The organism is Streptomyces sp. 8N114 (assembly GCF_052245835.1).
GTDB lineage: Bacteria > Actinomycetota > Actinomycetes > Streptomycetales > Streptomycetaceae > Streptomyces.
Window position 1 is genome coordinate 1 of sequence record NZ_JBQQBT010000008.1, and the last position, 55,111, is coordinate 55,111.

Below are 55,111 nucleotides of genomic sequence, written 5' to 3' on the forward strand. Positions count from 1 at the left end.
CTTGAGCGAGTAAGGCTCCCTGGAGATGACGGGGTTGATAGGCCGGGTCTGGAAGCACGGTAACGTGTGGAGGTGACCGGTACTAATAGGCCGAGGGCTTGTCCGTAGATGCTCGCGTCCACTGTGTTGGTTCTGAGACAACAACCGCACTTCAATTGAAGAGTGTGCTTGTTCGCTAAGAGACTCCAGGACCCGGATCTGTTGATCCGGTGATTCCTGAACAGAGTTTCGGTGGTCATAGCGTGAGGGAAACGCCCGGTTACATTCCGAACCCGGAAGCTAAGCCTTACAGCGCCGATGGTACTGCATGCGGGAGCGTGTGGGAGAGTAGGACACCGCCGAACAATTCTTGAGAAAAGGCCCTGTTGGCGTGAGCCAACAGGGCCTTTTCGTGTTTTTCGTGCCCAATCGCGTCTCTTTTCTCCGCCCACCGGCGACCCCGTGCACGCTGGGTGAGCGGCGCCGGGTAGGGTCAGGGGGTAGCGTCGGCACGGTTACTCAGGAGGCCCACGGGTGGAGGTCCAGGAGACGCGGGTCCAGACGGATCGGGTCCTCACCATCCCGAACATCCTCAGCATGGCCCGCCTGGTCGGTGTGCCGGTGTTCCTATGGCTGATTCTCTGGCCCGAGTTCGGTGGTCCGAACTGTGATCTGTGGGCGCTGCTCGTGCTGGCTGCGAGCGGAGTGACCGACTACCTCGACGGCAAACTGGCCCGTCGGTGGAATCAGGTCAGCAGCCTCGGCCGTATTCTCGACCCGGCCGCGGACCGGTTGTACATCCTCTCCACTCTTGTGGGCCTGACCTGGCGGGAGATTCTGCCGCTCTGGCTCACCATCACTCTGCTGGCCCGCGAACTGCTGCTGCTGGTCATGGTGTGGATCCTGGACCGTCACGGCTATGCGCCGCCGCAGGTCAACTTCCTGGGCAAGGCTGCGACCTTCAACCTGATGTATGCCTTCCCGCTGCTGTTGCTCAGTGACGGAAGTGGCTGGGTCTCGTCACTCGCAGCGATTTTCGGATGGGCCTTCGCAGGTTGGGGTACTGCTCTCTATTGGTGGGCAGGGATCCTCTATGTGGTCCAGGTTCGCCGTCTGATCAGGGCGGACACCGAGAAGACCGACTGATACCCGCCTCTCCTCGCTCCGGGGGCCGGTTGCCCTGATTGTGCCTTTGTAGGTCATCCTGGAGGGGTCATGGTCGGGATGACCGTCGTCTGTACGAGGAGGACGCTTCCGATATGAAGGCCGTCGTGATGGCTGGCGGCGAAGGCACGCGCCTTCGGCCGATGACCGCGAGCATGCCCAAGCCACTCCTGCCGGTGGTGAACAAGCCGATCATGGAGCACGTGCTGAGGCTGCTCAAGCGTCACGGGCTCACCGAGACCGTCGTGACCGTGCAATTCCTGGCCTCGCTGGTCAAGAATTACTTCGGTGACGGTGAGGAGCTCGGCATGGAGCTCACCTACGCCAACGAAGAGAAGCCACTGGGTACGGCCGGCAGCGTCAAGAACGCCGAGGAAGCCCTGCGGGACGACGCATTTCTCGTCATCTCCGGCGACGCTCTCACCGACTTCGACCTCACCGACCTCATCCGCTTTCACCGGGAACGCGGGGCGATGGTCACCGTCTGTCTGACCCGGGTGCCGAATCCGCTGGAATTCGGTATCACCATCGTGGACGAGGACGGCAAGGTCGAAAGGTTCCTGGAGAAGCCGACCTGGGGACAGGTCTTCTCGGACACGGTGAACACCGGCATTTATGTGATGGAGCCCGAGGTCTTCGATTATGTCGAACCCGATGTGCCCGTCGACTGGTCCGGTGATGTCTTCCCGCAACTTATGAAGGAAGGCAAGCCGATCTACGGCTATATTGCTGAGGGGTACTGGGAGGACGTCGGCACCCACGAGAGTTATGTGAAGGCACAGGCGGATGTACTCGAGGGCAAGGTCGACGCGGAGCGGGACGGCTTCGAGATCTCGCCCGGTGTCTGGGTCGCCGAGGGCGCCGAGGTGCATCCCGACGCCGTACTGCGTGGCCCTCTCTACATCGGTGACTACGCGAAGGTCGAGGCGGGCTCGGAGATCCGTGAGCACTCAGTCATCGGCTCGAACGTCGTCGTCAAGAGCGGTGCCTTCCTGCACCGTGCCGTCGTGCACGACAACGTCTACATCGGTCCGCAGAGCAATCTGCGGGGCTGCGTCATCGGTAAGAACACCGACATCATGCGGGCGTCGCGGATCGAGGACGGTGCTGTCGTCGGCGACGAGTGCTTGATCGGCGAAGAATCGATCGTCCAGGGGAACGTCCGTATCTACCCCTTCAAGACGATCGAGGCCGGCGCATTCGTCAACACGTCCGTCATCTGGGAGTCCCGCGGGCAGGCGCATCTGTTCGGTGCTCGTGGCGTCTCCGGGATCCTGAACGTGGAGATCACGCCGGAGCTGGCGGTACGGCTGGCGGGCGCGTATGCGACGACGCTCAAGAAGGGCTCCACCGTCTGTACCGCCCGCGACCACTCGCGAGGCGCGCGTGCCCTCAAGCGGGCGATCATCTCCGCGCTGCAGGCCAGCGCGATCGACGTACGGGATCTGGAGAACGTGCCGCTTCCGGTTGCCCGGCAGCAGACGGCGCGGGGCAGTGCTGGCGGCATCATGATCCGGACGACGCCCGGGGTTCCGGACTCCGTGGACATCATGTTCTTCGACGAGCGGGGAGCCGACCTCTCCCAGGCTGGGCAGCGCAAGCTCGACCGGGTCTATGCGCGGCAGGAGTACCGCCGCGCCTTCCCCGGTGAGATCGGTGACCTCAGCTTCCCCTCCAGCGTCTACGACTCGTACACGGGCTCGCTGCTGCGCGCCGTGGACACCACCGGGGTCGCGGAGTCGGGCCTGAAGGTCGTGGTCGACGCCTCCAACGGCAGCGCGGGGCTGGTGTTGCCGAGCCTGTTGGGCCGGCTGGGCGTGGACGCGCTGACGATCAACCCGGGCCTGGACGAGTCGCGACCGACGGAGTCGGCGGAGAGCCGGCGCGCCGGGCTGGTGCGGCTCGGGGAGATCGTCGCGTCGGCCCGCGCGGCGTTCGGGGTGCGTTTCGACCCGGTGGGAGAGCGCATCTCGCTGGTGGACGAGCACGGCAGGATCGTGGAGGACGACCGGGCGCTGCTGGTGATGCTCGACCTGGTCGCGGCCGAGCGGCGCAGCGGCCGGGTGGCGCTGCCGGTTACCACGACCCGGATCGCCGAGCAGGTCGCCGCCTACCACGGCACGCAGGTCGAGTGGACCACGACGTCTCCCGACGACCTCACCCGCGTCAGCAGGGACGACGACGCCACCGTCTTCGGTGGTGACGGCAGAGGCGGATTCATCGTCCCGGAGTTCAGTTCGGTCTTCGACGGTGCGGCTGCGTTCGTGCGGCTCATCGGTCTCGTTGCGCGTACGCAGTTGACGCTCAGTCAGATCGACGCGCGTATCCCGCGGGCCCATGTGAGCCGGCGGGACCTGGCAACGCCGTGGGCGGTCAAGGGCCTTGTGATGCGTACGGTCGTGGAGGCGGCGGGGGAGCGGTCCGTCGACACCACCGACGGGGTGCGTGTGGTCGAGTCCGACGGCCGCTGGGTGATGGTGCTGCCCGACCCGGCGGAGGCCGTCACGCACCTGTGGGCGGAGGGGCCCGACGAGGCATCCGCGCAGGCACTGCTGGACGAGTGGGCGGCAGTGGTCGACAGCGCGGGCCACTGAGTGCCGCGGCGGGGCTCGCCCTTCTCGAAGGGCAAGTCCCGCCGTACGGAACAGGGGTGGGTGCGTTCGGCGGCACGGGCCTCGACGTGCGACGATGTGCGGCATGTCGCAGCAGCACCCCACTCGGAGCACCCCGGCGCGGACCCCGCGGCCCGACGCTTCCATGTCGCTGCTGACCAATGCGATGGAGCACAGCCTCGACGACGGCTACGCGGAAGCCGCCGCCCGGCGGGGCGAGGTGGGCCGCTCGAGGATGCCCCGCACGCTGCGGGCCAAGGTGGGGCTGGCGGTAGGGCTGGTGCTGGCGGCCCTGGTGGTGACTGTGGGTGCCGCCCAGGCGCAGATCTCCGCGCCGAGCGTCGCCAAGGAGAAGCAGGAGCTCATCGAGCGGATCGAGTCCGGCGGTCAACGGGCCGACGAGCTTCAGGGGGACGTGGACAAGCTGCGGACCTCGGTGGAGCGTCAGCAGCGGAAGGCTCTGCAGAAGCACGGTGACGAGCGGGGCAGGACCACGGCCCTGCTCTCCGGCGCCACCGCCGTCGAGGGCCCCGGCCTCAAGCTCGTGGTGGACGACGCCGAGGACGCCGAGTCCGGCGACGGCGACGGGCCCCGTAAGACCGACGGGTTCTCCGACACGGGCCGGATCCGCGACCGCGATCTTCAGCGGGTCGTCAACGGACTGTGGGCGGCCGGCGCCGAAGCCGTCTCGATCAACGGCCAGCGCCTGACGTCACGGTCCGCCATCCGCGCGGCGGGTGACGCGATCCTGGTCGACAACAAGCCGCTGGTTCCGCCGTACAGGCTGCTGGCGATCGGTCCCGGGCAGCAGTTCTCGCGGACCTTCCAGGACAGTGTCGACGGCCAGTACCTGTACGTTCTGCACAAGGACTACGGTGCCAGAACCAGCATTTCCGTCCAGGACAAGGTGCGGCTGCCTGCTGCGCCGAGTCTGATTCTGAGAACAGCGAAACCTGTGCGGACAGGGAAGGGCAGCACATCGTGATCGCCGTACTGGGCCTCGTCGTGGGAGTCGTGGCCGGACTTGTCGTCCGGCCCGTGGTGCCGCTGGCGGTCGAACCGTATCTGCCCATCGCCGTCGTCGCCGCGCTGGACGCGGTCTTCGGCGGCCTTCGCGCCATGCTGGACGGCATCTTCGACGACAAGGTCTTCGTGGTCTCGTTCCTCTCCAACGTGGTGGTGGCCGCGCTGATCGTCTTCCTGGGCGACAAGCTCGGGGTGGGTGCCCAGCTGTCCACCGGTGTGGTCGTCGTTCTGGGTATCCGGATCTTCTCCAACGCAGCCGCCATCCGTCGGCACGTGTTCAGGGCGTGAGGTCGATGAGTGACGACAGCAACGACAACAGGCCGAAGAACGGCAGCTGGCCGGAGAATGCCAGCGAGCCGCAGCGCGAGCTTCCGCCGGAGCGCGAACTCCCCCAGGAGCAGCCGGAGACGACGGGCACGCAGGGTGAGAACAGCGGCCCGCAGCTGACGGGGCGGCAACGGCTCGCCAAGGCCGTATGGCCCCCACGGGTGACGCGCGCCCAACTCATCGTCGCGCTTCTGCTTTTCGTCCTCGGCCTCGGGCTGGCGATCCAGGTGCGCTCCACCAGTGAGAACAGCGCGCTGCGCGGTGCCCGGCGTGAGGACCTGGTCCGCATCCTCGACGAGCTCGACGACCGCACCAAACGGCTGGAGGACGAGAAGCGGAAGCTGGACGGGCAGCGCACTCAGCTGGAGACTTCCTCGGACCAGGCCGAGGAGGCGCGTAAGCAGACCAAGGAGAAGGAGGCCCAGCTCGGTGTGCTCGCCGGTACGGTGGCGGCCGAGGGGCCCGGTATCCATATGACGATCAAGGACCGGGCCGGAGCGGCGGATTCCGACACGCTGCTGGACGCGGTTCAGGAACTGCGGGCCGCCGGCGCCGAGGCCATGCAGGTCAACGGTGTGCGGGTGGTGGCCGGCACGCATTTCACCGACAGCGGCGGCGGGGTCGACGTCGACGGGCATAGGATCGACCAGCCTTACCGTTTCGAGGTCATCGGCAAGCCCGCCGATCTGGAACCGGCGCTCAACATTCCCGGCGGCGTTGTGCAGACGCTGAAGAACAAGCAGGCCACAGTGGATGTGACCCGCTCGGGGAAGATCACCGTGGACGCCTTGCGACAGGCGAAGCGGCCTGACTACGCTCGGTCGTCATCGCGCTGAGATGGTGATAGGAGTTTCAGGGGGTCGGCGGGCAAGTTGGGCACCGCGTGGTGGAAACTGTCTACGGGCCACGGACGTTATTACAGCGTCAAGAGTGGCCAGTGAGAGCATCGAGGGTCTGTCCTGCCCCACGGGCGGGTCTGTTTCGTGCGAGGGGAATCGCCCGTGAGTTTTTTTGCGAAGTTGTTCGGCAAGGGCCGTCGGGGCGGCGACACGGGTACCGCACGGCACCGTGCTCCCCAAGGCGCGGAGATGACCGGAGGCGCGCCGGAGGGCAGCACCGAGCGCCCGCTGTTCCGTGACGAGGTGGCCGGACCCGGAGGGGACAATTCGGGTGGTCGCGGCGCGGTTTCTGTTGACCCTGGTACTCAGGGGCGCATAGGTTCCCAGGCACCGCCAACCTCAAATACGGGTGGAGGTTCTGCCTTGCCGGTGTGTAACAGGTGTGGAGCCCGCGTCGCGGAAGCGAGCCGGTTCTGCTCCAACTGCGGTGCTCCTCTGCGGGGCGGCGCGCCTGCGGAAGGGGCGTCCGAGACGACGTCCACGATCTCCATCTCCGGTCTGGAGGCGTACGACTCCGAGACCACCGGCCAGCATGCCTCTCCGGTGCTGCCGCCCGAAGCGCAGGCCGCCGTCGACGCCCTGCCCATGGGCTCGGCGCTGCTGATCGTGCGGCGTGGTCCCAACTCGGGCAGCCGGTTCCTGCTCGACGGTGATCTGACCACCGCCGGGCGCCACCCGGAGAGCGACATCTTCCTGGACGACGTGACCGTCTCCCGCCGCCACGTCGAGTTCCGGCGCGGCCCCGACGGCACCTTCACGGTTTCCGACGTCGGCAGCCTGAACGGCACCTACGTCAACCGCGAGCGGATCGAGGCCGGAGTGCCGCTCGGGAACGGCGATGAGGTGCAGATCGGGAAGTACCGGCTGGTCTTCTTCGCGAGCCAGCGCACCTACTGACAGCCCCGGCAGGGAGGCTCATGCTGCACACGCCGTCCGGCGGTGCCCGTGCGGGCACCGCCGCCGGGCAGAAGAGCGGTCCGATGAGTATCGGCGCCGTCCTTGAGGCACTCCGTGCGGAGTTTCCCGAGATCACCGTCTCCAAGATCCGCTTTCTGGAGGCGGAGGGGCTGGTCGAGCCGGCGCGCTCCCCGTCGGGGTACCGGAAGTTCCGGGCCGAGGACGTCGAGCGGTTGAGCTATGTGCTGCGGATGCAGCGGGATCACTATCTGCCGCTGAAGGTCATCAGGGAGCATCTGGAAGCGTTCGGCGAGGGTGCTCCCTACCCGGCCCTGCCGATGGTTCCGCCTCGTGACCCCGAGGAGCCGAACGTGGCGGCGTCGGTCCCTGCCGTCCGTACCGGACGCAAGGAACTGCTCGGGCTCGTCGGTGCCCAGGAGCAGGAACTGGCCGAGTGGGAGGAGTACGGGCTGCTCGGCCCCGCCGAGGACGGTACCTACCGGCTGACCGATGTGACCGTGGCCCAGCTGGTGGCGGAGCTCGGCCGTTACGGAGTGGCGGCACGCCATCTACGCGCCGTGAAAGCCGCCGCCGACCGCCAGCTGGATCTCGTCGAGCAGCTTGTCGCGCCCCTTCGGCACCATCCGGACCAGCGGACCAGAACGCACGCCGAGACCACGGCGGACGAACTCACGAACCTCTCCGTGCGGCTCTACGGGGCCTTTGTGGAGTCCGCGGTACGAGCGGCCCGCACGCGGGGTGACTGAATCAGCACACGGATGCCGGTGCCGGACGGCTGCCCGACTACCCAAACAGGCGCAGCACGGCCTAGGGTTGCTGTGTGAATGAGCTCGACGTCGTGGGTGTCCGGGTGGAAATGCCCACCAACCAACCGATCGTGCTCCTGCGAGAAGTGGGAGGCGACCGCTACCTCCCCATCTGGATCGGCCCCGGGGAGGCGACCGCGATCGCCTTCGCTCAGCAGGGCATGACCCCCGCACGCCCACTCACCCATGACCTGTTCAAGGACGTCCTGGAAGCAGTGGGTCAGGAGCTGACCGCGGTCCGCATCGTGGACCTGCGGGAAGGCGTGTTCTATGCGGAGCTTGTCTTCGCCAGTGGCGTGGAAGTCAGTGCCCGTCCGTCAGACGCCATAGCGCTCGCACTGCGCACCGGTACGCCGATCTACGGCAGTGACGGTGTGCTGGACGACGCGGGGATCGCGATCCCGGACGAGCAGGAGGACGAGGTGGAGAAGTTCCGCGAGTTCCTCGACCAGATCTCTCCGGAGGACTTCGGCACCAGCAGCCAGTGACGCTCTGCCGTCAGCCGCCCCCGGACCGGGCACTTCCGGCCGGAGGCAGGGAAGTGGTGTGTGGTGCTGCCTGCCGGGGTGGCCATCCGGCCAGCCATTCCCCGGTTGTGGGCACGCGAAACCACCCTCTGGGGCATTATCACTCGCCGTGCCGAGTGTGGCGATCGTTGACGCACTCGGAGTGACTGCCTACCTTCATGTGGGCAGGTTCCGGGGGTAACCCGGGATGTGAAGGACGGAGGTCGGCGTGACAAGCACCGGCAGCGAAGGTACGGCGGCTGGCGACTCGTCCCTACCTGACGGCCCGCCCCCGGCTTCCGGCCGGGAGGTGCCCGCAGATCGGCCGTCCCCCGCACCGCCCCCCGGACTGCTGCCGGGCGGCGTCTCAGGGCCGGCGGCCGACACCCCGGCCGAGCAGGTCGGCTATCGCGGTCCGACCGCCTGCTCCGCGGCCGGGATCACCTACCGGCAGCTCGACTACTGGGCCCGCACCGGCCTGGTCGAGCCCAGCATCCGCCCCGCCTACGGTTCGGGCACCCAGCGCCTCTACAGCTTTCAGGACATCGTCGTCCTCAAGATCGTCAAGCGGCTGCTGGACACCGGCGTATCGCTCCAGAACATTCGCGCAGCCGTACGGCATCTGCGGTCCAGGGGCCGGACCGATCTGGCGCGGATGACGTTGATGAGCGACGGGGCCACGGTCTACGAATGCTCTTCGCCCGACGAGGTGGTGGACCTCCTGCAGGGGGGCCAGGGCGTCTTCGGTATCGCCGTCGGTGTCGTCTGGAAGGACGTCGAGGGTGCTCTCTCCCAGCTGCACGGAGAGCGCGTCGACACCGGCGAGACGCTGGTCAGGGACCATCCGGAGGACGAGCTGGCCCGCCGCCGCAATCGGGCGGGATAGTCGGGCGTCGAGGCTCAGGCCGCCAATGTTGCCGCCGAAACCTGTTGCCGGTGATTGTGCTCCCCCAGCCTCCGGCCGGTGGTGCCCCCGTTGCGGTGCGCGCTGACCGGATTGTCAGTGGGATGCGGCAGCATCGGAAGGTGTGAGGACCCAGCCGACCATCCTGCATCTGGACATGGATGCCTTCTTCGCTGCTGTGGAGCAGGCGTCGAAGCCCAGTCTGCGCGGGAAGCCGGTCGTGGTCGGCGGCCTCGGGCCGCGCGGGGTGGTCTCGACGGCCTCGTACGAGGCCAGGCGCTTCGGGGTGCACTCGGCGATGCCCACGGCGCAGGCCAGGCGGCTGGCGCCGAACGCGGCGTATCTGGGCGCGCGCTTCGGGCTCTACCGTGCGGTCAGCGAGGTCGTGATGGAGCTGCTGCACCAACTGTCGCCACTGGTGGAGCCCCTGAGCCTCGACGAGGCGTTCGTGGACCTGGAGGCCGGGGAGGCGCTGGGAGGGACGCAGGGCGGCGCCGAGGGGGCGCAACAGGTCGGTGAGCGGCTGCGGCGGGACATCAGAGCGGCGACGGGACTGACCGGCTCGGTGGGGCTGGCGGGATCGAAGATGCTGGCCAAGATCGCCTCGGAGCAGGCGAAGCCGGACGGCCTGGTGCTCATCCCGGTGGGCACCGAGCGCGAGATGCTGGCACCGCTGTCGGTGCGGACGCTGCCCGGGGTGGGGCCCGCCACGGCGGAGGTGCTGCGTAAGGCCGGGATCACCACTGTCGGAGAGATCGCGGAGGCGGGTGAGGACGAGCTGCTGCGGCTGCTCGGGAAGGCACACGGGGCCTCGGTCCATGCGATGGCTCACGGCATCGACGACCGTCCGGTGGTGGCCGAGCGGGACGCCAAGTCGGTCTCCGTCGAGGACACCTACGACGTGGACCTCACCGACCGCACCCGGGTGCGGCTGGAGCTGGAGCGGCTCGCCGAGCGCTGTGTGACCCGGCTGCGCGCGGCCGGGCGGTCCGGACGCACCGTGGTCATCAAGGTACGCAGCTACGACTTCTCGACCCTCACCAGATCCGACACGCTGCGCGGGCCCACCGACGACCTGGGTGTCGTCAAGGAGGCTGCGCTGCGGCTGCTGGACGGGGTGGACACCACGGCCGGGGTGCGGCTGCTGGGAGTGGGGGTCAGCGGGCTCGCCGACTTCACGCAGGAGGACCTGTTCGCGCAGGCCCAGGCCGCGCTGAGCCAGGAGCACGAACCGGCCGACAGAGACCAACCCGAAGGCGGGGCGGGAGCGGCGGAAGCCGAAGGCAGTCCGGTGGAGGCCGAGAGGAGACCGGCGGGTGCCGAGGGGCCGGTGCGGACGGCCCGCGCGGCGATGGAAGCGGGCGCCGCCGCCGAGGAGCCAGGCGCGGCCGTGCCCGCCGACCGGCGATGGATCCCCGGCCGGGACGTGTGCCATGCCGAGTACGGCAGAGGCTGGGTGCAGGGCAGCGGCGTCGGGAAGGTCACCGTCCGCTTCGAGGAACCGGACACTCCGCCCGGCCGGGTGCGGACCTTCTCCGTCGACGACCCGGATCTGGAGCCCGCCGAGCCGAGAATGCTGGACGCGGACATCGCCCGGGCGCTCGCGGCTCAGTCCCCGGCGCCGGCGATCCGCCCGAAATCGCGGTCCGGGGGCGTGGGCGCCTCGTCGCCTGCCGGGACGTCGAGCCCGTAGTGGCGGTAGAGCTGGAGCTCCTGCTGCGGGGAGAGGTGACGGCCGACGCCGAAGTCGGGGGCTTCCTTGATCAGGGCGCGCTCGAACGGGACACGCAGCCCGGTCTCGTCCAGGCTGGAGGGCTCCAGCGGCACGAAGGCGTCGCGGCTGAAGATGCCGGTGCGCAGCGCCGCCCACTCCGGTTCGCCCGTGGCGTCGTCGAGATACACCTCGTCGACCGTACCGATCTTTACGCCCTCGCTGTCGAACGCCTTGCGGCCGATCAGGCTCCGGGGATCTATGTAGGTCTGCACGGGTCTCCTCCCACGGGGTCGCAACGTGCTGTTCACGCTCGTAGTCACCACGAAACGGCACTTTTCGACTGTTGGCTACTTGAGCGCACTCCGGGTTACCACTCAAGGGGGCGCTGATACGCTCAAGGTGGCTGTCGACCCCGTGCGGGAGAGTCCTCCGGTGAACTTTCCGGAGGCGCCGAAGGAGCAACTCCTCCCCGGAATCTCTCAGGCCCACGTACCGCGCGGACGAGGTCACTCTGGAAAGCAGGGCGGGCCCGGACCAGCGCCGAAGCCCCTCCTCACCGACGGTGTAAGCCGAGGCCCCGCACCTGGGCGGCTCGGTGAAACTCTCAGGTCGAGATGACAGAGGGGGAGGCCGTCCGGGCACCCGTAAAGGTGCCCCTCGCAGGTCGCACAGACCAGGAGGCCCCCGCAGATGACTTCCCACCGGACCCCGCTCTCCGCACTGGAGAACGGCACTCCCTTCGAGAGCCGCCATATCGGACCCGACGCCGGCGCGCAGGCCAAGATGCTTGCGCAGGTCGGCTACGGGTCGCTCGACGAGCTGACCGCAGCGGCGGTGCCCGACGTGATCAGAAGCACCGAGCGGCTGGAGCTGCCCGACGCGCGGAGCGAGGCGGAGGTGCTGGCCGAGCTGCGCTCCCTCGCGCAGCGCAACCAGGTGCTGCACTCCATGATCGGTCTGGGCTACTACGGCACTGTCACACCGCCGGTGATCCTGCGCAACGTCATGGAGAACCCCGCCTGGTACACCGCGTACACGCCCTACCAGCCGGAGATCTCCCAGGGCCGGCTGGAGGCGCTGCTCAACTTCCAGACCGTCGTCTCCGATCTGACCGGGCTGCCCACCGCCGGTGCATCGCTGCTGGACGAGCCCACGGCCGCCGCCGAGGCGATGGCGCTCTCGCGCCGGGTCGGCAAGGCCGGCAAGAGCGGCGGCACCTTCCTGGTCGACGCCGACTGTCTGCCGCAGACCGTCGCGGTGCTGCGGACCCGCGCCGAGCCCACCGGGGTGGAGATCCTGGTTGCCGACCTGAGCGACGGTATCCCCGACGAGCTGGCCGAGCGCGGCGGCATCTTCGGCGTGCTGCTCCAGTACCCCGGAGCCTCCGGTGCGGTGCGCGATCTGCGCCCGGTGATCGAGCGGGCGCACGAACTGGGCGCGGTCGTCACCGTCGCGGCCGACCTGCTGGCGCTCACCCTGCTGACCTCGCCCGGCGAGCTGGGTGCGGACATCGCTGTCGGCTCCAGCCAGCGCTTCGGCGTGCCGATGGGCTTCGGCGGGCCGCACGCGGGCTACATGTCCGTCCGCGACAAGTTCGCCCGCAGCCTGCCCGGACGGCTCGTCGGCGTCTCCAAGGACGCGGACGGCGAGCAGGCGTACCGCCTCGCCCTGCAAACCCGTGAGCAGCACATCCGCCGCGAGAAGGCCACCAGCAACATCTGCACCGCGCAGGTGTTGCTCGCCGTGATGGCCGGGATGTACGCCGCTTACCACGGGCCCGACGGGCTGGCCGCCATCGCCCGCCGTACCCACCGCTACGCGGCGCTGCTCGCCGCCGGGCTGCGGGACGGCGGCGTCGAGGTCCTGCACGAGCGGTTCTTCGACACGGTCACCGCGCGCGTGCCGGGCCGCGCGGCCGAGATCACCGGGCGGGCCCGCGAGGCCGGGATCAACCTGCGGCAGGTGGACGCCGACCACATCGGCATCGCCTGCGACGAGACCACCGGGCGCGAGCAGCTCGCCGCCGTGTGGCAGGCGTTCGGGGTGGCCGCGCCCGGCGACCTGGACGCGCTGGACGCCGCGACCGACCAGGCACTCCCCGGTGACCTGCTGCGCAGCGACGAGTACCTCGCGCACCCGGTCTTCCACGAGCACCGCTCCGAGACGGCGATGCTGCGTTATCTGCGCCGCCTCGCCGACCGGGACTACGCGCTGGACCGCGGAATGATCCCGCTCGGCTCCTGCACGATGAAGCTCAACGCCACCACCGAGATGGAGCCGGTCACCTGGCCGGAATTCGGCGCCCTGCACCCCTTCGCGCCCGCCGAGCAGGCCGAGGGCTATCTGACGCTGATCCGCGAACTGGAGGAGCGGCTGGCGGAGGTCACCGGCTACGACAAGGTCTCGCTCCAGCCGAACGCGGGCTCCCAGGGTGAGCTGGCGGGACTGCTGGCCGTACGCGCCTACCACCGCGCCAACGGCGAGGCACAGCGCACCGTCTGCCTCATCCCGTCCTCGGCGCACGGCACCAACGCGGCCAGCGCCGTCATGGCGGGAATGAAGGTCGTCGTCGTCAAGACCAGCGACAACGGTGACGTGGACGTGGCCGACCTGCACGCCAAGATCGAGCAGCACGGCGACGAGCTGGCCGTGCTGATGGTCACCTACCCCTCGACGCACGGCGTGTTCGAGGAGCACATCACCGAGGTCTGCGCCGCCGTGCACGACGCGGGCGGCCAGGTGTACGTGGACGGCGCCAATCTCAACGCGCTGCTGGGGCTGGCCCGGCCCGGCCGCTTCGGTGCCGACGTCTCGCACCTCAACCTGCACAAGACGTTCTGCATCCCGCACGGCGGGGGCGGCCCCGGCGTCGGCCCGATCGGCGTACGGGAGCATCTGGCGCCGTATCTGCCCAACCACCCGCTTCAGCCCGCCGCCGGGCCGGAGACGGGCATCGGCCCGGTCTCCGGTGCGCCGTGGGGCTCGGCCGGGATCCTGCCGATCTCATGGGCGTACGTGCGGCTGATGGGCGCCGAGGGGCTGCGCAAGGCGACGCAGGTGGCGGTGTTGAGCGCCAACTACATCGCCAAGCGGCTCGAGCCGCACTACCCCGTGCTCTACACGGGCCCGAACGGGCTGGTGGCGCACGAGTGCATCATCGACGTACGGCCGCTGACCAAGCAGACGGGCGTGAGCATCGACGACGTCGCCAAGCGGTTGATCGACTACGGCTTCCACGCGCCGACGATGTCCTTCCCCGTCGCCGGGACGCTGATGATCGAGCCGACGGAGAGCGAGGATCTGACCGAGGTCGACCGGTTCTGCGAGGCGATGATCGCCATCCGTGCGGAGATCGAGAAGGTCGGTACGGGGGAGTGGGACGCGGAGGACAACCCGCTGCGCAACGCCCCGCACACCGCCGCCATGCTCGGCCGCGAGTGGGAGCAGGGCTACGGGCGCGAGGAGGCCGTCTTCCCGGCCGGCGTGCGGCCGTCCGACAAGTACTGGCCGCCGGTACGCCGGATCGACGGCGCCTACGGTGACCGCAACCTCGTCTGCTCCTGCCCGCCGATCGCGGAGTACGACGCGGCGTAGTTCGGGGCCGAACGCTGAGGTGGAGCCTGTCGCGCATGCCGCCGGACTCTGTGGTCGGTGGTTGCTCGCCGTCGCGGCGGACAAAGTTCTGGGGCTGTGCCCCCAGCCCCCTGCCGGATACGGCGCGAGGGCTGGGGGCACAGCCCCCGCGCATTGTCCAGCAGCGCCTGGGGGCACCTCCCGGCCGGAGGCTGGGGGCGCGCAACCACGATGGCGTGGGTCCGGCGGTCCGGCGATCCGGTCAGCGTCGCGTTCGGCTGCCCCGCACCCGCGTGCTAGGCGGCGGTGATGACGTGGCGGATGCCGAGCGGCTTGTGCGGGGCGATGATCTGACCGTCCGGCAGCAGCTCTCCCGTGTCCTCGAAGAGCAGAACTCCGTTGCAGAGCAGGCTCCAGCCCTGCTCCGGGTGGTGGGCCACGGGCTGCGCGGCCTCCCTGTCTGCTGAATCCGCTGTCGGGCACGGTGGCTGGTGCTGGCACATTGTCGGTGTCGTCTTCCGTCGTGTTGTGGCGTTTGTCCTGCGGCTCTTGTTCTGCATGGCCGTTCCCCCCGTAATCACGTACGTGCGTACGTTCCGGTCCATCTCACAGTGTTCCGCTGCTGGCTCGAATCCGCAGGGATTTCGCGTCAGCGCCTACCCAACCGCTCAGACGCATCACCCTGGCGGGCGGTTGCGCCCAACTGCCCGGCTATTTCGGGGGGTTCGGGTAATCGGGAAGACTAGCCCATCCGGAGGGGCGTACAGCAGCGCAGGTGACGCCGTAGGACAGAAGCCGGTTCACGCGGGCGTACGCAGCAGCGAAGCCACCTGCGGATCCGTCGCGGGGTCCGTTCCGGGCGCCACTGTCGTAGCCGCGGAAGCCATCAGCCTGCGGGTCAGGACGGGCAGCAGCGCGTCCACGCGGTGCGGGGTGTGCGGGGCGATGCCGGGCGGCGCGGGGGCCAGCGGGATCAGCAGGTCGGCCGGGTCCGGTACGCCACCGCACGGGTCGGCCGCGACGTCGGCGTGCAGCCACAGGGTGAGCATGTACAGCTCCGGTACCGACAGCAGGCGCGGCTGGTACGGGGTCGGCAGCAGCTCGGCCTGCCGCATCGCCCGCACCGTCGAGAGGACGTAGGGGCCCTGTCGGAACTGTCCGAACGTCCAGCCGTCCGCGGTCAGTACCGCCTCCGCGGTGCCGACGTACGCCCCGCCCTGGGCCGCATCACCGCCGGAGCCGCCGACGCCGGCCTCGGCTCCCTCGTCGGAGAGGAGGAAGCGCCAGCCGGTCAGCCGGGTGCGCGGCGAGGTGTCCGCGGGGTCGCCGGTGCGTGCGGCGGAGCGTCCGGAGGCGCGCTCCACGGCGCGTTCGGCGGTGCGCGGCGCCACGCGCGCCATCTCGTACGCCGGAAGCGGGAGTTCGGGACGCAGGGGGCCCTGAGCGGTGCGCAGTGCCATGGGGGCTCGGGAGCCTCGGACCGCGCTCGGGGAGCCGAGAGCGGTCAGGACACTGCGCAGGGCTGGAGCCGGGGCCGAGGATACGTGCAGCGGCATGGCGGGTCGCCTCTCTTGGGAGACACATGGTGCTGGCGGGGGCGCGACGGCTGTGTCGGCGCGGGGATGGCCGCGGAAGCGGCTGGGAGGGGTCGACGGGGGCGGGCCGGGGTCGCCAAGTCTCTGCCTCGTTCGCGTAGTTTATACGAGATGTGTTCGAGAAGTGTTTCAGCTAACGTGCCCGGTTGTTTCCTGTAAGGCCATAACAGGTCGAATCGGCGGCCTTTTCACCTGCAGTGATGCCGAAGGTACGGCGATGACCTCGGATTCCGGAGGAAACGCGGTCGGCCTGATGGCGTCGGTGTTTTCCGGGGGAAGTGTGCCGCGGGGGCTGGACGCCGCCGTATGCCGTGGGAATGTGCCGTCCGGCATCCGCCAGCCTAGCGGCACTTACCTGCCGCGTCAGCCCTGCCAGGCGTTATCCGTAGCTCGGCAGGGCATCATCGGTGCACGCTCGGCCGGGGCCCCGGCAGCATCCACCAGCAGGGAGGAAGCCTCCGATGGGAGAGAAGGTCGTCGCCGACAGGTTCGACCTGTCCGACCGACGGCGGTACCGGCAGAAGCTGCACAAGTGCCTCGAGGGACTGTGGCAACTGCTGGAGGAGAAGAGGTTCGACCGGCCCAGGAATCTCATGGGGCTGGAGCTCGAGCTGAATCTCGCGGACGCCCAGGGCCAGCCGCTCATGGTGAATGCAGAGGTTCTCCGGCACATCGCGAGCTCGGATTTCCAGACAGAACTGGGGCAGTTCAATCTCGAAGTGAATATCGTGCCGCATGCGCTCTCCGGAAGAGTTCTCGATCAGCTCGCCGAAGAACTCCGCACCGGGCTGGCATACGCCGATCGGCAGGCCCGTGAGGTGGATGCGCGCATTGTCATGATCGGAACTCTCCCGACGCTCACGGCCCGTGATCTGACCCTGGCCAATCTCACCGAGGACGACCGTTATCGGCTGCTGAACGATCAGATCATGGCCGCGCGGGGCGAGGAGATCTCCCTCGACATCGACGGCGTCGAACATCTGGTGAGCACCTCGGAGTCGATAGCGCCGGAGTCCGCCTGCACCTCCGTACAACTCCACCTCCAGGTGACACCCGGACGGTTCGCCGACGTATGGAACGCCGCGCAGGCCATCAGCGGCGCGCAGATTGCCATGGGGGCCAATTCCCCGTTCCTGTTCGGGCAGGAACTGTGGCGTGAGTCGCGGGTCCCGCTCTTTCTCCAGGCCACCGACACGCGCCCGCCGGAGCTGAGTTCCCAGGGCGTGCGCCCGCGCACCTGGTTCGGGGAGCGCTGGATCTCTTCCGCGTACGACCTGTTCGAGGAGAACCTGCGCTACTTCCCCGCGCTGCTGCCGATCTGCGACGAGGAGGACACACAGCGGGTGCTGGCCGCAGGCGGGGTGCCCGGGCTGCCGGAGCTGACGCTGCACAACGGCACCATCTACCGCTGGAACCGGCCGGTGTACGGGGTGATGGAGGGCGCTCCGCATCTGCGGGTGGAGAACAGGGTGCTGCCGGCCGGCCCGACGGTGGCCGATGTGCTGGCCAACACCGCCTTCTACTACGGGCTGGTCCGCGCGCTGGCCGACGATCCGCGGCCGGTGTGGAACCGGATGCCGTTCGAGTACGCCGAGCGGAACTTCGACGCGGCGTGCCGGTACGGGATCGAGGCCGAGCTGTGGTGGCCGCGCTCGGGCCGGGGCACCGGGCTGGTACGGCAGCCCGCCACCCGGCTGGTGCGCAACGAACTGCTGCCGTTGGCTGCCGCCGGGCTCGACGCGTGGGGGGTGGAGCCCGCGGACCGCGACCGGTATCTCTCGGTCATCGAGGAGCGGTGTCGGCGCCGGGTCAACGGCGCCTCCTGGCAGGTGGCGGCCTATCGCCGTGCGGTCGAGTCCGGCCTCGACCGGGAGAAGGCGTTGGCTGCCGTTACTCGCGCCTACTGTGACCGTGCGGCGGATGGTGCCCCGGTGCATGGCTGGGCCGAGGGGCCGTAGGCGGACGTTGCGGCGCCCCTCGGTTCCGGTGAGGGGCGCCTCTGCCTGTCGCTTGCGAGCTGCGGGTTTGTTGCGGCTGGGCGCGCAGTTCCCCGCGCCCCTGACGGGGCGCAGCCCCCATGCCGGGTGCGCGGAGTCGTCGGGCAAGCTGTGGCTCTAGCGTGAGGGGGTGGCGATGGGACAGGAGGGAACGGGATGGTTACGGCGTTCACAGCTGGAGGGTCGAGTGCGCGTACAGGCGCCTGAGGTGGCGGCCTCCGCCGACGGGCTGCCGCGGCAGTCGCTCCGTACCGAGCTGCTGCTTGTGCTCGCCCTCTCGCTGGGGGCCAGCGCCGTCTCGTCGCTGATCAGTTTCATCGGCGCGCTGACGAGGCCGGGCGGGCTGGCGGACCAGGCGGCGCGGCTCAACTCCTCGCAGGCGCCCGGGCGGCCGTGGCTCGATCTGGCCTGGCAGCTGTTCGGGATCGCGACCGCGCTGGTGCCCGTGGCGCTGGTCGCGCACCTCTTGGCCCGCGAGGGCGCGGGCGGGCTGCGGGTGCTGGGCTTCGACCGCCGTCGGCCCGCCTTCGACCTGGGCTGGGGCGCCGCGGTGGCGGCGGGGATCGGCGGCTGCGGGATCGGGTTCTATCTGCTGGCGCAGTCCGGCGGCTTCAACCTCACCGTGGAGCCGGAGTCGCTGCCCGGCGTGTGGTGGAAGTACCCGGTGCTGATCCTGTCCGCCGTGCAGAACTCAGTGCTGGAGGAGGTGATCGTCGTCGGCTATCTGCTGCGCCGGCTCGATCAGCTCGGCTGGACGCCGCTCGCCTCGCTCTCCGCCAGCGCCGTACTGCGCGGCTCGTACCACCTCTACCAGGGCATCGGGGGCTTCTTCGGCAACCTGGCGATGGGCCTCGTCTTCGGCGTCCTCTATCGGCGTTGGGGGCGTGTGGGTCCGCTGGTGGCGGCTCACGCGCTGATCGACATCGTCGCCTTCGTCGGGTACGCGCTGCTCGCGGGACGCGTGGACTGGCTGCCCACGCCCTGACGCGGACGTGGACGCGGGCAGCCGTGGACGCGGGCAGGCGGTGCGCCGGTGGCTACAGCTGCGTACGCAGCGCCGCGTCCAGCACGGTGATGGCCTGGCCGCCCAGCAGGGTGCGGTCGCCGCGCAGTGTGGTGCGGACATAGCCGGTGCGCCGCGACGCCTGAAGGCCCGTCAGGGTGTCGCGGTCGAGCCGGCGTGACCACAGCGGGGCGAGCGCGGTGTGCGCGCTGCCGGTGACGGGGTCCTCCGGGATGCCCTGGGAGGGGGCGAACACCCGGGAGACGAAGTCGTGTCCCGGCTCGCCCGACGCGGAGCCCGACGAGGATGCCGCTGCGGCCGTCACCACCACGACCGGCGCCGGGAGCGCGGCCACGTCGGCGGGTGCGGGGGCCAGCTCACGCAGCGTCTTCTCGTCGGCGAGCTCCAGCACCAGCATTCCCAGCGTGCCGGTGTCCCAGGCGGCCACAGCGTCGGTACCGAACGCCTGCCGGACGCCGTCCGGCACCGGCACCGGTGTCAGCTCGGCGGTGGGGAAGTCCAGGGTGAGCGTGCCGTCCGGCTCGCGGGAGGCGCTGAGCACTCCGCTGCGAGTACGGAAGCGCACCCGCTCGCCCTCGCCGAGCAGGCCGTCGTCGGCGAGTACGTGCGCGGTGGCAAGCGTGGCGTGGCCGCACATGTCCACCTCCGTCGTCGGCGTGAACCAGCGCAGCGCCCAGTCGGCTTCCGGGTCGTCGGGGAGGGGGTGTGCGTAGGCGGTCTCGGAAAGGTTCAGCTCCCCGGCGAGGGCCTGGAGGCGGGAGTCCTCCGGGAAGGCGTTCGCGTCCAGGAGCACGACAGCGGCGGGGTTGCCGGTGTAGGGGGCGGCGGCGAAGGCGTCAACGGTGCGGAGTCTCATGGCCTGGACAGTACGGCCTCGGAGTGGATCTGTGCATGGCCAATTCGCGGCAGGTGGCTCGGGAATCGCGCGGGTGGCTCGGTGCGGCGGCGAGAGAAGCGGGGGGCGAGGTGGTGAACGGGCGGGCGCGGGGGCCAATTCGTCGCGTGTTGGCCAATTCGGCCCGTGCGGTCGATCCGGCGCGAGCGGTCGATCCGGCGCCTGCGGACCGGCTCAGCACCGCTCGTGGACGTACCCGTCCTCCCCCTCGGGCCGGACGTCCAGGTCCCGTCGGACGACGGAGAGCCGTTTGCCCCACGTACGGCAGGCCGCCGCCAGCCCCTTGGCCGTGTACTCGACATCCAGCACGCGGTCGTCGTACGCCTTCGCGTACTGTCCACACTCCTTGTACTGCCCGCACTCCTCGGTCACCGCGAAGTCGAACCCCATCGTGGTACGCCGCGCCAGCAGTTCCTGGGCGTTCTTCTGTCCGGCTGCCAGCCCGCTCCGGTGGGCGCGTCGGGTCAGCAGGGCGGCGAACGCCACGTTGTCGGCCTCGGTGAGGCGCCCGCCGGAGCGCTCGTAGGAGTCGAGGTTGTCCAGTTCGACGGCCTGGAACCCCTTCTTGGCGCAGCCGTCGATCCAGCGTCCGACGAGACGGGCGAGCGCCTTGCGGTGTGCGGCCGTGGAGGTGTCGAGCAGCGCCTCGTTCCAGTCGGTGTCCATCACCGGTTTGCCGCTCTTGTTGCGCAGCACCAGCTCGGGGTGGTGCCGCTGCCACCGCTCCAGCGCTTCGGGCTGGGCCTGGAAGCCGTTGACGTAGCAGATGCTGTAGTGCCCGGAAGCGGGGGAGTGTCCGCGGTCCCGGGAGACCACCCGCACCCCGTCGGGCGGCGGGTAGGCGCCGCCGATCTGGTAGTCGAAGCCCGCGTGCACCGGCGGCGGAGTGGGCCGGGCCGCCGTCGAGGTGCGGTCGCGGCCCGAGGTACCGCCGCCCGGACCTGCGCCGCACCCGGCGAGGGAGGCCACCGCGAGGAGTGCGGCGACCAGCACCGGGACCCGGCGGCTGCAGGCCGACGAGGCGGCGGCGCTCTTCATGGGGGCGGCTCCTGACGCTGTGTGGGACGGCGCGGGCCGCCGTGCCGTGCTCAGCGTACGGAGATCGCCGCGCGGCTCAGCCGGTGGGCTGCGTGGGACCCCTCCAGATCACCGGCCCCGGCCCCGGTAACGGTCCCTGCAACGGAAACGAGAGAGGCCGGCTCGGCGCTTTCGGTGCCGAGCCGGCCTCTCCGGTGGTGCGTCCCTCGGCTGCCGGCCCTTCCGTGTCGACGGGGCCGGCGGGCCGACGTGGCCGGTCAGTCCGTGCCGGACTCCATCGCGGCGCGGTCCAGCAGTTCGTCGTCACCGGAGATCTCACCGCGGGAGGCGATGGCCTCGGCGCCGCCCTCCGGCATGGCGCCGATCAGCCCGGTCGCGGCAGCCTGGGCGGCACCGATGGCTGTGTCGGCGGTGCCGATCAGGCCGAGCCCGGCGTACTGCTCCAGCTTGGCCCGCGAGTCGGCGATGTCGAGGTTGCGCATCGTGAGCTGGCCGATCCGGTCCACCGGGCCGAACGCCGAGTCCTCGGTGCGCTCCATCGACAGCTTGTCCGGGTGGTAGCTGAACGCCGGGCCTGTGGTGTCCAGGATCGAGTAGTCCTCACCACGCCGCAGCCGCAGCGTCACCTCGCCGGTGACCGCCGCACCGACCCAGCGCTGGAGCGACTCGCGCACCATCAGCGCCTGCGGGTCCAGCCAGCGGCCCTCGTACATCAGCCGGCCGAGGCGCCGCCCCTCGTTGTGGTACTGCGCGAGGGTGTCCTCGTTGTGGATCGCGTTGACCAGGCGCTCGTACGCCGCGTGCAGCAGGGCCATGCCGGGTGCCTCGTAGATGCCGCGGCTCTTGGCCTCGATGATCCGGTTCTCGATCTGGTCCGACATGCCCATGCCGTGCCGGCCGCCGATGGCGTTCGCCTCCATCACCAGGTCGACGGAGGAGGCGAACTCCTTGCCGTTGATCGTCACCGGACGGCCCTGGTCGAAGCCGATCGTCACGTCCTCGGTGGCGATCTCGACCGAGGGGTCCCAGAACCGCACGCCCATGATCGGCTGCACGGTCTCCACGCCGGTGTCCAGGTGCTCCAGCGTCTTGGCCTCGTGGGTGGCGCCCCAGATGTTGGCGTCGGTGGAGTACGCCTTCTCCGTGCTGTCGCGGTAGGGCAGGTCGTGGGCGAGCAGCCACTCCGACATTTCCTTACGGCCGCCGAGCTCGGTCACGAAGTCCGAGTCCAGCCACGGCTTGTAGATCCGCAGCTGCGGGTTGGCGAGCAGGCCGTACCGGTAGAACCGCTCGATGTCGTTGCCCTTGAAGGTCGAGCCGTCGCCCCAGATCTGGACGTTGTCCTCGAGCATCGCCCGGACCAGGAGGGTGCCGGTGACCGCGCGGCCGAGCGGCGTGGTGTTGAAGTAGGCGCGCCCGCCCGAGCGGATGTGGAACGCCCCGCAGGTGAGCGCGGCCAGGCCCTCCTCGACCAGCGCCGCGCGACAGTCGACCAGGCGTGAGATCTCGGCGCCGTAGGTCTTCGCACGGCCGGGCACCGAGGCGATGTCGGGCTCGTCGTACTGGCCGATGTCGGCGGTGTAGGTGCACGGGATGGCGCCCTTGTCGCGCATCCACGCGACCGCGACGGAGGTGTCGAGGCCGCCCGAGAAGGCGATGCCGACGCGCTCGCCGGCGGGAAGGGAGGTGAGGACCTTAGACATAGGAATAGTATGCATACGCACGCATGGCTATGCAAAGCCGGTTCGGAATCTTCTTTTTCGTCGCAGCCCGATCGGCAGAGTGGTGGCTTGTCATGCGATGGATCCCGATATATCGTTGAAGCATCGCGACTGATCAAAGATGTGATGCGAAAGGAGTCAGCGATGTATCCCCATGGAATGGAACACGGGATGGAACAGGGCGCTCGGCAGTACGGTCCCGGCCGGGAGTACGGGGCTGAGGGGGCCGACGGCAGTCCCTGCGGCCCGCACCGGCACGGTCGCGGCCGTGGTCGCGGTCCCGGCCGTGGGCGTGCGGCCTTCGGTCCGTTCGGGCCGCCCTTCGGCGACGGTCCCTTCGGTGGCCGTGGGCGCGGCAGGGGCGGCCCTCGGGGCCGGGCCCGGCGCGGCGACGTCAGGGCCTCGATCCTGGCGCTGCTCAAGGAGCGCCCGATGCACGGCTACGAGATGATCCAGGAGATCGCTGAACGCAGCGGCGGTGCCTGGAAACCCAGCCCCGGCTCTGTCTATCCGACGCTGCAGCTGCTGGAGGACGAGGGGCTGATCGCCAGCGAGAGCGAGGGCGGCAAGAAGCACTTCTCGCTCACGGACGAGGGCAGGACCGAGGCCGAGGCCGGCGCCGAGGCGCCCTGGGAGGAAGCCGGGCGCGGCGCCGACTGGGAGGCCATGCAGGAGGTCCGTACCGCGGCCGGTGGGCTGGCGGCGGCCTTCCAGCAGGTGTGGGCGACCGGCACGGAGGAGCAGCGGGAGAAGGCGCTCCGGGTGGTCAACGACGCCAGGAAGAGCCTCTATCTGATCCTCGCCGACGAGGACTGAGCCAGCGGGAGCGCCTCGCGCGCTCCCGCGCACGTCGGTCGTGGACGGGCGCGCTTCCATGGAAGCCCGGCGGGGAATGACGCGTTCCGCCTCCTTCCCAAGGAGGAGACGTCCGACATCCGTCCCCAACCATGGGGGGACCGGCATATGCCACGGCACGCTGATGATTTCTCACAGGTGCGTGTGATGTGGTGGTTCGGTGCACAGCTCTACACCGCCCAGCCTCTCCGCCGAACCGGGAGTCGACGCCGCCGTCGATCCGCAGGTCAGCGCTGCGCTGGCCGACGTGATCGCGACCGCGCGCCGCCGCGCGGCGCGGGACGGGGACCGGCAGATCGACACGGCGCACCTGTTGCACAGCCTGCTGGAGTCCGACGGGGGCACCTGGGAGTTGCTGGACGGCGGTGGCCCGCAGCTCGGCAAGCTGCTCGGCTATCTCGTCCAGCGCAGCATCGGCTACGGCCTGCGCTGGCAGAGCACCGTGGAGGACTCCGGCGCCGTACCGGCCGTCTCCGAGCAGCCCGGTGGTGTGCCCGGCTGGTCGCCCAGCGCGCAGGCCGCCCTGGAGCTGGCGGCTCGCCGCGCCCGGCGGCTGGTGAAGGAGCGCACCGAGGGAGTGGACCTGTTCGCCGGTGTGGTGGCCGACCCGGAGTGCCGGGGAGTGGAGGTGCTGCGCCGGGCGGGAGTGGATGTGGCGCAGCTGGCCGACCGGCTGGAAGTGGCCGACGACGCCTGACCCGTCAGCGGCCGGGCGCTGACCGCGAAGCCGGGGGTGCCGACCGCGGGGGCGGGAGGTGACAGGGGTATCGGGGGTGACACTCCTGTCGGCACTTGAGATGATGCGGCGATGCCTACCCAGTCCTCCCGCTCCGCCGCGTCCGCCGCCACGGACCTCTCCCGGGCCCGGACCTCGGGTCTCGTCCTCGCCCTGGTCTCAGCGTGCGCGTTCGGCAGCTCGGGTGTCGCGGCGAAACCGCTGATCGAGGCCGGACTCGAACCGCTCCACGTCACCTGGCTGCGCGCCGCGGGCGGAGCGTTCGTGCTGCTGCCGCTCGCTTGGCGGCACCGCGCGCTGGTGCGGCAACGGCCGTGGCTGCTGGTGGGCTTCGGGCTGCTCGCGGTCGCGGGTGTGCAGGCTTTCTACTTCACCGCGCTCTCCCGTATCCCCGTCGGCGTCGCGCTGCTGATCGAGTATCTGGCGCCGGCGCTGGTGCTGCTGTGGGTGCGGTTCGTCCAGCGCCGCGCGGTGACCCGGGCCGCCGCGGTCGGGATGGTGCTGGCGGTGGGCGGGCTCAGCTGTGTCGTGGAGGTGTGGTCAGGGCTACGGCTGGACGGGCTCGGGCTGGCGCTCGCCCTGGGGGCCGCCTGCTGTCAGGTGGGCTACTTCGTGCTCTCGGACCACGGCAGCACGGCCGAGGAGGCCGACGGTAGGGCCGGGGCGGGCGGCAACAGCGCCGAGCGTGGCGACTGCGCCGAGCGCGGTGACGGCCCGGGCGGGCAGAGGGCCGTGGCCAGGCCGTCGGCCGACCCGATGGGCGTCATCGCCTACGGGCTGCTGATCGGTGCGCTGGCGCTGACCGTCGTCGCCAGGCCCTGGCATACCGACTGGTCGGTGCTCGGCCGGAGCGCCCAGCTGCACGGCACCGCGGTGCACGGACTGGTGTTGCTGGTCTGGATCGTGCTGGTGGCCACCGCGACCGCGTATCTGACCGGGGTGGTCTCGGTACGGCGGCTCTCACCGCCGGTCGCGGGCGTGGTGGCCTGCTTGGAGGCGGTCATCGCGACGGTGCTCGCCTGGGTGCTGCTCGGGGAGCACCTGAGCGCGGTCCAGCTCGCGGGCGGTGCCGTCGTGCTGCTGGGTGCCTTCATCGCCCAGCGCTCCACCCCCAAGGCGCAGGCCGACGATGCCGCGCCGGTTGCCGGGTCCACCGGGACGGCCGGGGCCGACGCGGCCGTGGACGTCAGCGCGCGGTGAGGTAGCCGGGGACGGGGGTGCCCGGCGCGAGGTCGTCCGCCGGTATCGGGGCGCCGTAGGCGGGGGAGACGGGCAGCACACCGCTCCAGTACGGCAGGTCGAGGTCTTCCGGTTCCTCGCTGGGCCCGCCCGAGCGGACCTTCGCCGACACCTCCTCCAGGTCCACCCGGACGACTGCGGTCGCGGCCAGTTCCTTCGGGTTGGCCCTGCGTGAGTCCTCGGCCCGGCCCGGGACGGCGTTCTCCACGATCGCGTCCAGCGCCATCAGCCGCTCCTCGTGCTCCGTCACCTGGTACGCGAGGCCATGTGCCACCACCGAGCGGTAGTTGACGGAGTGGTGGAAGGTGGACTTGGCAAGCACCAGCCCGTCCACGTGGGTCACCGTCACACACACCGGCAGCCCGCCGTCCTCCCGGCCCGCCTCGCGCAGCGGACGGGAGCCCGTGGAGCCGTGCACATACAGCCGTTCCCCCACGCGCGCGTACAGCGTGGGCAGTACGACGGGGGCACCGTCGCGGACGAAGCCCAGGTGACACAGGTAGCCGTCGTCGAGGACGGCGTGCACCAGCTCCCGGTCGTAGGCCATGCGCTCGCGCGCCCGGCTGCCGGTGGTGCGTGGGGTCGGGGCGTAGGTCGTCGGGGTGGACGGTGAGCCGGTCATTGCGCCTCCTATTGCACTAGTGCATAATCTCGTTTGTGCTAGGAGACTACCGGATCGAAGGCCGGGGAGCAGCTGAGATCGCGGACAGCGTGGAGCGCGGCGTCGGCAGCGGCGCCCTCGCGCCCGGTGACTCGCTGCCGCCGCTGCGGGAGTTGGCGGCCGAGTTGGGGGTGAACCCGAACACCGTGGCGGCGGCGTACCGCACGCTGCGCGATCGCGGCGTCATCGAGACAGCCGGCCGGCGGGGCAGCCGGGTACGGCAGCGGCCGGCCACCGCGCCCCGCGAGTCCCTGCGGGTCGAGCCACCCGCAGGCGGAGTGGACATCTCGACAGGGAACCCCGACCCCGCGCTGCTCCCGCCGCTCGCGGCCGCCTTCGCCGTCTCGGCCGACCGCGCCGCACGCGATCCCGTGCTGTACGGTGCGGCGGACATCGACCCCGGATTCGCGGCGTCGGCCCGCGCGGCGCTGGATGCCGACGGGGTGCCCGCCGGGCCGCTCGCCGTCACGTCCGGCTCGCTCGACGCCATCGAGCGCGTGCTGGCAGCGCATCTGCGTCCCGGCGACGCCGTGGCCGTGGAGGACCCCGGCTGGGGCAGCCTGCTCGACCTCGTACCCGCGCTCGGGCTGCGCCCGCTGCCCGTCGCCGTGGACGACGACGGGCCGCAGCCCGCAGAGCTGGAGCGTGCCCTCGGGCAGGGCGCGCGCGCTGCGATCGTCACCGACCGCGCGCAGAACCCGACGGGCGCCGCCGTCTCGGCTGCACGCGCCCGCGAGTTGCGCGCCGTGCTGACGGACCACCCGGCAACGCTGCTGATCGAGGATGACCACGGGCACGGCATCGTCGACCTCCCCCTGCGCCCACTGGCGGGCACCACCCGGCACTGGGCGTTGGTGCGCTCAACCGCCAAGGCGTACGGCCCCGATCTGCGCCTCGCCGTGCTGACCGGTGACCCGCTCACCGTCGACCGGGTCCGCGGCCGTCAGCGGTTGGGGCCCGGCTGGGTCAGTCACCTGCTCCAGCGTGCCGTCGCGCACCTGTGGGAGACCGGCGCGGCGGACCCGGCCCGGGTGGCTGCCTCGTACGGTGCGCGGCGTACTGCCCTGCTGGAGGCGCTCGCCGCCAGGGGCGTCGCCGCGCGGGGGCGCAGCGGGGTGAACGTATGGGTGCCGGTGCGGGAGGAGACCGGCCCGGTGGCGCGGCTGCTCCAGGCGGGCTGGGCGGCGGCTCCCGGCGCTCGCTTCCGGCTCGCCTCACCGCCCGGACTGCGGCTGACCGTCTCGCCGCTGTCGGCGGCCGACATCGACCGCCTCGCCGACGACCTCGCGGCGGCGCTGCGCCCGGCCGGGGGCGGACGGTACGACTGATGCGGGCGCTGCGGCTGCGGCCGCATCAGAGCTTGCGGAAGTCCCAGGAGACCACCGACTCGGGGGCCAGCTTCAGCCAGGCGTGCCGTCCGTCGTACGGCATCCGCTCCAGGCCGAAGTACTTGGCGGGGAACAGTCGTTCCGCCTCGGCCAGCTCCGGGCAGGGCTCACCCACGCGTGGGGCCTCGCCGACGAACTCGGCCCGGCCGGAGAGCTCGACGCCGCGCAGTTCCCCGTACTCCTCGCCGTCGTCCACCAGCACCGCGAGCCGTGGGTCGTGCCGCAGCTGCGCCCATCTCCTGCTGCGGGTGAGCGAGTACAGCCACAGCGCGGCGCCGTCCCAGTAGAACCACAGCGCGCTCAGGTGGGGTGCGCCCTGTCGGCCCACCGTTGCGACCCGGCAGGTGCGCTGGGTGCGCAGAAAGGTGTCCTGCTCCTCGGGCGTCATCATGATCCGGCGTCCCCGCCGTTGCTGTGTGTCGGCCATGCGTCCCCGCTTTCCGAGCCGAGCCGGGCGTTGCTGACTCTGATTAGGAGTTCCTGACTACCCGTCAGGAAATCATGAAGGCTCTTCCTGCCTTGCGCAATGCTCCCTATCCTGCGGGCGCTTCGACGACTGAAGGGAGCGCGCATGCCCCCGCTCGACCGGCTCGCCGCCCAGCTCGATCCCGCAACCACCGCACTGCTGACGGTCGAGTGCCAGCGAGGCGTGGTCGGCGCGGACGGCGCCCTGCCCGAACTCGCCCACCAGGTACGGAGCACAGGAGTGCTGGACCGTATCGCGCAGCTGACCGCCACCGCGCACCAGGCAGGCGTCCAGGTCGTGCACGCCGTCGCCGAGCGCCGTCCCGACGGCCGGGGCGCCAGCCGCAACGCCCGGCTCTTCCACGCCGCCGAACGGCTGCCCGTACGGCAGTTGACGGGCTCGTCCGCCGTGCGGGTCGCCGAGCCCATCCCGGTCGCGGACGAGGACCTGGTCGTACGACGGCTGCACGGTCTCTCGCCGCTCGCCGGTACGGACGTGGATGCGCTGCTGCGGAACCTCGGCGTCCGGACGCTCGTCGTCACCGGTGTCTCGTCGAATGTGGCGGTGCCCAACGCGGTCTTCGACGCCGTCAACCTGGGCTACACGGCCGTGGTGCCCGCCGACGCCATCGCCGGGGTGCCGGCCGACTACACGCCCGCGCTGGTCCGCCACACCCTGGCGCTCGTCGCGACGGTCACGACGGCCGACGAGATCCACGAGCGCTGGGCGGGCTGACCGAAGTCACAGCCACGCACTACCCCTCGGCGTACCCCAGCGTGATCCGCGACTGCCGAGCCGGCGCTCGACGGAGGCGGCATTCATCTCGCTGAGTTCACTGCCGGCTTCCGCCGTGCGGCGACCGGTCGGGTGCCGTGCGTAGATGCGCGCGCGTCCCTTGCGGACCGAACAGGATGAGAAGTTCGACCGCGCCGCCGTCGGCGCTGCCCAGCCAGTGCGGCAGGGACGTGTCGAACTCGGCTGCTTCACCGGGAGACAATGTCACGTCGCGCTCGCCGACCAGCAGCCGCAGCTGACCGTTGAGCACATACAGCCACTCGAAGCCTTCGTGGGTCTGCGGGGTCGGTTCAAGTGGTTCCGGCCGAGCGGGGATGATCATCTTGAACGCCTGCGTACCACCCGGCCGCCGGGACAACGGGACGAAGACCATCCCGAACCGGCGGATCGGCTTCAGATGGATCCGGGGATCGCCTGTGCGCGGGGCACCGACGAGGTCGTCCAACGGAACGTTGTAGGTACGAGCCAGCGGCAGCAGCAACTCCAAGGTCGCCCGGCGCCGTCCACTCTCCAGCCGGGACAGCGTGCTCTCCGACACGCCGGTCACCGCCGCGAGGTCAGCGAGGGTGATACCGCGTTCGCGGCGCAGCACGCGCAGCCGAGACCCCACGAAGTCGAGCACATCCTCCGATTCGCGATCCACCGGGCCACCTTGCCAGAACTGCAAGTTCCCGTGCCAGATCACGGCGAGCCGGGCAAGACTCAGGCGCGTTCCCCGACAGAAGGAGCCCCTGATGAGCACCACCAACGCGGTCACGTTCTGGGACGGCGTCTACGCGGCCCGGCCGGCAGCCACCGATCCGCGGCCGAACGTACGACTCACCGAGACGGTCACCGGTCTGCCGCCCGGCGACGTGCTGGATCTCGGTTGCGGCGATGGCGGCGACGCAATGTGGCTCGCCCGCCAGGGGTGGCGCGTCACCGCCGTCGACATCTCGGCCGTGGCAGTCGAGAGGCTCGCCGACCTCGCCCTCTCCCGTGGCCTGGGCGACCGGATCACCGCCGAGCGACATGACCTGGACGGACCCTTCCCGCTCGGCTGGTTCGACCTGATCTGCGCCCACTACCTGCACACCCCCCTCGACCTGGACAGGGCCGCCGTCCTGCGCGCGGCCGCGCATGCGCTGCGCCCGAACGGGCGGCTGCTGGTCGTCGACCACGGATCGACCGCTCCGTGGTCGTGGAACCAGGATCCCGACGTCCGGTACCCGACCCCGCAGGAGGTCGCCGCGGATATGGACCTGGACCCGGCGACATGGACGGTCGAGCGGGCCGACGCGCCCCGCCGGATCGCGACCGGACCAGGTGGGCGCACCGCCGAGGTCACCGACCACATCTTGATCATCCGCCGCACCGCCTGAACCGGCGCCAGGACCGCGCCCCACAAGGAGACCAGCATGCCCACCGCCTCCCGCCCCCATCGCCGCAGCGACACCCCGCCACCCCGGACCGGAAGCAGCGAGATCGAAGTGCTGCGCGGGTTCCTCGACTACCTCCGGGACTCGATTGCCACGAAGATCGCGGATGCCCCCGAACCGCAGGTCCGGACAGCCGGAGTGCCTTCAGGCACAAACCTCCTCGGCCTGCTCAACCACCTCACCTTCGTCGAGCGATCAACGTTCCTCGGGGACCGGGTCACCGACTGGCAGGCGACATTCCACGCCGCACCTGCGGACAGCGTGGCCGATGTCGTCGCCCGCTACCGGAAGACGGCCGCGCAGGCGAACCAAGTACTCGACGGGTGCACCGACCTCGGCGCACCGGTACCCCGACCCCGGCCGAACAGCCCCGCTCCCAGCGTCCGTTGGGCACTCACCCACATGATCGAGGAGACCGGCCGCCACGCCGGCCACGCAGACATCCTCCGCGAACTGATCGACGGCGCAACCGGACGCTGACTTCGCCACTCTCTCCAGGACCAGGAACACACGATCCCCGCGTCATGGCGCTACCCGCACTGCTCACTCCGACTCGCGCCGCACGCACGCCCGGCGTGGCCGTGCCGGCACCAACTCCGCCCGCCTCTACAGCCAGTCGTGTTCACGGGCGTAGCGCGCTGCTTCGTGCCGGGTTCGTGTCTGCGTCTTCTGCATGGCGTTCGAGAGGTAGTTGCGTACGGTGCCTTCCGCCAGGTGGAGGCGGGTGGCGATGTCGGCGACGGAGTACCCGTCGCCGGTCGTACGCAGGACGTCGATCTCCCGGTCGGTGAGTGGGCAGTCGTCGACGATGGCAAGCGCGGAGACGTCCGGGTCGATCCATCGCTTGCCCTCGTGCAGAGTGTTGATGACCGACGTGATGTGCGCGGGTTCTGCCGACTTGCTGACGAAGCCCTGGATTCCGAGTTTCAGGGCTTTGCGGAGCACCCCGGGCCTGGCGTGGCGGGTCAGCATGAGGATCACCTGGTCCGGCCGCGCACGGCGGATCTCCGCGACAGCGCCCAGTCCGTCCACCCCGGGCATCTCCAAGTCGATGAGGAGCACTTCGGGCTCGTGCTGGAGCGTGGCCTGTACAGCCGATTCGCCGTCCTGCGCTTCGGCGAGCACGGTGATCTCGCCTTCGAGAGTCAGCAACGCCGCCAGGGCCTTACGGAGAAGAGCCTCGTCGTCGGCGAGTACCACGGTGGTCATCGATCGTCCTCCCGCGCCGCTGAGTCCTTCCGCGCCGCTGAGTTCTTCCGCGCCGTGGAGGGCGGCGTCGCTGAGCGAAGGCAGGGGAACGCCGCAGCCGTGAGGAAGCGCCCGTCCTTCTGCTCCACCGTCAGCTCGCCTCCGCTGTCGGCCACTCGCTCCTTGAGGGTGGCCAGTCCGCTGAGCTTTGGAATGGGAGCCTCCCGCGCGCCGTCGTTGACGATGGTGATGCCCGACTCCGAGAGAGTGATCCGCACCCGCGTGGCTTGCGCGTGGCGCAGGATGTTGGTCGTCGTCTCGCGGAGGACCTGGCCGAGCAGCCCGTTGATGCTCTCATCGACGTACGCCTCACGGTTGACGCGCACACGGACGCCCGCGGCTTCGAAGAGGTTCTTCGCGTTCTCCAGCTCCACGGACAGGTTGAGCCGACGCTGTGCGTAGGCGAGCTCCTTGGTCTGGGTGATGGTGTCGCTGACCAGGGCGTGCACCTCCCGTAGTTCCTCCTCCACCCGCTCGATGTCGCTGCGCACCAGCTTCTCGGCCAGCGTGATCTTCAGTTTCACCACGTGCAGTGTGTGGCCCTGGATGTCGTGCAGGTCACTGGCGAAACGGATGCGTTCCCGGATGACGGCCAGCTCCGCTTCGCGTTCTCGTGATTGCTCCAGCTCCTCGACGAGGTCGTAGAAGACCTGGCCGGCGAACATGCTGCCGGTCACCACCACCATGACACCTGCCGGGATGAGGACATAGGGGATCAGGACGCCGAGCACATCTGCCGGTGACACCAGCAGCCTGGCCGAGCCCGCCACGGCGACGAAGGCGATCAGCCCGACGGCGGCCACGACGCGGTGGCGCGGCAGCTTGGGGGCGTACAGAGGGCCCACGACGGAGATGCCGAAGAACGCCGTATGGCCGCCCACCACCAACACCCCGGCGAGCCACACCACCGCGGTGACGATCAGGCACGGGAGTACGACCCGGGGGATGCCGTCCGCTGTCCACCGCATGGAAGCCACCAGCGCCGCGGCCACGCTCAGGCTCAGGATGACGGCGTGCCACCACGTCCGGGCATCGACCGCGACCAGCAGCGTCCCTACGGAAGCGGTCACAACGACCATCGTGGTGACGTTCAGTCTGCGCAGCCGTTCCTGCGTCCCCGGACGGTGCTCGGACATCACGTGTTCCCCCGCTTCGGCCTCACCGCTGAGTCTTCACGCTGAGCAGCGGGATCGCCAGAGCACTCGGCACGGTGAGGGCCGCGGCCGTCCGCATCAGCCATTGGTTGTTCTCGAGCCAGGACTCCATGTCGTCAGGGTAGAGACCGACGCCGAGGTGGTGGGCGAAGAAGACTGCGCAGACCAGGAGGAAGACGGCCACGTTGGCCGTCAGCAGTATGCGCAGGGGTCTGGTGTCCATATGCGGCTCTCCGTGATCGAACAGCAGAGTCTGCCCCGCAGTCTTCTTCCGGCTCCGTGCGCGGCACCAGTGACACTGCGTCATGGGTTCGCGCCCAGGAATGTCATGGCGTTGTGCTGACACCACGCCACTGCCGGACGGGCGTGACGACGGCTGAGATCGATGCATGACCTCGACACCAGTCATCGAAGTAGAACGTCTGAACGTGAGTTACGGCGACTTCCACGCTGTGAAGGACCTGTCTTTCCAGGTCGAGAAGGGGGAGCTCTACGCACTGCTCGGCACGAACGGGGCCGGCAAGACCTCGACGCTGGAGATCATCGAGGGCCACCGTACGGCCACCTCGGGCACCGTGCGGGTCTTCGGGCAGAGCCCGCGCGACCGGCGCGCCGTGCGGCCCAGGATGGGCATCATGCTGCAGGAGAGCGGATTCTCCCCGGATCTGACGGTGAAGGAATCGGTCCAGCTGATCGGGAAACTCTCCCAGCGCACGGACAGGGTCGAACGCGTACTCAGCGTCGTCGACCTCACGCACAAGGCCGGTACCCAGGTGTCCCAGCTCTCCGGCGGTGAGAAGCGACGTCTGGACTTCGCCACCGCCGTGTACGGGAACCCTGAGCTGATCTTCCTGGACGAGCCCACCACCGGCTTGGACATCCAGTCCCGGGACGCTCTGTGGGACGCCGTGGACACACTGCGCGAAGACGGATCCACCATCGTGCTCACCACGCACTATTTGGAAGAAGCTCAGCAGCGCGCCGATCGCATCGGACTCATGCACAAGGGCACTTTCCACCAGGAAGGGACCGTCGCCGAGCTGACGCAGACCCTTCCGGCCGCTGTCCGCTTCTCCCTTCCGGCCCCCGCACCGGCCCTACCGCTGCAGGCCACGCGCGAGAGTGACGGGAAGTTCCTCATCGAGACCTTCGCCCTGCAGAAGGACCTCCACACCCTGCTCGGTTGGGCGCACGCCAACGCGGTAGAGCTGCGGGAGCTCCAAGCCGGACCGACGCGGCTCGACGACGTCTTCCGCTCCATCCGCAGCGAATAGACCACTCCCGGAATTTCCCAGGAAAAGGACCTTCGGCATGCTCTCCATCGCTCTCAGCGAGCTGATCCAGATCTTCCGTAACCGGCTGGTTCTGCTCACCAGTTTCATCCTTCCCATCGCGCCCTGTGCGTTCTTCATCTACCGGCACGAAGTCTTTGCGGACCTGGGCAGCCTCGGATACATCGCGGCGGTGGTGGTGTTCACCGTGGGTGCGTTCGGGCTCTACACCACCACGGTGACCACTTTGGCCTCGCGCCGTCAGAACCTTTTCCTCAAGCGGCTGCGCTCCACCCCGGCGAGCGACGCCGCAATTCTCTTCGGGCTGATGCTCCCGGTCACCGTCCTCGCACTCGTCCAGGTGGTCGCGATCCTCGCCGTGCTGGCCGCGGTCGCCGGCGGGCCGACCAATGTGCTCCTCCTGGCGGCAGCAGTCCTCTCAACGGTGATCATGATGCTCGCCCTGGGGCTGGCCACGGCCGGACTGACCAACTCCCCCGAGCACGCCCAGGTGACCACACTGCCCATCAGCCTCAGCGCCATCGGCGTCTCCACCTGGGTAGGGATCAGCGGCACCGAGGAGCTCACCCTGCTCAAGCGGCTCCTCCCCTCCGGTTCGGCCACCGAGCTCGTCCTCAACGCATGGAACGGCGGCGTCCCCGTGGCAGACTCCCTGCCTCTGCTGCTGCCCACACTGAGCTGGGTCATCGTCGCCGTCGCACTGGCTTCCCGCCTCTTCCGCTGGGAACCGCGCCGATGACCGCTCTTCGGAGTCGGCCACCCATCGGCGCCGGCACACCCCAGCAGCCCGCCACCTTGGTCTGATCGGGCAGGCGGCCCGCAGCCCGCGTGCACGGTGGAGGGGCACGGTGATGTTGATCTGGGTGAGGTGCGTCGCCGGGCAGCGCCAAATGTATTTTGTCGGGGGGCTCGGCATCGATCTCGCGGGCGTGGACCATCGCCGTGCCCCGCCCGTCCTGGTGCGCGCCTCAGCTTGATGTGGCCTTCGCAGGCGGACAACACTTACGTGATCTGTCACTTAAGTGACACTGCCGTTAAGTGACAGCTGCAGCATCTATCAAGGGTTGATCTCAGGTGACGAACCACACGGAAACAGAGAGTCACGAGCGGGTCCCCGGCCCCTATCCGGCCGACACCGCCCTCCACCGGGTTGACGAGCGCTCGGATCAGGACGCCACGGCTGACGAGAAGCCACTGGGGTCCAAGGCGCCGGAGTTCATCAGGCGCTCCCGGGCGCTGCACCTCGGCTGGCAGGTCGGTGTCTTTGCGATCGGCCTCGCCGTCGTCGTCGCCGGTGTGATCATGCTGCCGCTGCCCGGCCCCGGCTGGCTGGTGATCTTTGCCGGAATGGCGATATGGGCCACCGAGTTCGTCTGGGCCCAACTGGTGCTTCGCTGGACGAAACGCAAGGTCTCCGAGGCCACCCGGCGCGCCCTGGACCCGCGCGTCCGCCGCCGGAACATCGCCTTGACCACAGTCGGCGCCGCAATCTGCGCCGCCCTTGTGTCGGTGTACCTGTGGCAGTACGGCTTCGTCATGCCCTGGGAGATCAACCGCTGAACTCCGCGCTCGGCGCTCCGGCTTGGGAGCGAGGAGCTTCGACTCTTCGCCGGGGCTCGATCGTGCGAGGGAGACCGCCTCTTCGGGAGCATCTTCGTCATGGCACATGGTCGTTGGGTCCTCGGCGTCCTTGCCCGGCTCGCTGTGCCCGGCCATGCGCCGGTCCGGGGGCTTGCTCGACGTGTTACGCGCACTGTCGAGCAATGCTCAACCCAGAACTCGGACGTAAGGTTCAGGGCCGTCAGCAGGCACCACACCAGCGATCTGGCGGTGGCCTCGTGACGGTGGCGCCCGCGGGACCGACCCATCCCGGGTCGTCATGCCGCCTCGTCGGACTCCGCCGCCCTCTAGGGATACGTCACCCTCACGCCTAAGGCAGCCCCCGTGCGGCAAGATGCGGAAGTCTCCCGATGTGGCGCCCTCACCTTGGAAACGACGCTGAAGTCAGCCAGAGACCAGCTCGTCCAAGGAGAGCGTCATGATGCACCACGAGCTCCAGGCCGCCCGTCAGGCCGACTTCCTCGCCCGCGCAGCGCAGCGCCGCCTGGCCCGCGAGGCCAAGCAGGCCGCGAAGGCGGCCCGTGCCGCCGCCGACAGCCGTGAGCACTACCTCCGCGCGGCGTGACGGCGTGACGGCGTGACGGAGCAAGGACGTCACGGGCCCGGGAACTCGGCTACGGCGGTCACCGCCGCAGCCGAGCCCGCTGTCCCTCACCTCGTACGGCGTGCGATGCTCAGCACCGTGCACAGCAGTCACATAAGCCCCGTCTTCGTAGGTCGCAGTGCCGAACTGGCTGCCCTCGGCGAGGCCCTGTCCCGGGCGAACGCCGGGGGGCCTCGCGCAGTGTTCATGGGCGGCGAGGCCGGAGTCGGCAAGTCCCGGCTGATTCAGGAGTTCCTCGGCCGGGCCGCCGCGGACGGGGCCGTCGTCGCCCTCGGCGGCTGCGTCGAAACCGGCGCCGAAGCGCTGCCGTACCACCCCGTCTCGACCGCCCTGCGCTCCCTGCGCCGCCAGCTCGGCGCAGAGCTTCACACCGCCGTCGAAGGCCAGGAAGGCGAGCTCGCCCGGTTGCTGCCCGAGCTCGGCGAGATGGACCGGGGCCGCCCCGAAACCGACGGTCGTGCCCGGCTCTTCGAGCTCACCGTCCGCCTCCTCGAGCGCCTCGCCGCGAACCGGACCCTCGTCCTGGCCCTGGAGGACCTGCACTGGGCCGACCGCTCCACCCGCGAGCTGCTCAGCTATCTGCTGCGCGCCCTCACCCACGGCCGCCTGCTCATCGTCGCCACCTACCGCGCCGACGACCTGCACCGCCGCCACCCCCTTCGCCCCGCCCTCGCCGAGTACGAGCGGCTGCGCACCGTCACCCGCCTCGAACTGCCCCGCTTCGACCGCGCCGAGGTTCGCCGCCAGCTCGCCGCCATCCGCGGCGAGGACCCGCCTGAGCAGGTGCTGGACCGGGTCTTCGAACACTCCGAGGGCAACGCGTTCTTCGTCGAGGAGCTGGCATGCAGCATCCGCGAAGGCTCCCCGGGCGGCATCAGCGACTCCCTGCGCAACCTCTTGCTGGTCCGGGTCGAGGCACTGCCGGACGAGGTGCAGCGCATGGTGCGGATCGCCGCCGGGGGTGGCTCGGAGGTGGAGTTCCGGCTGCTGGCCACCGTCACCGGCCTCGCCGAGGACGAGCTGATCGAGACCCTGCGTACCGCTGTCGGCGCCGCGGTCCTGCAGCCCTCCGAGGAGGGGGAGTCCTTCCGCTTCCGGCACGCGCTGATGCGCGAGGCCGTGGTCGGCGACCTGCTGCCCGGCGAGCGCTCCCGGCTCAGTCGCCGCTATGCCGAGGCGCTGGAGGCCGACCCCACGCTCGTACGGTCCGAGGAGCGGGCCGGGCGGCTGGCCGGCTACTGGTTCGAAGCGCGCGACCCCGCCAGGGCGCTGCCCGCCGTGATCGCCGCGGCGGGTGCAGCCCGCGGCCGACACGCGTTCGCCGAGCAGTACGTTCTGCTGGAGCGGGCGCTGGAGCTGTGGGACGACACCCCCGAGGAGCTGCGCCACCACACGATGCGGCAAGCCGTCGACGACGGCCTGTGTCCGGCCATCTCCGCGGAGACGCCCGGGGACTTCGTGGACCTGCTCGCCGCGCTCACCGTCGCCGCGCGCCTCACGGGAGAGCGGGAGCGGGCGCTCGCCCTCTGCAAGCGGGCGCTGCGCCAGTTGGAGGGCGACCCGTCCCCGCGTTCCGACGGGGGAGACCGCCTGAGAGCGGCCTGGTTCTGGACCGAGCGTTACCAGCTGATGCGGGACCTGTCCCGCTCCGACGGCTGGGACGAGATCGCCCACGCCCAGCAGCTGCTGGAGGGCCTGCCGCCGTCCGTCGTACACGCCGATGTGCTGACGCATGCGGCGCACTGGTACCTCGTGCACCGGCCGGGGCCGACGGCGATCGAGACTGCGAAAAGGGCGGTGGAGCTCTGCCGGATGACGGGCGCCGAGATCACCGGCCTTACCGCGCAGCACACGCTGGCCTGGCTCACGATCGACTCGGGCGACGTCGAGGGCGGGCTCGAGCAGGCCCGCGAGGTGTGCGCCCGGGACCTGGAACCGGGCAACGCCAACGTCCTGCTGCGTGGCTACGGCAACCTCTCCACGGCGCTGCACGGCATCGGCCGCTACGCCGAGGCCGTCGAGACCGCCGAGAAGGGCAGCGGGCTGGCCGAGCGGCACGGGCTGCCGGACACCGCCTCGTTCATCGACGGCAACCTCGCCGAGTCCCTCATCCAGCTCGGTCGCTGGGCCGACGCCCACCAAGTGCTCGAGCGGGCCGACGCCCGTCGCGGGGTGAGCGTCCGCATCCGGGGGCAGATCGCCGAGCAGAGGGCCGAACTGGCTCTGGCCCGGGGCGCGTATGACGAAGCCCGGCGATGGCTGGAGGAGTCCGGCAGCTCCACCACCGGCCCCTACCCGGAGCCGCAGCACACCTTGACCGGGGCTCGGCTCGCCATCGCGCTGGCGGCTGCCGACAGCCGGATCCTCGACGTCCGCTCCCTGTTGGATACGGCGGTCGGCGAGGCCATCGCCCCCGGCCACCAGCGCTACGGCTGGCCGCTGCTGTACGAGGCCGCGGCGGCGGAGGCGCGGGCCCGCAGGCTCGCAGTGGCCGAGCCGGGCCGCGAGGCGGCGGTGGAACGGATCCGTAAGGCGATGAAGGGCCTGCCCGAGTTCGTACCTCTGTGGGCCGCGCACGCCCTGATGACCGAGGCCGAACTGCTCACCGCCGAGGGCCGGGACGCCACAGCGCTCTGGACGGAGGCCGTCGCCGCCACCGAGCAGCTGGAGGCCCCGGCGCCACTTGCCGTTGCCCGGTTGCGGTTCGCGGAGACCTTGATCACCCAGGGCGGCACAGAGTCCCGCGGAGCGGCCGGTGAGCTGCTGCGGCAGGCCGAGGCGGTGGCGCGCGAGCTGGGCGCGACGCCGCTCGAAACGGAGATCACCACGCTGGCCGGCCGCGCTCGGATCCCGCTGCAGCAGGCCGACGCGGAGGCGGCCCCGCCCCCGGCACCGGCGGCGGCGCTGGGGCTGACCGCCCGGGAGCGGGACGTGCTGCGCCTGGTCGCCGCCGGGCGGAGCAACCGGCAGATCGCGGAGGAGCTGTTCATCTCGCCGAAGACGGCCAGCGTGCATGTCTCCAACATCCTGGCCAAGCTGGGAGCTTCAGGCCGAGGGGAGGCGGCGGCCATCGCGCATCGGCTGGGGGCGTTCGACGAGTGACGCTCCGCTGAGGTCCACAGCTTGATGGGGACCGGGAGTTTGTCCCCTGTCCCTGTCCATCCGCTCATCCACGACAGCCCAAAAAAATTCGGACGGCGATGTCGAGAACCCGCGTCCGGCTCCGTCCCCGGGGTGAACGCGACCACAATGGGTCGCACGCGAGCACCGAGGAGAACCACGATGGCCAAGTACCTGCTGCTGAAGCACTACCGCGGCGCCCCGGCTCCGGTCAACGACGTGCCGATGGACCAGTGGAGCCCGGAGGAGATCTCGGCGCATGTGCAGTACATGAACGACTTCGCGGCCCGGCTGGAGAAGACCGGCGAGTTCGTCGACGGTCAGGCGCTCGCCCCCGAGGGGACGTGGGTCCGCTACGACGGTGAGGGGCGCCCGCCGGTCACCGACGGCCCGTTCGCCGAGACCAAGGACCTCATCGCCGGCTGGATGGTGATCGACGTCGACAGCTACGAGCGCGCCGTCGAGCTGGCCGGGGAACTGTCGGCCGCCCCCGGGGCGGGCGGGAAGCCGATCCACGAGTGGCTCGAGCTGCGCCCGTTCTACGGCGAGCCGCCCACCATCACGGAGTGACGTCACCGATGGACGAGGTCCTGCTCAGGAGCCTCACCCCGAGCGTGCTCACCGTCCTCGTCCGCCGCGGAGCCGACTTCGCGGCGGCCGAGGACGCCGTGCAGGACGCGCTGGTCGAGGCGCTCCGGGTCTGGGCGGCCGACATGCCGCGGGATCCGAAAGGCTGGCTGGTCACCGTGGCCTGGCGCAAGTTCCTCGACCAGGCCCGGTCGGACGCCGCCCGCCGCCGACGGGAGGACCGCCTCGACGAGGAACCGGCACCCGGGCCCGCGCCGGCCGTGGACGACACGCTCCAGCTCTACTTCCTGTGCGCCCACCCGTCGCTGACCCCGGCATCGGCGGTCGCGCTCACGCTGCGCGCCGTCGGCGGGCTGACCACTCACCAGATCGCCCAGGCCTACCTGGTGCCCGAGGCGACGATGGCGCAACGCATCAGCCGGGCCAAGCGCACTGTCTCCGGCGTACGGTTCGAAAAGCCCGGCGACGTCGCCACCGTGCTGCGCGTCCTCTACCTGGTCTTCAACGAGGGCTACTCCGGCGATGTCGACCTCGCTGCCGAGGCCATCCGGCTCACCCGGCAGCTCGCGGCTCGCATCGACCACCCCGAGGTGGCCGGGCTCCTCGCCCTCATGCTGCTCCATCACGCCCGGCGCGCCGCCCGGACGGCGCCCGACGGCAGCCTGGTGCCGCTCGCCGAGCAGGACCGCGGCCGGTGGGACACTGCGCTGATCGCCGAGGGCGTCGGGATCCTCCAGTCGGCCCTCGCCCGCGACCGGCTGGGCGAGTTCCAGGCCCAGGCCGCCATCGCCGCACTCCACGCTGACGCGCCCACCGCCGAGGAGACCGACTGGGTGCAGATCGTCGAGTGGTACGACGAGCTGGTGCGCCTGACCGACAGCCCGGTCGTCCGGCTCAACCGGGCGGTCGCCGTCGGGGAGGCCGACGGACCGCGCGCCGGCCTGGCGGCGCTCGCCGAACTGGACGCCGCTTCCCCAAGCTCTCGGCTCCGCTCGAGCAGGGGATACCCCATTCCCCGCCACGCCGCGGTGGCGGCGTACCTCCACGAGCGCGACGGCGACCTGGCGACGGCGGCACGGCTGTACGCCGAGGCGGCCCACAAGGCACCCAACCTCGCCGAGCGCGACCACCTGACGCGCCAAGCCGCCCGGCTCAACGCCCGCCGAGGTCGCTGACGGGCCGCGCTCGGATTTTCCCGCCGCACTGGAAGCGCGGCCGGGTCGGCGGACGCCCCACCGTCGCCACTGAGGAAGTCATCCGTGCCGCTCGCGAACTGCTGCCCGACCCCGGCCGCTCGATCGCCTCGATCGCCAAGCTGCTGGGCGTCCCCCCGGGCGCGCTCTACAACCACGAAGTGGGCCGCGCGCCTCGTCCCGCGCCGTGATGATCTTTGGTGAAGGCGAGGGGACCTACGAAAACCGGCGCTGAGCCTCCCGCGCGCCGCGTACGCGGCCTTTGACGGGGCGCCGTCCCTACATGGTTCGGTATGCCCGGAGAAAGGTCCGCACTCCCTCGACGACGAGTGGCCGGACGCGGGTGTCCTCCGCGGCATTCGCGGAACCGAGCCTGTCCAGCGCGACGCCGAAGGTCAGCGCGATGAACTGGTCGGCGGCGAGTCGGGGGTCGGGGACGTCGAGCAGCCCGGCCGCGGCGAAGGCGGCGAACCGCTCGGCAATTGCCTCGTCAGGGGTGTCGGCCATGGAGTTGTAGCCCCGGTGCGGCAGGTGGCCGGATTCCGCCCGGACCAGTCGTTGCAGCGTTGCGTACTCCGCCGAGCCGAGCATGTCGGTCGCGATGCGCATCGAGAACGTGACCAGGGCGTCCTCGAGGTCGGCCGCCTCGGTGTGGTCGGTGAGGGCGTCGTCGAGGGTGCGCCGGATCGTGGTGATCAGTGACTGGCCGATGGCGTCGACGACTGCTTGCAGCAGCGTCTGCTTGTCGCCGAAGTAGTCGTAGACCGTCCGCTTGGACACCTCGGCCCGGGCGGCGATCGCGTCGACGCTGGACCGGTCGAAGCCGTCGGCGAGGAACAGTTCCCGGGCTGCCGAGAGGATGGCGGCCCTTTTCCGCGCGGACCCCTCGCGCAGTGTCTTCGTGGTCGGCATGGGCACATCTTAGCCGTTCTACACTGCACGGTGTAGTGTAGTATCGCTCTCGGCGCGGGCCGCACTCGTACACCGGCTCCGCCCGGCGGAGCTGTGCATGCGCCACCTCGGGTGCCGCTTCGCCGGGTTCACCCCGACGGACGATCTCGGACGTGTCCACAAAGCACCATGCGCACCGCGCCTCGCGGGAAATGGCCGCCGTGTCCGCGCATGGCCCGGCAAGGCGGCAGCGCTATGCGTACGGCCGTACCTCTCACTCGCCCGGCACGATGGAAAGGACGTCCATGACCACAACCCTGGCTCCCCCCGTCCGCATGGGGAAAGCCGCTGTGTGGGCTCTCGGCTTACTGGCAATCTCCACCGGCGCCCTGGAATCGGTGGTGGCGCCGACGCTCCCGCTCCTGCAACGCGAGCTGGATATCAGTCCATCCACAGGGGCGCTGCTCAACATCGTGCTCGCGATCACCGGTGCGCTCGTCACTCCGCTCGCAGGCAAGCTCGGCGACCGCTACGGCGGAAAACGAGTCCTGATCAGGCTGATGGCGGTGGTCTCGGTCGGCGGCCTGGTGTCCGCGGTGGCGCCGAACCTTCCCGTGCTGCTGCTCGGCCAAGTACTGCAGGGGGCGATGATCGGCGCGCTGCCGCTGTCGTTCATCGTGGTGCGCAAGCACCTCCCCACGGGAGAGTCGAAGGTGGCCATCGGACTGGTCAGCGGGATGTTCGTGGGGGGCTCGATGGTGGGCCTGCTGGCGGCCGGGCCCGTGGCGGAAACGCTCTCCCGTCACTGGATGTTCGCGGTGCCGACGTTCGCGGTCATCGGGTTCACCCTGCTGGTGAACAGGTTGATGCCGGCTGATCTGCCGGGCCGGTCGGACGATGCCGGGATCGACTGGCCGGGCATGCTTCTCTTGAGCGGGATACTGGTCACGCTCATGCTCTCGCTCGCGGTGGCGCCCGACGCCGGCTCGCAGCCTCTGGTGCTCGTCGGCCTCCTCATGCTTCTGGCCGCCTTCGTGGTCGGATGGATAGCCGTTGAACGTCGTGCGGCCGCGCCGATGATCGATCTGCGCATGCTGGCACGGCCGGTGATCTGGAAGTCGTGTGTGCTGACGTTCGTGATATGCCTCGGCACCGCGATGGGGGTCTTTCTCGTTCCGCAGCTGCTCGACGTTTCCGGCGACGGGTACGGTTTCGGGGCCGGCGCCACCGAGATCGGCTTCATCCTCCTGCCCGGCGCCGTGGTCGCGACGCTGGCCGGGCCGGCCGGTGGGTTCGGCGAGCAGCGTTTCGGCTCGCGTGCCGTGGTCGCTGCCGCGGTCGTCATCATGGCCACCGCTCTGCTCGCCCTGTCAGCCGCACACACCGAGATCTGGCACATCGTCGTCGGCAAGGCGCTGATCGCGCTTGCCAACGGCCTGTGCGTTACGGCCATGGTGACCAGCATCGCGTCTTCCGTCGATGAAAGTGACACCGGAATCGCCACCAGCCTGATCCTGGTGACTCGCGTGTTGGGCTCCGCCGTGGGCGGGATGCTCGGTGGCCTGCTCCTCACCTCGGGGACCCCTTCTGGGTCGGATGTCCCGGCCGAATCGGCCTTCGTCACGGGCTTCCTCATCGCCGGCATCGTCGCGGTGCTGGCCCTGCCTGTCGTCCGGACCATGAGCAAAGGAGTCAAGGGATGACCCTCACGGATCAGTTGACGGATATCCGTAGCACGCCGAGGCGCAAGGTCCTGATATCCGGGGCCAGCGTTGCCGGGCCCGCCCTCGCGTTCTGGCTGAACCGCTACGGATTCGCGGTCACGGTGGTCGAGAAGGCGAGCACACTTCGTTCCGGTGGCTACCCCATCGACGTACGCGGCACCGCACTGGAGGTCGTCCGGAGGATGGGAATTCTGCCGCGACTGCAGGACGCGCACATCAACTCGCATCGGATCACCTTCCTCGACGGGGACGGTGGCAAGGTGGCCTCGGTCAACCCGCACTCCGTCGTCGGCAGTACTGCGGGGCGGGACCTGGAGGTGCGGCGCGGGGATCTGACCGACGCTCTCTACGCGGCGGTCCGTGACGACGTGGAGTTCTTGTTCAACGACTCCATCGACACCCTCGACCAGTCCGGCCACGGGGTCGACGTCACCTTCCGCGGGGGCAGCAGGCGTACGTTCGACATGGTGATCGGTGCGGACGGCATGCACTCACGCACCCGGGAGTTGCTGTTCGGCCCCGAAGAGCAGTTCCACCGATACCTCGGGTACTGCTTCGCCGTGTTCACCATGCCCAACACCTTCGGCCTCTCCCACGAGATCATGATGTGGAACACCCCGGGCAGAGCCGCGGCTCTCTACGCCGTAGGGGACGACGACGAAGTGCACGCCTTCCTGAACTTCGCCCACCCGGAACCGCCGTTCGACGCGTTCCGGAATCCGGAAGCCCAACGGGACCTGGTCGCCGCGGTCTTCGCCGAAGCGGGATGGGAGGTCCCGGGCATGCTTGCCGCCATGCGCGACGCGGATGACCTGTTCTTCGACGGGGTCAGCCAGATCCGCATGCCCCGCTGGTCCAGCGGCAGGGTCGCGCTGGTGGGCGACGCCGCGTACGCGCCCTCGTTCCTTACCGGACAGGGCTCCAGCCTCGCGCTCGTCGGCGCGTACATGCTCGCCGGTTCCCTGGCCGACCGGGACCACGCCGCGGGCTTCGCCGCCTACGAACACAACACCCGTGAGTTTGTGACCGTGAACCAGGAACAGGTTGGCGAGGGCGACGCCACACTCTTCCCCACCACCGCCCGAGCCCTGGAGCAGCGCAACGACATGCTGCGCAATCTCAGCACCATGCCCCGCTCCGCGGAGGGACGACCGGCCCACTCGGCCCTCACCCTGCCCGAATTCATGCCCACGACGTAACTCCAGGCACGCGCACCGATGACGGGCGCCACCCCCGCCCTCCGGCCGGCCCGGCGGTTCGAGGACTACGTCGCCGAGACCGCCGCCGCGGGTCACTGGAACTGACCCAGCCAGCCCGAGGCCGAAAACCGATCTCACCGGCGAGCGAGTGCCTGGGTGCGCAGAGCGGTCCGCCTTGGCGATTCCGTGTGCTTCAAAGCCGTCTCCATCGCGTCTGCGAGGATCGGGCTGCGGGCGGCCGCGCGTGCGATGGCGCGGTGGACGGGGAGATCGACGACAGCCTCACGCAGGGCGATTGCCGTTGGTGCACGTCCGGCCGGTGCAGCGCCGGGTGGCGGCCGAACTGGCCCAGGGGCTTTCGATTTCCACAGGGAAGGCCGTCATGCCGCCGGGCAGATAGTCACCCCCAGCCAGCTGGTCGCGCACGGTGTCGGCATTGTGGTGGGCCGCGAGGGCATCGCCTTCGAGTTGCAGTTGACCGTACGCGCGGGCCCTGATGCCGGCCGGGCGGATATGCGCCGTCCTGCTCTGCCGGGAAGTCATCACCCGCCTCAGCCAGACGCACAGCGTCGTGAGGGCGACCATCCCAGTAGGCGATAAGGCGAGTTATTGAGAATCGAGACAGGAGAATGACCATTCGGTTGGTGAAGTCAGCTGCGGCTGGAGGCAGTTCAGGAGTGCGCTGCGGCAGTCCTGGACCGGCTCGCAGAGGCGCGTAGGGTGTCCCGATGCCGTTGCTGAACCTGCGTCACTCGGTCCGTGCGATCGTTCTGGATGAGGAGGACCGCATCCTGCTGTGCAGGCTGGCCCTTCCGGAGAGGGTTGTCTGGGCCGCTCCGGGAGGAGGCATCGAGGCCGGTGAGACACCTCACGCGGCACTGCGCCGCGAGCTGCATGAGGAGATCGGGCTCGTGATCGACGGGACGCCGCCGCACGTGTGGCATCGGAAGGTCGTCGCTCCCGGCTTTGTGCGCGGGTATGACGGCGCGATCCAGGACTACTTCCTCGTCCGCATCGCGGCCTTCCAGCCGAACGGTGCACTGTCGAGTGACGAGTTGGCCGCCGAGAACATCACGGGGTTTCGGTGGTGGCGGCTGGCGGAGATCACCGACTACCAAGGGCCGGATGTCTTTGGTCCGCGTGATCTCGCCGGTCCACTGACGAGGTTGATCAAGGATGGAGTCCCCGACGAGCCACTGGTGCTTGGTCGGTGAGTCTGGTGGCCCGTTGGTGAGACCTACGCCTCGACCTTGCTGGAAGCCGGCGGAGTCCGTGGTGACGCTCGCGCGCAGGCTGGGACACTCGTCGCCGACCATTGGTGGGCAGCGCGGGATGGACGTCACCAATCGAAACTCCCCAGATTCTCCCAGCTGTGATCACATGGGCCGCTGGGTCGGACGAGCCCGGTGGTCCGCCGTGAATCCCAAGGACAGACGGGCTGTATAACCTGGGAAAATGCTCCCCGAAGTCACAGCCACGCGCTACGTCACACCACTGCGCGAGGGCGGTTCGCTCCCCGGTCTGGTCGAGGCCGACGACCTGGGGACCTATGTCATGAAGTTCACCGGCGCCGGGCAGGGCCGCAAGACGCTGGTGGCCGAGGTACTGTGCGGCGGGCTCGCCCGGCGGCTCGGCCTGCGGGTGCCCGAGCTGGCGCGGACCTGGCTCGATCCGGTGATCGGCCTCTCCGAGCCGGACGAGGAGGTTCAGGGACTGCTGAAGGCGAGCGGTGGGCTCAACCTCGGCATGGATTTCCTGCCCGGCTCGCTCGGCTTCGATCCGCTCGCCTACCAGGTGGGCCCTGAGGAGGCCGGCCGGGTGGTGTGGTTCGACGCGCTCGTGAACAACGTCGACCGCTCCTGGCGCAACCCCAACATGCTGGTGTGGCACGGCGATCTCTGGCTGATTGACCACGGTGCGACGCTGATCTTCCACCACAACTGGCCCACCGCGCAGGCCGCAGCGGAGCGCCCCTACGACGCTTCCGACCACGCACTGGCGCCCTTCGCGCCGCTGACCGAGGAAGCCGCGGCCGAGTTGGCGCCGCGGGTCTCCGAGGAACTGCTGTCCGAGTGCGCCGCCGAGATCCCCGACGAATGGCTCGTGGACGAACCGGGCTTCGGGAACCCGGACGAGGTACGCGCCGCGTACACCAAGGTCCTGGCGTCCCGCGCCCGTACGATCCATGAGCGGATCACGCTCGGCGAGCCGAGCAAGGACGGGCCCTCGCAAGCGCCGGGGTGGCTCACCGGGAAGGGCGGCGATGCCAAGTGACGCGGATTCGTACGGCGGCAGGTGCGCGCAGCGATCTCGACGTGTTCGAGTACGCGCTGTTGCGTGTTGTTCCCCACATCGAGCGCGGCGAGCTGATCAACGCGGGCGTTCTCGTCTACTGCCGGGCGCGCTCCTTCCTCGGCGCCCGCACCCATCTCGACGAGGACCGGCTGTTCGCCCTCGACCCGTGCGCCGACGTCCAGGGCGTACGGGCCGCGCTGCACGCCGTGGAGGGCGTCTGCAGCGGGGGCGCGCAGGCAGGGCAGGCGGCCGGGGAGGACGTGGGCCGCCGCTTCCGGTGGCTCGTGGCGCCGCGCAGCACGGTCGTCCAGCCCGGCCCGGTGCACACAGGACTGACCGCCGATCCGGAGGCCGAGAGCGAGCGCCTGCTGGATCTGCTGGTGCGGTAAGGCGCCTGCGGGCGGGAAGGGGCTGCCCCGGGGGGGGCGGGCGTTGACACCGCATCGCCCGCCCCATAGCGTCACGACTGCCAAAGGTACTAAGCGGTTGCTCACCCATCTCAGGCCGAGGAGATACCAGCATGTCCAGCACCGAGCAGCGAGTCGCGATCGTGACGGGCGCCGCCCGAGGGATCGGCGCGGCCACGGCCGTCCGCCTGGCGGCCGAGGGCTGTGCCGTCGCCGTCCTCGACCTCGACGAGGCCGCCTGCGCGCAGACCGTCGAGCAGATCACCGAGCAGGGCGGCAAGGCGATCGCCGTAGGCTGCGACGTCTCCGACTCCGCGCAGGTGGAGACCGCTGTCAGCCGCGTGGCCGAGGAGCTCGGGGCGCCCGTGGTGCTGGTGAACAACGCCGGTGTGCTGCGCGACAACCTGCTGTTCAAGATGAGCGACAGCGACTGGGACACGGTCATGAACGTGCACCTGCGTGGTGCTTTCCTGATGTCCCGCGCCTGCCAGAAGTTCATGGTCGACGCCGGCTTCGGGCGCATCGTCAACCTCTCCTCGTCCTCGGCGCTCGGCAACCGCGGCCAGGTCAACTACGCGGCGGCCAAGGCCGGAATGCAGGGCTTCACCAAGACCCTCGCGAAGGAACTGGGCAAGTTCGGCATCACGGCCAACGCGGTAGCGCCCGGCTTCATCGCCACCGACATGACCGCAGCCACCGCCGAGCGCGTGGGCATGAAGTTCGACGACTTCAAGGTCGCGGCGGCCGGCCAGATCCCCGTCCAGCGCGTGGGTGAGCCCGCCGACATCGCCAACGCGGTCGCGTTCTTCGCCGACGAGAAGGCCGGCTTCGTCTCCGGCCAGGTGCTGTACGTCGCGGGCGGACCCCTCAACTGACGGCCGGCGAGGAGCGGAACGGATGACAGAGCAGACAGCGGACGGCACCAGGCCCGACACCGGGAAGGTCGCCCTCGTCACGGGCGCCAGCCGCGGTATCGGCTACGGCATCGCCGAGGCGCTCGTGGCGCGCGGCGACCGGGTGTGCATCACCGGGCGGAACGAGGACGCGCTCAAGGAGGCGGTCGAACGGCTCGGCTCCGAGCGGGCGATGGCCGTCGCGGGCAAGGCGCACGACCTCGATCACCAGGCGGCCGTCGTCGAGCGGGTGATGGAGGCGTACGGGCGCATCGACCATCTGGTCAACAACGCGGGCACCAACCCGGTGTTCGGGCCGATGGCAGAGCTGGACCTGGGCGTCGCACGCAAGGTGTTCGAGACAAACGTGATCTCGGCACTCGGTTTCGCGCAGCGCACCTGGGCCGCCTGGCAGCAGGAACACGGCGGCACGATCGTCAACGTCGCCTCCATCGCGGGCATCTCGGCCTCACCGTTCATCGGCGCGTACGGCATGAGCAAGGCGGCGATGGTCAATCTGACCCAACAGCTCGCGCACGAGTTCGCGCCGAAGGTGCGGGTCAACGCGGTGGCCCCGGCCGTGGTCAAGACGAAGTTCGCCGCAGCGCTCTACGAGGGACGCGAGGAGGAGGCCGCCGCCCGCTATCCGATGGGCAGGCTCGGCGCGCCTGAGGACGTGGCGGGCGCCGCCAAGTTCCTCACCTCCGACGAGGCGGGCTGGATCACCGGCCAGACGCTGACCGTGGACGGCGGTCTCTTCCTCAACGCGGGCGTCGAGTAGCCGGGACGGGCGCCCGGGCGGCGGTCGCACACCCGGTGCGACCGCCGCGCAGCCGACGTCCTTCCGGGCGCTGAACGGCCGACTCGGCTCCCTCGCGGCCCTCGGCCGAAGCGAGCGTGCACAGTTCGCGGTGCCATGCGGCGCCTTGTCGTGCCACGGGGTGTATGCCCGTCAATGCCTGCTGTGTCGTACTACGGGCGCGGTGTGCCCCGCGCGGGTCATGCGGTGTCGTGCGCAGGGGTGCGTTGCTCCCCTTCGTACTTCCCTTCGTGCTCCTCGACGGCGGCGCGGAGCTGGGAGAGGAACTGCTCGGCGGCTCGGAGCTCCGGGCCGTCCAACTGCACGGCGTCGAGCGTGGCCGTATAGCGGATCAGCGCATCGCGTGGGTTGTCACGTGCCGCTTTGTCGGCGGAGACGCCGCCCTCGACCATGGTGCGCACGCGCTGCTGCCGCTGCTCGCGCAGGAGGCCGTAGACGCGCGACGGGGTGAGGCCGATCGCGGCGGCGATCCGGTCGGGCTTCATGCCGCGGATCGCGGCGTCCTCGACGACTCGGGGCGTCACGGCCTGGGCGACCTCCCCGGCGATGCGCAGCGCGCGCACGTCGTCGAGGTCGAGCTCGTGGGCGAAGCCGTCGAGAAAGGCGGCCGTCTCTTTGCAGTCGTCGCGGCGCTGGTCGTATCGGTCGGCTATCCATCGGACATATCCGAGTGGGTCGGGGCCGTTCTCGGAGTCTCCTCCGGCGGCGATGAGCTCGGCACGGCGCGCTCGGTCGAACTCCTCAACGGCTTTCATCATTTGCGCTCGGAACCGCTCGACGCTGCTCACGATGGCCGCGGCCTCCCCGCCGGGCGAGGTCGGCGACTTGGAAACGTCGGCGCCCCCGTTGTGCATGGCTGCCGGCTCGCCGTCGGCGCCGGTCGGCCGGTCGTTGCTGCTCATACCTTGCTGCTCCTGTCGATGGCCGGGGCCCGCCTCGGTGCGGGACAGGCCGCTTACTGTAGCGATTTGTGAAATTGCTACACAAGCGGGTTCATGTTGAGGCCGGGGTCGGACTCGGCATGGCAACGCACCTTCGGCGAGCGGGAGTTGCCGGAAGCCTCACGCCCAATGCGATTCGACCGAAGGCCTGCTCGCCGAACGGGAAACCCCGGGAACCGAGAGAAGAACGAACTCTTGCGGAAGCTGATCCGCCCTGTCGTGTGCAAGCGCATCCGCACCGGTGATCGCACCGAACGCATGGTCAAGCCCCTGGGCGAGCCGGATCCTGGGGGGACGAGTACGGCATCGTACGGCCGCTCTTCGCATGCCCAAACGCGTCTGTTCACCTGGACCGGCCCAGCTCCTTGCAGTCGGACGTCTTGTTCCGCTCCGTAGTTGGCAGTGGCTGGGGTAATGTCCAAGCGATTTCCCGCAGTTGGGTGTTGCCCCCGGACCAAGGGCGCACCCCAAGGGCACCGCACCAGCAGTACAGGCACCGCCGACTGAGGAGCGCGCACGTGTTCGATCGGAACGGGCTGCCGAGAGTCGCAGCGACGATACTCCCCCTCGCACTTGTGGCCGGGTGCAGTTCGCTCTCTCCCGGCGACGGGGGCAAGGCGCACAGGATCGTGGTTGGCACCACAAGCGCTCCCAGCTCCCTCGATCCGGCCGCGGCATGGGACGGTTCCTGGGAGCTGTACCGGAACGTCTTCCAGACCCTGATGACCATCCCGAACTCCGGCACCACCCCTGAGCCGGAGGCCGCCAAGGACTGCGGGTTCACCGACTCGGCCAGCCGGGTCTACCGCTGCGAGCTGCGTGAGGGGCTGAGGTTCTCCAGCGGCCGGCCGCTGGACGCCGAGGCGGTCAAGCACTCCTTCGACCGCATCACCTCGATCGACGCCCCCTCCGGCCCGGCGGCGCTGCTCAACAACCTTGAGCAGATCGACGCCCGGGGCAGCCGCACGGTGGTCTTCCGGCTGAAGAAGTCGGACGCCACCTTCCCGTTCATCCTCTCCACCCCCGCGACCTCTCTCGTCGACCCCATGGACTACCCGAGGGCCACCCAGCACCCGGGCAACACGGTGACCGGCTCGGGGCCGTACACGCTCAAGGACTACACGCCGGGCAAGAAGGCCGAGCTGGTCAAGAACCCCGACTACAAGGGCAGCGCGAAAGTCAGGAACGACGCGGTCACCATCCGCTACTACAAGCACTCCACCAACATGGTCAGCGACCTCAAGGCGGGCCGAATAGACATCACCTACCGCGGGCTGACCCCGGAGCAGATACTGGAGTTCCAGGACGCCGCCACCACGGGTGACACCTCCATCGACCTGAGCGAGATGACCGGCTCCGAGGTGCACTTCCTGGTCTTCAACCGTAAGGACAAGCAGGCCGCCAAGCCCGCCGTACGCCGGGCCGTCGCCCAGCTCGTGGACCGTAAGAAACTGGTGCGGGAGGTCTACGACCGGACGGCCGACCCCCTCTACTCCATGGTCCCGGCGGGCATCACCGGGCACACCAACGCCTACCTCGACCGCTACGGGGACCCCGACCCCAAGAAGGCCCGCAAGACGCTCCGGGACGCGGGCATCTTCGACAAGGTGAACCTCACCCTCTGGTACGCCAAGGACCGTTACGGCGACGCGACGAGCCGGGAGTTCGCCGAAATCAAGCGGCAACTGGAGGACTCCGGCCTCTTCGACATCACCCTCAAGTCGCGTCCATGGAGCACGTTCCAGAAGGGCTACCTCAAGAGGGAGTACCCGGTCTTCGGCCGCGGCTGGTCGGCCGACTTCCCCGACGCGGACAACTACATCACGCCCTTCGTGGGTGAGAAGAACGCGGTGGGCACCCCGTACCCGGATCGGAATCTGACCGAGGAACTGCTGCCGTACTCACGTCGGCAGAGCGACCGCGGAGCGGCCGGGCAGTCGTTCGCGAAGGTCCAGCGGAAGATGGCCGACGACGTACAGCTGCTGCCGCTGTGGCAGGGCAAGGTCTATGTCGCGGCGGAGAAGGACATCGCCGGTGTCGAGTGGGCGGTGGACGCCTCGGTCATTCTGCGTGTGTGGGAGCTGTACAAGAAGTCGAGTTGGTAGCGGCCTGCGGGGCTGTCAGAGCCGGGCGGTACCTTCGGAGCGATCACTGATCACCACTCGGAAGAGCACCACCGCAGCGGAGGTAACAGCGCGTGAAAGAGATGCTGCCCCAGTCCTGGCAGGGCGTCCTCGGGGAGGAGACCGAGAAGCCCTACTTCAAGGAACTGGCGGAGTTCGTCGAGGAGGAGCGGGAGCGCGGCCCCGTCTACCCGCCCCGTGAGGAGGTGTTCGCCGCCCTCGACGCGACCCCGTACGAGCAGGTGAAGGTGCTCATCCTGGGCCAGGACCCGTACCACGGCCCCGGCCAGGGGCACGGGCTGTGCTTCTCCGTCCGCCCGGGCGTCAAGACACCGCCCTCGCTGCGCAACATCTACAAGGAGATGCGTGACGAGCTGGGCCACGCCGTCCCCGACAACGGCTATCTGATGCCCTGGGCCCAGCAGGGCGTGCTGCTGCTGAACGCGGTGCTGACGGTGCGCGAGGGCGAGGCCAACTCGCACAAGGGCAAGGGCTGGGAGAAGTTCACCGACGCCGTCATCCGCGCCGTCGCCGACCGCTCCGACCCGGCGGTGTTCGTGCTGTGGGGCAACTACGCGAAGAAGAAGCTGCCGCTCATCGACACCGAGCGGCATGCAGTGGTGCAGGGCGCCCACCCCTCGCCGCTGTCGGCGAAGCGGTTCTTCGGCTCCCGGCCCTTCACCCAGATCAACGAGGCCGTCGCGGCCCAGGGACACACCCCGATCGACTGGCGCATCCCTGATCTGGGCTGAGCCATCCGGAGGGCGCAGCCACCCGGTCCGGGTCGGGCCACGTGGCCCAGCCCCCGGTCCGGGCCGGTCCCTCCGGTCCGGGGCGAGCCACCCGGTCCGGGCCGAGCCACGCGGAGCTCCTCCCGAGGTGAGCGCCATTGTCAGAGGCGGCCGTTAGCGTCGTAGACCCAGCACACGGCGAACGGGAGGAGCCCCTCGTGGCTGAGCCCCAGCAGGACGCCCCCCAGGGCGAGCAGGACGCGACGATGGTCAGGATCGGCCAGGCGATCATGCTGCACCGCGGTGGTGACCGGGAGGAGGCCCGGAACCGCTTCGCCGCGCTGTGGACGGAGACCGACACGGACGCCGATCTCTTCTACCGCTGCACCATCGCGCACTACATGGCGGACACCCAGGACGACCCGGCCGACGAGCTCGCCTGGGACCTGCGCGCCCTCGCTGCCGCGGACGCCCTGGACCGGGACCGGGTCAGCTGGGGCGAGCACCAGCTGGCGGTCCGCTCGCTCTACCCCTCCCTGTATCTCAACCTCGCCGCCGACCACGTGAAACTCGGCGACGAGGAGGCCGCCCGGTGCGAGCTCGAGCGAGCGCGGGGCAAGCTGGACGCGCTGCCCGCGGACGCGTACGGAGAGGGCATCCGCGCCGCCATCGAGCGCCTGGAGAAGCGGATCGCCGACGGTGCCGCCTCGCCCGGCGGAACTGCGGACGGCTCCAGCGGCGGCACGGATCACCTGCCGTAGACGGAGCGCTGTACCTGGGTGCCGGGCAGCGGAGCGGGACGGGGAGCGGGCTGCTGCCCGGTGCGGGCTGTCGCGTCCGTCGCGGTGCCGCTCTCCAGGGTGCCGACGGTCCCCCCAGGAGTGATCACGGAGCGCTCAGAAGCCCGTTGCCCCGTCGATGCGCTCCCGCAGCAGGTCGGCGTGGCCGTTGTGCCGCGCGTACTCGCTGATCACGCGCAGGTGGATCCAACGCAGGGAGTTGGTCCAGGTGGGCCGCCGAGGGTTGATGCCGGTGTCGTCGAGGGACCGCCGGGCGGCGGACTTGCGGGCCCTGTCGACCTCGCGCTGCCAGACGGCCAGCGTCCCGGCGCCGGTGTCGGCTTCCGTCACCACGAAGTCGTCATCGGGGGCGTCCTCGGTGAAGTAGATCGGGTCGGAGTCCTCCTCGCCGAACACGAACCGGAACCAGTGGCGTCGCCGTCGTGCTGGCCCAACTCGCCGACCCGGCGGGCGAGGTCACCGACGCGCTGGCGCACTACACCCGGCAGCGGCTGCCGCGCACGGCCGAGATCGTACGCCGCTCCGCCCGAGCGAGCCGTACGGCGACCCTGAGCAGCGCCCCGGCCCGTGCGCTGCGCAACGCCGCACTCGCCGCCGTCAGCCGCCTCGCGCCCGCCGCCGCGCTGCGGGCTGTGGCGGGGATCGCCGACTGGTGCCCGCCGGAGCGCACGTATGCTGCGCAGACGCAGTCATCCGTTCGGCAGTGAGGGAGGGCCCGTGAGGATCGGTGTGATCGGCCTCGGTGACATCGCCAAGAAGGCGTATCTGCCGGTGCTCATGGCCCAGCCGGGCCTGGAGCCGCATCTGGTCACCCGCACCCCGGCCGCCCTGGCGGCCGTCGGCGACGCCTACCGGGTTCCGGACGCGCACCGGCACACCGGCCTCGACGGGCTGCTCGCCGCGCGCCCCGACGCCGCGTTCGTGCACGCCGCCACCAGCGCCCATCCGGAGCTGGTGCACCGGCTGCTGGAGGCAGGCGTGCCCACCTTCGTCGACAAGCCTCTCGCCCGCGAACTCGCCGTCTCGCGTGCCCTCGTGGAGCTGGCCGAGCGGCGCGGCACCAGCCTCGCGGTCGGCTTCAACCGGCGGCACGCTCCCGGGTACGCGCAGTGCCTGGAGCACCCGCGCGACCTGATCCTCCTCCAGAAGCACCGGGTGGGCCTGCCGGAGGAGCCCCGCAGGATGGTGCTGGACGACTTCATCCACGTCGTC

55 protein-coding genes, 2 rRNA genes, 1 pseudogene and 1 riboswitch (1 of these 59 cut by a window edge) are annotated in these 55,111 nt (G+C 69.9%); of the genes and pseudogenes, 41 read left to right on the forward strand and 17 right to left on the reverse strand.

The window, feature by feature from the left end:
- From ACTWQF_RS18510 to ACTWQF_RS18565, 12 genes are all read left to right on the forward strand, one after another.
- A 23S ribosomal RNA gene (locus ACTWQF_RS18510) occupies window positions 1-106 on the forward strand; the annotation flags it as partial.
- Between the two features lie 121 nt (window positions 107-227).
- Window positions 228-344 (forward strand): 5S ribosomal RNA (rrf, locus tag ACTWQF_RS18515).
- Between the two features lie 169 nt (window positions 345-513).
- The gene (locus ACTWQF_RS18520) at window positions 514-1,125 is read left to right on the forward strand and encodes a CDP-alcohol phosphatidyltransferase family protein (protein WP_443280558.1); all 612 of its coding nucleotides are present in this window, start codon (window positions 514-516) and stop codon (window positions 1,123-1,125) included.
- A 113-nt stretch (window positions 1,126-1,238) separates the two neighbouring features.
- Complete coding sequence (locus ACTWQF_RS18525; RefSeq protein WP_443280560.1) at window positions 1,239-3,737, forward strand: sugar phosphate nucleotidyltransferase; 2,499 nt, start codon at window positions 1,239-1,241, stop codon at window positions 3,735-3,737.
- 103 nt (window positions 3,738-3,840) lie between these two features.
- Entirely contained in the window at window positions 3,841-4,740 is a 900-nt protein-coding gene (locus tag ACTWQF_RS18530; RefSeq protein WP_443280562.1) for a DUF881 domain-containing protein, read from the forward strand.
- Entirely contained in the window at window positions 4,737-5,069 is a 333-nt protein-coding gene (locus tag ACTWQF_RS18535) for a small basic family protein (RefSeq protein WP_019358093.1), read from the forward strand. Before ACTWQF_RS18530 ends, ACTWQF_RS18535 begins: the two co-directional genes overlap by 4 nt.
- A gap of 5 nt (window positions 5,070-5,074) precedes the next feature.
- Window positions 5,075-5,944, forward strand: coding sequence for a DUF881 domain-containing protein (locus ACTWQF_RS18540; protein WP_443280564.1), 870 nt, complete (start codon window positions 5,075-5,077; stop codon window positions 5,942-5,944).
- A gap of 432 nt (window positions 5,945-6,376) precedes the next feature.
- On the forward strand, window positions 6,377-6,904 hold the full coding sequence (locus tag ACTWQF_RS18545) for an FHA domain-containing protein (RefSeq protein WP_443280566.1): 528 nt from the start codon (window positions 6,377-6,379) through the stop codon (window positions 6,902-6,904).
- Between the two features lie 20 nt (window positions 6,905-6,924).
- Complete coding sequence (gene ftsR / locus ACTWQF_RS18550; RefSeq protein ID WP_443280568.1) at window positions 6,925-7,671, forward strand: transcriptional regulator FtsR; 747 nt, start codon at window positions 6,925-6,927, stop codon at window positions 7,669-7,671.
- Between the two features lie 74 nt (window positions 7,672-7,745).
- Complete coding sequence (locus ACTWQF_RS18555; RefSeq protein ID WP_026004895.1) at window positions 7,746-8,219, forward strand: bifunctional nuclease family protein; 474 nt, start codon at window positions 7,746-7,748, stop codon at window positions 8,217-8,219.
- Window positions 8,220-8,466: 247 nt separating this feature from the next.
- Window positions 8,467-9,123: a MerR family transcriptional regulator gene (locus tag ACTWQF_RS18560; protein ID WP_443280571.1), complete on the forward strand. Its 657-nt coding sequence runs from the start codon at window positions 8,467-8,469 to the stop codon at window positions 9,121-9,123.
- 142 nt (window positions 9,124-9,265) lie between these two features.
- Window positions 9,266-10,834, forward strand: coding sequence for a DNA polymerase IV (locus tag ACTWQF_RS18565; protein WP_443280572.1), 1,569 nt, complete (start codon window positions 9,266-9,268; stop codon window positions 10,832-10,834).
- Here ACTWQF_RS18565 and ACTWQF_RS18570 read toward each other — a convergent pair.
- On the reverse strand, window positions 10,750-11,127 hold the full coding sequence (locus tag ACTWQF_RS18570; RefSeq protein WP_443280574.1) for a PRC-barrel domain-containing protein: 378 nt from the start codon (window positions 11,125-11,127) through the stop codon (window positions 10,750-10,752). The genes ACTWQF_RS18565 and ACTWQF_RS18570 overlap by 85 nt on opposite strands.
- Window positions 11,128-11,262: 135 nt before the next feature.
- Window positions 11,263-11,360, forward strand: a riboswitch (glycine riboswitch).
- 185 nt (window positions 11,361-11,545) lie between these two features.
- Between ACTWQF_RS18570 and gcvP the strand changes: the two genes are divergently transcribed.
- Window positions 11,546-14,449 carry an aminomethyl-transferring glycine dehydrogenase gene (gene gcvP / locus ACTWQF_RS18575; protein WP_443280576.1) on the forward strand — a complete coding sequence of 968 codons (2,904 nt, stop codon included), beginning with the start codon at window positions 11,546-11,548 and terminating at the stop codon, window positions 14,447-14,449.
- A 275-nt stretch (window positions 14,450-14,724) separates the two neighbouring features.
- Here gcvP and ACTWQF_RS18580 read toward each other — a convergent pair whose 3' ends face one another.
- Window positions 14,725-14,931, reverse strand: a complete 207-nt coding sequence (locus ACTWQF_RS18580; RefSeq protein ID WP_443280962.1) for a DUF5999 family protein — start codon at window positions 14,929-14,931, stop codon at window positions 14,725-14,727.
- Between the two features lie 297 nt (window positions 14,932-15,228).
- Window positions 15,229-15,984, reverse strand: coding sequence for a hypothetical protein (locus ACTWQF_RS18585; RefSeq protein WP_443280578.1), 756 nt, complete (start codon window positions 15,982-15,984; stop codon window positions 15,229-15,231).
- A 500-nt stretch (window positions 15,985-16,484) separates the two neighbouring features.
- Here ACTWQF_RS18585 and ACTWQF_RS18590 point away from each other — a divergent pair, with 500 nt between their 5' ends.
- Both ACTWQF_RS18590 and ACTWQF_RS18595 read left to right on the forward strand, forming a co-directional pair.
- Window positions 16,485-17,981 (forward strand): glutamate--cysteine ligase, encoded by a 1,497-nt coding sequence (locus tag ACTWQF_RS18590; RefSeq protein ID WP_443280580.1) that lies wholly within the window; start codon window positions 16,485-16,487, stop codon window positions 17,979-17,981.
- A 226-nt stretch (window positions 17,982-18,207) separates the two neighbouring features.
- A complete protein-coding gene (locus ACTWQF_RS18595) occupies window positions 18,208-19,005 on the forward strand; it encodes a CPBP family intramembrane glutamic endopeptidase (protein ID WP_443280582.1) in 798 nt (265 codons plus the stop codon).
- A 52-nt stretch (window positions 19,006-19,057) separates the two neighbouring features.
- Here the strand turns inward: ACTWQF_RS18595 and ACTWQF_RS18600 are convergent, their stop codons facing one another.
- From ACTWQF_RS18600 to argG, 3 genes are all read right to left on the reverse strand, one after another.
- Window positions 19,058-19,900: a PhzF family phenazine biosynthesis protein gene (locus tag ACTWQF_RS18600; protein ID WP_443280584.1), complete on the reverse strand. Its 843-nt coding sequence runs from the start codon at window positions 19,898-19,900 to the stop codon at window positions 19,058-19,060.
- Between the two features lie 213 nt (window positions 19,901-20,113).
- A complete protein-coding gene (locus tag ACTWQF_RS18605; protein WP_443280586.1) occupies window positions 20,114-20,977 on the reverse strand; it encodes an endo alpha-1,4 polygalactosaminidase in 864 nt (287 codons plus the stop codon).
- A gap of 257 nt (window positions 20,978-21,234) precedes the next feature.
- A complete protein-coding gene (gene argG, locus ACTWQF_RS18610) occupies window positions 21,235-22,680 on the reverse strand; it encodes an argininosuccinate synthase (protein WP_443280587.1) in 1,446 nt (481 codons plus the stop codon).
- A gap of 162 nt (window positions 22,681-22,842) precedes the next feature.
- On the opposite strand from argG, the gene ACTWQF_RS18615 reads away from it, so the two are divergent.
- The 3 genes from ACTWQF_RS18615 to ACTWQF_RS18625 all read left to right on the forward strand — a co-directional run bounded on the left by ACTWQF_RS18615 (window position 22,843) and on the right by ACTWQF_RS18625 (window position 25,489).
- Window positions 22,843-23,514 (forward strand): PadR family transcriptional regulator, encoded by a 672-nt coding sequence (locus ACTWQF_RS18615; protein WP_443280589.1) that lies wholly within the window; start codon window positions 22,843-22,845, stop codon window positions 23,512-23,514.
- Window positions 23,515-23,713: 199 nt separating this feature from the next.
- A complete protein-coding gene (locus tag ACTWQF_RS18620; protein WP_443280591.1) occupies window positions 23,714-24,250 on the forward strand; it encodes a Clp protease N-terminal domain-containing protein in 537 nt (178 codons plus the stop codon).
- 111 nt (window positions 24,251-24,361) lie between these two features.
- A complete protein-coding gene (locus ACTWQF_RS18625; RefSeq protein ID WP_443280593.1) occupies window positions 24,362-25,489 on the forward strand; it encodes an EamA family transporter in 1,128 nt (375 codons plus the stop codon).
- Here ACTWQF_RS18625 and ACTWQF_RS18630 read toward each other — a convergent pair.
- A complete protein-coding gene (locus ACTWQF_RS18630) occupies window positions 25,476-26,150 on the reverse strand; it encodes a pyridoxamine 5'-phosphate oxidase family protein (protein ID WP_443280594.1) in 675 nt (224 codons plus the stop codon). The two genes, ACTWQF_RS18625 and ACTWQF_RS18630, sit on opposite strands and share 14 nt — an antisense overlap.
- 35 nt (window positions 26,151-26,185) lie before the next feature.
- Between ACTWQF_RS18630 and ACTWQF_RS18635 the strand changes: the two genes are divergently transcribed.
- A complete protein-coding gene (locus ACTWQF_RS18635; protein WP_443280596.1) occupies window positions 26,186-27,517 on the forward strand; it encodes an aminotransferase class I/II-fold pyridoxal phosphate-dependent enzyme in 1,332 nt (443 codons plus the stop codon).
- A 25-nt stretch (window positions 27,518-27,542) separates the two neighbouring features.
- Here the strand turns inward: ACTWQF_RS18635 and ACTWQF_RS18640 are convergent, their stop codons facing one another.
- Window positions 27,543-28,004, reverse strand: a complete 462-nt coding sequence (locus ACTWQF_RS18640; protein ID WP_443280598.1) for a pyridoxamine 5'-phosphate oxidase family protein — start codon at window positions 28,002-28,004, stop codon at window positions 27,543-27,545.
- Between the two features lie 144 nt (window positions 28,005-28,148).
- Here ACTWQF_RS18640 and ACTWQF_RS18645 point away from each other — a divergent pair, with 144 nt between their 5' ends.
- On the forward strand, window positions 28,149-28,778 hold the full coding sequence (locus ACTWQF_RS18645) for a cysteine hydrolase (RefSeq protein WP_443280600.1): 630 nt from the start codon (window positions 28,149-28,151) through the stop codon (window positions 28,776-28,778).
- Window positions 28,779-28,875: 97 nt separating this feature from the next.
- Here ACTWQF_RS18645 and ACTWQF_RS18650 read toward each other — a convergent pair whose 3' ends face one another.
- Complete coding sequence (locus tag ACTWQF_RS18650) at window positions 28,876-29,481, reverse strand: helix-turn-helix domain-containing protein (RefSeq protein ID WP_443280963.1); 606 nt, start codon at window positions 29,479-29,481, stop codon at window positions 28,876-28,878.
- 91 nt (window positions 29,482-29,572) lie between these two features.
- Here ACTWQF_RS18650 and ACTWQF_RS18655 point away from each other — a divergent pair, with 91 nt between their 5' ends.
- Both ACTWQF_RS18655 and ACTWQF_RS18660 read left to right on the forward strand, forming a co-directional pair.
- Complete coding sequence (locus ACTWQF_RS18655; protein WP_443280602.1) at window positions 29,573-30,199, forward strand: class I SAM-dependent methyltransferase; 627 nt, start codon at window positions 29,573-29,575, stop codon at window positions 30,197-30,199.
- Window positions 30,200-30,235: 36 nt separating this feature from the next.
- Window positions 30,236-30,736: a DinB family protein gene (locus ACTWQF_RS18660; RefSeq protein ID WP_443280603.1), complete on the forward strand. Its 501-nt coding sequence runs from the start codon at window positions 30,236-30,238 to the stop codon at window positions 30,734-30,736.
- 126 nt (window positions 30,737-30,862) lie between these two features.
- On the opposite strand, the gene ACTWQF_RS18665 is transcribed toward ACTWQF_RS18660, so the two are convergent.
- The 3 genes from ACTWQF_RS18665 to ACTWQF_RS18675 are packed head-to-tail and all read right to left on the reverse strand — an operon-like array spanning window position 30,863 to window position 32,881.
- A complete protein-coding gene (locus ACTWQF_RS18665) occupies window positions 30,863-31,465 on the reverse strand; it encodes a response regulator (RefSeq protein ID WP_443280605.1) in 603 nt (200 codons plus the stop codon).
- Complete coding sequence (locus tag ACTWQF_RS18670) at window positions 31,462-32,640, reverse strand: sensor histidine kinase (RefSeq protein ID WP_443280606.1); 1,179 nt, start codon at window positions 32,638-32,640, stop codon at window positions 31,462-31,464. Before ACTWQF_RS18670 ends, ACTWQF_RS18665 begins: the two co-directional genes overlap by 4 nt.
- A 22-nt stretch (window positions 32,641-32,662) precedes the next feature.
- A complete protein-coding gene (locus ACTWQF_RS18675) occupies window positions 32,663-32,881 on the reverse strand; it encodes a hypothetical protein (protein WP_443280608.1) in 219 nt (72 codons plus the stop codon).
- Window positions 32,882-33,047: 166 nt separating this feature from the next.
- Here ACTWQF_RS18675 and ACTWQF_RS18680 point away from each other — a divergent pair, with 166 nt between their 5' ends.
- From ACTWQF_RS18680 to ACTWQF_RS18710, 7 genes are all read left to right on the forward strand, one after another.
- Window positions 33,048-33,932 (forward strand): ABC transporter ATP-binding protein, encoded by an 885-nt coding sequence (locus tag ACTWQF_RS18680; RefSeq protein WP_443280610.1) that lies wholly within the window; start codon window positions 33,048-33,050, stop codon window positions 33,930-33,932.
- Window positions 33,933-33,969: 37 nt separating this feature from the next.
- Complete coding sequence (locus ACTWQF_RS18685; protein ID WP_443280612.1) at window positions 33,970-34,689, forward strand: ABC transporter permease; 720 nt, start codon at window positions 33,970-33,972, stop codon at window positions 34,687-34,689.
- 455 nt (window positions 34,690-35,144) lie between these two features.
- Window positions 35,145-35,510, forward strand: coding sequence for a TIGR02611 family protein (locus ACTWQF_RS18690; protein WP_443280964.1), 366 nt, complete (start codon window positions 35,145-35,147; stop codon window positions 35,508-35,510).
- Between the two features lie 478 nt (window positions 35,511-35,988).
- A complete protein-coding gene (locus ACTWQF_RS18695; protein ID WP_443280614.1) occupies window positions 35,989-36,135 on the forward strand; it encodes a hypothetical protein in 147 nt (48 codons plus the stop codon).
- A gap of 117 nt (window positions 36,136-36,252) precedes the next feature.
- Window positions 36,253-39,276, forward strand: a complete 3,024-nt coding sequence (locus tag ACTWQF_RS18700; protein ID WP_443280616.1) for a helix-turn-helix transcriptional regulator — start codon at window positions 36,253-36,255, stop codon at window positions 39,274-39,276.
- Window positions 39,277-39,456: 180 nt separating this feature from the next.
- Window positions 39,457-39,864, forward strand: a complete 408-nt coding sequence (locus tag ACTWQF_RS18705; protein WP_443280618.1) for a YciI family protein — start codon at window positions 39,457-39,459, stop codon at window positions 39,862-39,864.
- Window positions 39,865-39,872: 8 nt separating this feature from the next.
- A complete protein-coding gene (locus ACTWQF_RS18710) occupies window positions 39,873-41,057 on the forward strand; it encodes an RNA polymerase sigma factor (RefSeq protein ID WP_443280965.1) in 1,185 nt (394 codons plus the stop codon).
- A 297-nt stretch (window positions 41,058-41,354) separates the two neighbouring features.
- Here ACTWQF_RS18710 and ACTWQF_RS18715 read toward each other — a convergent pair whose 3' ends face one another.
- Window positions 41,355-41,987: a TetR/AcrR family transcriptional regulator gene (locus tag ACTWQF_RS18715; protein ID WP_443280620.1), complete on the reverse strand. Its 633-nt coding sequence runs from the start codon at window positions 41,985-41,987 to the stop codon at window positions 41,355-41,357.
- A gap of 284 nt (window positions 41,988-42,271) precedes the next feature.
- Between ACTWQF_RS18715 and ACTWQF_RS18720 the strand changes: the two genes are divergently transcribed.
- Window positions 42,272-43,669 (forward strand): MFS transporter, encoded by a 1,398-nt coding sequence (locus tag ACTWQF_RS18720; protein WP_443280621.1) that lies wholly within the window; start codon window positions 42,272-42,274, stop codon window positions 43,667-43,669.
- Window positions 43,666-44,889, forward strand: a complete 1,224-nt coding sequence (locus ACTWQF_RS18725) for an FAD-dependent monooxygenase (RefSeq protein WP_443280623.1) — start codon at window positions 43,666-43,668, stop codon at window positions 44,887-44,889. The genes ACTWQF_RS18720 and ACTWQF_RS18725 overlap by 4 nt, the downstream gene beginning before the upstream one ends.
- A gap of 282 nt (window positions 44,890-45,171) precedes the next feature.
- Here the strand turns inward: ACTWQF_RS18725 and ACTWQF_RS18730 are convergent, their stop codons facing one another.
- Complete coding sequence (locus ACTWQF_RS18730; RefSeq protein ID WP_443280624.1) at window positions 45,172-45,474, reverse strand: hypothetical protein; 303 nt, start codon at window positions 45,472-45,474, stop codon at window positions 45,172-45,174.
- Window positions 45,475-45,617: 143 nt separating this feature from the next.
- Between ACTWQF_RS18730 and ACTWQF_RS18735 the strand changes: the two genes are divergently transcribed.
- The 5 genes from ACTWQF_RS18735 to ACTWQF_RS18755 all read left to right on the forward strand — a co-directional run bounded on the left by ACTWQF_RS18735 (window position 45,618) and on the right by ACTWQF_RS18755 (window position 49,265).
- Entirely contained in the window at window positions 45,618-46,103 is a 486-nt protein-coding gene (locus ACTWQF_RS18735; protein WP_443280626.1) for an NUDIX hydrolase, read from the forward strand.
- A 241-nt stretch (window positions 46,104-46,344) separates the two neighbouring features.
- Entirely contained in the window at window positions 46,345-47,163 is an 819-nt protein-coding gene (locus ACTWQF_RS18740; RefSeq protein ID WP_443280628.1) for a HipA family kinase, read from the forward strand.
- Window positions 47,160-47,573, forward strand: a complete 414-nt coding sequence (locus ACTWQF_RS18745) for a DUF3037 domain-containing protein (RefSeq protein WP_433103946.1) — start codon at window positions 47,160-47,162, stop codon at window positions 47,571-47,573. Before ACTWQF_RS18740 ends, ACTWQF_RS18745 begins: the two co-directional genes overlap by 4 nt.
- 131 nt (window positions 47,574-47,704) lie before the next feature.
- Entirely contained in the window at window positions 47,705-48,466 is a 762-nt protein-coding gene (fabG, locus tag ACTWQF_RS18750; protein ID WP_443280630.1) for a 3-oxoacyl-ACP reductase FabG, read from the forward strand.
- A 22-nt stretch (window positions 48,467-48,488) separates the two neighbouring features.
- A complete protein-coding gene (locus tag ACTWQF_RS18755; RefSeq protein WP_443280632.1) occupies window positions 48,489-49,265 on the forward strand; it encodes an SDR family oxidoreductase in 777 nt (258 codons plus the stop codon).
- 218 nt (window positions 49,266-49,483) lie between these two features.
- Here the strand turns inward: ACTWQF_RS18755 and ACTWQF_RS18760 are convergent, their stop codons facing one another.
- A complete protein-coding gene (locus tag ACTWQF_RS18760; protein WP_443280633.1) occupies window positions 49,484-50,206 on the reverse strand; it encodes a hypothetical protein in 723 nt (240 codons plus the stop codon).
- A gap of 557 nt (window positions 50,207-50,763) precedes the next feature.
- Between ACTWQF_RS18760 and ACTWQF_RS18765 the strand changes: the two genes are divergently transcribed.
- The 3 genes from ACTWQF_RS18765 to ACTWQF_RS18775 all read left to right on the forward strand — a co-directional run bounded on the left by ACTWQF_RS18765 (window position 50,764) and on the right by ACTWQF_RS18775 (window position 53,860).
- Window positions 50,764-52,350: an ABC transporter substrate-binding protein gene (locus tag ACTWQF_RS18765; protein ID WP_443280635.1), complete on the forward strand. Its 1,587-nt coding sequence runs from the start codon at window positions 50,764-50,766 to the stop codon at window positions 52,348-52,350.
- Window positions 52,351-52,451: 101 nt separating this feature from the next.
- Complete coding sequence (locus ACTWQF_RS18770; protein WP_443280966.1) at window positions 52,452-53,120, forward strand: uracil-DNA glycosylase; 669 nt, start codon at window positions 52,452-52,454, stop codon at window positions 53,118-53,120.
- Between the two features lie 197 nt (window positions 53,121-53,317).
- Window positions 53,318-53,860: a hypothetical protein gene (locus ACTWQF_RS18775; RefSeq protein ID WP_443280636.1), complete on the forward strand. Its 543-nt coding sequence runs from the start codon at window positions 53,318-53,320 to the stop codon at window positions 53,858-53,860.
- Here the strand turns inward: ACTWQF_RS18775 and ACTWQF_RS18780 are convergent.
- Both ACTWQF_RS18780 and ACTWQF_RS18785 read right to left on the reverse strand, forming a co-directional pair.
- On the reverse strand, window positions 53,848-53,988 hold the full coding sequence (locus ACTWQF_RS18780; protein ID WP_443280638.1) for a hypothetical protein: 141 nt from the start codon (window positions 53,986-53,988) through the stop codon (window positions 53,848-53,850). The genes ACTWQF_RS18775 and ACTWQF_RS18780 overlap by 13 nt on opposite strands.
- Window positions 53,989-53,995: 7 nt before the next feature.
- Window positions 53,996-54,301: pseudogene (locus ACTWQF_RS18785) on the reverse strand (mycothiol transferase); the annotation flags it as partial.
- Window positions 54,302-54,321: 20 nt separating this feature from the next.
- Here ACTWQF_RS18785 and ACTWQF_RS18790 point away from each other — a divergent pair.
- Together ACTWQF_RS18790 and ACTWQF_RS18795 are read left to right on the forward strand one after the other, a co-directional pair.
- Window positions 54,322-54,606, forward strand: a complete 285-nt coding sequence (locus ACTWQF_RS18790) for a hypothetical protein (protein WP_443280639.1) — start codon at window positions 54,322-54,324, stop codon at window positions 54,604-54,606.
- A 10-nt stretch (window positions 54,607-54,616) separates the two neighbouring features.
- A protein-coding gene (locus ACTWQF_RS18795; RefSeq protein ID WP_443280641.1) for a Gfo/Idh/MocA family protein crosses the window boundary here: on the forward strand, window positions 54,617-55,111 show its 5' portion. Its footprint extends 411 nt past the window's final position; 495 of the gene's 906 nt are visible here — the first part of the coding sequence; its start codon is at window positions 54,617-54,619; its stop codon lies beyond the right edge, outside the window.

What these genes read in the sequence shown, in the direction of transcription:
- ACTWQF_RS18685 (WP_443280612.1), top strand. Translation starts at nt 33,970, where the DNA reads ATGCTCTCCATCGCTCTCAGCGAGCTGATCCAGATCTTCCGTAACCGG.
- ACTWQF_RS18725 (WP_443280623.1), top strand. Translation starts at nt 43,666, where the DNA reads ATGACCCTCACGGATCAGTTGACGGATATCCGTAGCACGCCGAGGCGC.
- ACTWQF_RS18640 (WP_443280598.1), bottom strand. Translation starts at nt 28,004, where the DNA reads ATGGCCGACACACAGCAACGGCGGGGACGCCGGATCATGATGACGCCC.
- ACTWQF_RS18740 (WP_443280628.1), top strand. Translation starts at nt 46,345, where the DNA reads ATGCTCCCCGAAGTCACAGCCACGCGCTACGTCACACCACTGCGCGAG.
- ACTWQF_RS18590 (WP_443280580.1), top strand. Translation starts at nt 16,485, where the DNA reads ATGGGAGAGAAGGTCGTCGCCGACAGGTTCGACCTGTCCGACCGACGG.
- ACTWQF_RS18760 (WP_443280633.1), bottom strand. Translation starts at nt 50,206, where the DNA reads ATGAGCAGCAACGACCGGCCGACCGGCGCCGACGGCGAGCCGGCAGCC.
- ACTWQF_RS18600 (WP_443280584.1), bottom strand. Translation starts at nt 19,900, where the DNA reads ATGAGACTCCGCACCGTTGACGCCTTCGCCGCCGCCCCCTACACCGGC.
- ACTWQF_RS18525 (WP_443280560.1), top strand. Translation starts at nt 1,239, where the DNA reads ATGAAGGCCGTCGTGATGGCTGGCGGCGAAGGCACGCGCCTTCGGCCG.
- ACTWQF_RS18615 (WP_443280589.1), top strand. Translation starts at nt 22,843, where the DNA reads ATGTATCCCCATGGAATGGAACACGGGATGGAACAGGGCGCTCGGCAG.
- ACTWQF_RS18655 (WP_443280602.1), top strand. Translation starts at nt 29,573, where the DNA reads ATGAGCACCACCAACGCGGTCACGTTCTGGGACGGCGTCTACGCGGCC.
- ACTWQF_RS18695 (WP_443280614.1), top strand. Translation starts at nt 35,989, where the DNA reads ATGATGCACCACGAGCTCCAGGCCGCCCGTCAGGCCGACTTCCTCGCC.
- ACTWQF_RS18715 (WP_443280620.1), bottom strand. Translation starts at nt 41,987, where the DNA reads ATGCCGACCACGAAGACACTGCGCGAGGGGTCCGCGCGGAAAAGGGCC.
- ACTWQF_RS18540 (WP_443280564.1), top strand. Translation starts at nt 5,075, where the DNA reads ATGAGTGACGACAGCAACGACAACAGGCCGAAGAACGGCAGCTGGCCG.
- ACTWQF_RS18625 (WP_443280593.1), top strand. Translation starts at nt 24,362, where the DNA reads ATGCCTACCCAGTCCTCCCGCTCCGCCGCGTCCGCCGCCACGGACCTC.
- ACTWQF_RS18630 (WP_443280594.1), bottom strand. Translation starts at nt 26,150, where the DNA reads ATGACCGGCTCACCGTCCACCCCGACGACCTACGCCCCGACCCCACGC.
- ACTWQF_RS18580 (WP_443280962.1), bottom strand. Translation starts at nt 14,931, where the DNA reads ATGTGCCAGCACCAGCCACCGTGCCCGACAGCGGATTCAGCAGACAGG.
- ACTWQF_RS18705 (WP_443280618.1), top strand. Translation starts at nt 39,457, where the DNA reads ATGGCCAAGTACCTGCTGCTGAAGCACTACCGCGGCGCCCCGGCTCCG.
- ACTWQF_RS18710 (WP_443280965.1), top strand. Translation starts at nt 39,873, where the DNA reads ATGGACGAGGTCCTGCTCAGGAGCCTCACCCCGAGCGTGCTCACCGTC.
- ACTWQF_RS18755 (WP_443280632.1), top strand. Translation starts at nt 48,489, where the DNA reads ATGACAGAGCAGACAGCGGACGGCACCAGGCCCGACACCGGGAAGGTC.
- ACTWQF_RS18720 (WP_443280621.1), top strand. Translation starts at nt 42,272, where the DNA reads ATGACCACAACCCTGGCTCCCCCCGTCCGCATGGGGAAAGCCGCTGTG.
- ACTWQF_RS18665 (WP_443280605.1), bottom strand. Translation starts at nt 31,465, where the DNA reads ATGACCACCGTGGTACTCGCCGACGACGAGGCTCTTCTCCGTAAGGCC.
- gcvP (WP_443280576.1), top strand. Translation starts at nt 11,546, where the DNA reads ATGACTTCCCACCGGACCCCGCTCTCCGCACTGGAGAACGGCACTCCC.
- ftsR (WP_443280568.1), top strand. Translation starts at nt 6,925, where the DNA reads ATGCTGCACACGCCGTCCGGCGGTGCCCGTGCGGGCACCGCCGCCGGG.
- ACTWQF_RS18680 (WP_443280610.1), top strand. Translation starts at nt 33,048, where the DNA reads ATGACCTCGACACCAGTCATCGAAGTAGAACGTCTGAACGTGAGTTAC.
- ACTWQF_RS18675 (WP_443280608.1), bottom strand. Translation starts at nt 32,881, where the DNA reads ATGGACACCAGACCCCTGCGCATACTGCTGACGGCCAACGTGGCCGTC.
- ACTWQF_RS18730 (WP_443280624.1), bottom strand. Translation starts at nt 45,474, where the DNA reads ATGGTCGCCCTCACGACGCTGTGCGTCTGGCTGAGGCGGGTGATGACT.
- argG (WP_443280587.1), bottom strand. Translation starts at nt 22,680, where the DNA reads ATGTCTAAGGTCCTCACCTCCCTTCCCGCCGGCGAGCGCGTCGGCATC.
- ACTWQF_RS18585 (WP_443280578.1), bottom strand. Translation starts at nt 15,984, where the DNA reads ATGCCGCTGCACGTATCCTCGGCCCCGGCTCCAGCCCTGCGCAGTGTC.
- fabG (WP_443280630.1), top strand. Translation starts at nt 47,705, where the DNA reads ATGTCCAGCACCGAGCAGCGAGTCGCGATCGTGACGGGCGCCGCCCGA.
- ACTWQF_RS18670 (WP_443280606.1), bottom strand. Translation starts at nt 32,640, where the DNA reads ATGTCCGAGCACCGTCCGGGGACGCAGGAACGGCTGCGCAGACTGAAC.
- ACTWQF_RS18645 (WP_443280600.1), top strand. Translation starts at nt 28,149, where the DNA reads ATGCCCCCGCTCGACCGGCTCGCCGCCCAGCTCGATCCCGCAACCACC.
- ACTWQF_RS18735 (WP_443280626.1), top strand. Translation starts at nt 45,618, where the DNA reads ATGCCGTTGCTGAACCTGCGTCACTCGGTCCGTGCGATCGTTCTGGAT.
- ACTWQF_RS18660 (WP_443280603.1), top strand. Translation starts at nt 30,236, where the DNA reads ATGCCCACCGCCTCCCGCCCCCATCGCCGCAGCGACACCCCGCCACCC.
- ACTWQF_RS18605 (WP_443280586.1), bottom strand. Translation starts at nt 20,977, where the DNA reads ATGAAGAGCGCCGCCGCCTCGTCGGCCTGCAGCCGCCGGGTCCCGGTG.
- ACTWQF_RS18530 (WP_443280562.1), top strand. Translation starts at nt 3,841, where the DNA reads ATGTCGCAGCAGCACCCCACTCGGAGCACCCCGGCGCGGACCCCGCGG.
- ACTWQF_RS18770 (WP_443280966.1), top strand. Translation starts at nt 52,452, where the DNA reads ATGCTGCCCCAGTCCTGGCAGGGCGTCCTCGGGGAGGAGACCGAGAAG.